This is a genomic window from Rhizobium terrae (genome assembly GCF_003425685.1).
GTDB lineage: Bacteria > Pseudomonadota > Alphaproteobacteria > Rhizobiales > Rhizobiaceae > Neorhizobium > Neorhizobium terrae.
In genome coordinates this window covers 283,183-339,124 of the sequence record NZ_QJKM01000008.1, presented here as the reverse complement: position 1 = coordinate 339,124, position 55,942 = coordinate 283,183, and the positions used below count along the sequence as shown (strand labels likewise).

Annotated in this window: 52 protein-coding genes and 2 pseudogenes (1 of these 54 cut by a window edge); 32 read left to right on the top strand and 22 right to left on the bottom strand. The window is 62.6% G+C overall.

Annotated features, from left to right (window positions below):
- Window positions 1-992: site-specific integrase (locus DMO26_RS17435; protein ID WP_117193402.1), on the top strand; the 992-nt coding region annotated here is incomplete at its 5' end.
- A 103-nt stretch (window positions 993-1,095) separates the two neighbouring features.
- Here the strand turns inward: DMO26_RS17435 and DMO26_RS17430 are convergent.
- The 4 genes from DMO26_RS17430 to DMO26_RS34405 are packed head-to-tail and all read right to left on the bottom strand — an operon-like array spanning window position 1,096 to window position 5,517.
- A complete protein-coding gene (locus DMO26_RS17430) occupies window positions 1,096-2,217 on the bottom strand; it encodes a siderophore-interacting protein (protein ID WP_117193401.1) in 1,122 nt (373 codons plus the stop codon).
- A 17-nt stretch (window positions 2,218-2,234) separates the two neighbouring features.
- A complete protein-coding gene (locus DMO26_RS17425) occupies window positions 2,235-3,359 on the bottom strand; it encodes an ABC transporter substrate-binding protein (RefSeq protein ID WP_162894943.1) in 1,125 nt (374 codons plus the stop codon).
- Window positions 3,360-3,367: 8 nt separating this feature from the next.
- Complete coding sequence (locus tag DMO26_RS17420; protein ID WP_226951328.1) at window positions 3,368-4,957, bottom strand: TonB-dependent siderophore receptor; 1,590 nt, start codon at window positions 4,955-4,957, stop codon at window positions 3,368-3,370.
- Window positions 4,954-5,517, bottom strand: coding sequence for a TonB-dependent receptor plug domain-containing protein (locus tag DMO26_RS34405; RefSeq protein ID WP_226951327.1), 564 nt, complete (start codon window positions 5,515-5,517; stop codon window positions 4,954-4,956). Before DMO26_RS34405 ends, DMO26_RS17420 begins: the two co-directional genes overlap by 4 nt.
- A gap of 161 nt (window positions 5,518-5,678) precedes the next feature.
- On the opposite strand from DMO26_RS34405, the gene DMO26_RS17415 reads away from it, so the two are divergent.
- The 4 genes and pseudogenes from DMO26_RS17415 to DMO26_RS35175 all read left to right on the top strand — a co-directional run.
- Window positions 5,679-6,332 (top strand): TetR/AcrR family transcriptional regulator, encoded by a 654-nt coding sequence (locus tag DMO26_RS17415; protein ID WP_117193400.1) that lies wholly within the window; start codon window positions 5,679-5,681, stop codon window positions 6,330-6,332.
- 181 nt (window positions 6,333-6,513) lie between these two features.
- A pseudogene (locus DMO26_RS17410) lies at window positions 6,514-6,894 on the top strand (recombinase family protein); the annotation flags it as partial.
- Between the two features lie 46 nt (window positions 6,895-6,940).
- Window positions 6,941-8,104, top strand: coding sequence for an ATP-binding protein (locus DMO26_RS17405; protein ID WP_117193399.1), 1,164 nt, complete (start codon window positions 6,941-6,943; stop codon window positions 8,102-8,104).
- 172 nt (window positions 8,105-8,276) lie between these two features.
- A pseudogene (locus tag DMO26_RS35175) lies at window positions 8,277-8,542 on the top strand (transposase); the annotation flags it as partial.
- 459 nt (window positions 8,543-9,001) lie between these two features.
- Here DMO26_RS35175 and DMO26_RS17400 read toward each other — a convergent pair.
- The 3 genes from DMO26_RS17400 to DMO26_RS17390 all read right to left on the bottom strand — a co-directional run bounded on the left by DMO26_RS17400 (window position 9,002) and on the right by DMO26_RS17390 (window position 11,582).
- Entirely contained in the window at window positions 9,002-9,247 is a 246-nt protein-coding gene (locus tag DMO26_RS17400) for a WGR domain-containing protein (protein WP_117193398.1), read from the bottom strand.
- A 159-nt stretch (window positions 9,248-9,406) separates the two neighbouring features.
- Window positions 9,407-10,636 (bottom strand): hypothetical protein, encoded by a 1,230-nt coding sequence (locus DMO26_RS17395; RefSeq protein ID WP_404947062.1) that lies wholly within the window; start codon window positions 10,634-10,636, stop codon window positions 9,407-9,409.
- A 187-nt stretch (window positions 10,637-10,823) separates the two neighbouring features.
- Window positions 10,824-11,582 (bottom strand): IclR family transcriptional regulator, encoded by a 759-nt coding sequence (locus tag DMO26_RS17390; RefSeq protein ID WP_117193396.1) that lies wholly within the window; start codon window positions 11,580-11,582, stop codon window positions 10,824-10,826.
- Window positions 11,583-11,905: 323 nt separating this feature from the next.
- Between DMO26_RS17390 and DMO26_RS17385 the strand changes: the two genes are divergently transcribed.
- Genes DMO26_RS17385 through pcaF form a run of 3 tightly spaced genes read left to right on the top strand, consistent with a single transcriptional unit; the run spans window position 11,906 to window position 14,552 of the window.
- Window positions 11,906-12,649, top strand: coding sequence for a 3-oxoacid CoA-transferase subunit A (locus DMO26_RS17385; RefSeq protein ID WP_117193395.1), 744 nt, complete (start codon window positions 11,906-11,908; stop codon window positions 12,647-12,649).
- Window positions 12,646-13,335 carry a CoA transferase subunit B gene (locus DMO26_RS17380; RefSeq protein ID WP_117193394.1) on the top strand — a complete coding sequence of 230 codons (690 nt, stop codon included), beginning with the start codon at window positions 12,646-12,648 and terminating at the stop codon, window positions 13,333-13,335. Before DMO26_RS17385 ends, DMO26_RS17380 begins: the two co-directional genes overlap by 4 nt.
- 11 nt (window positions 13,336-13,346) lie before the next feature.
- On the top strand, window positions 13,347-14,552 hold the full coding sequence (gene pcaF / locus DMO26_RS17375; RefSeq protein WP_117193393.1) for a 3-oxoadipyl-CoA thiolase: 1,206 nt from the start codon (window positions 13,347-13,349) through the stop codon (window positions 14,550-14,552).
- Window positions 14,553-14,717: 165 nt separating this feature from the next.
- On the opposite strand, the gene DMO26_RS17370 is transcribed toward pcaF, so the two are convergent.
- Entirely contained in the window at window positions 14,718-15,623 is a 906-nt protein-coding gene (locus DMO26_RS17370) for an AraC family transcriptional regulator (protein ID WP_117193392.1), read from the bottom strand.
- Window positions 15,624-15,720: 97 nt separating this feature from the next.
- Between DMO26_RS17370 and DMO26_RS17365 the strand changes: the two genes are divergently transcribed.
- Both DMO26_RS17365 and DMO26_RS17360 read left to right on the top strand, forming a co-directional pair.
- Complete coding sequence (locus DMO26_RS17365) at window positions 15,721-16,461, top strand: SDR family oxidoreductase (protein ID WP_117193391.1); 741 nt, start codon at window positions 15,721-15,723, stop codon at window positions 16,459-16,461.
- 268 nt (window positions 16,462-16,729) lie between these two features.
- Complete coding sequence (locus DMO26_RS17360; RefSeq protein ID WP_117193390.1) at window positions 16,730-17,197, top strand: group III truncated hemoglobin; 468 nt, start codon at window positions 16,730-16,732, stop codon at window positions 17,195-17,197.
- 34 nt (window positions 17,198-17,231) lie between these two features.
- Here DMO26_RS17360 and recX read toward each other — a convergent pair whose 3' ends face one another.
- Complete coding sequence (gene recX / locus DMO26_RS17355) at window positions 17,232-17,786, bottom strand: recombination regulator RecX (RefSeq protein ID WP_117193389.1); 555 nt, start codon at window positions 17,784-17,786, stop codon at window positions 17,232-17,234.
- Window positions 17,787-17,881: 95 nt separating this feature from the next.
- Window positions 17,882-18,604 (bottom strand): L,D-transpeptidase, encoded by a 723-nt coding sequence (locus DMO26_RS17350; protein WP_117193388.1) that lies wholly within the window; start codon window positions 18,602-18,604, stop codon window positions 17,882-17,884.
- Between the two features lie 228 nt (window positions 18,605-18,832).
- Here DMO26_RS17350 and DMO26_RS17345 point away from each other — a divergent pair, with 228 nt between their 5' ends.
- Window positions 18,833-20,887, top strand: a complete 2,055-nt coding sequence (locus tag DMO26_RS17345; RefSeq protein WP_117193438.1) for a DEAD/DEAH box helicase — start codon at window positions 18,833-18,835, stop codon at window positions 20,885-20,887.
- A gap of 24 nt (window positions 20,888-20,911) precedes the next feature.
- On the opposite strand, the gene DMO26_RS17340 is transcribed toward DMO26_RS17345, so the two are convergent.
- Window positions 20,912-22,450 carry a S10 family peptidase gene (locus DMO26_RS17340; protein WP_117193437.1) on the bottom strand — a complete coding sequence of 513 codons (1,539 nt, stop codon included), beginning with the start codon at window positions 22,448-22,450 and terminating at the stop codon, window positions 20,912-20,914.
- 180 nt (window positions 22,451-22,630) lie between these two features.
- Here DMO26_RS17340 and DMO26_RS17335 point away from each other — a divergent pair, with 180 nt between their 5' ends.
- From DMO26_RS17335 to DMO26_RS17320, 4 genes are all read left to right on the top strand, one after another.
- The gene (locus DMO26_RS17335; RefSeq protein ID WP_117193387.1) at window positions 22,631-23,002 is read left to right on the top strand and encodes an antitoxin Xre/MbcA/ParS toxin-binding domain-containing protein; all 372 of its coding nucleotides are present in this window, start codon (window positions 22,631-22,633) and stop codon (window positions 23,000-23,002) included.
- Window positions 22,968-23,498, top strand: coding sequence for an RES family NAD+ phosphorylase (locus tag DMO26_RS17330; RefSeq protein ID WP_404947061.1), 531 nt, complete (start codon window positions 22,968-22,970; stop codon window positions 23,496-23,498). The genes DMO26_RS17335 and DMO26_RS17330 overlap by 35 nt, the downstream gene beginning before the upstream one ends.
- A 138-nt stretch (window positions 23,499-23,636) precedes the next feature.
- Window positions 23,637-25,343, top strand: a complete 1,707-nt coding sequence (locus tag DMO26_RS17325; RefSeq protein ID WP_226951326.1) for a sensor histidine kinase — start codon at window positions 23,637-23,639, stop codon at window positions 25,341-25,343.
- A 12-nt stretch (window positions 25,344-25,355) separates the two neighbouring features.
- A complete protein-coding gene (locus DMO26_RS17320; RefSeq protein WP_117193384.1) occupies window positions 25,356-25,757 on the top strand; it encodes a response regulator in 402 nt (133 codons plus the stop codon).
- A gap of 279 nt (window positions 25,758-26,036) precedes the next feature.
- Here the strand turns inward: DMO26_RS17320 and DMO26_RS17315 are convergent, their stop codons facing one another.
- From DMO26_RS17315 to DMO26_RS17300, 4 genes are all read right to left on the bottom strand, one after another.
- Entirely contained in the window at window positions 26,037-27,281 is a 1,245-nt protein-coding gene (locus DMO26_RS17315; protein ID WP_117193383.1) for an RNA polymerase sigma factor, read from the bottom strand.
- A complete protein-coding gene (locus tag DMO26_RS34955) occupies window positions 27,278-27,430 on the bottom strand; it encodes a YciI family protein (protein WP_319025403.1) in 153 nt (50 codons plus the stop codon). The genes DMO26_RS17315 and DMO26_RS34955 overlap by 4 nt, the downstream gene beginning before the upstream one ends.
- Window positions 27,431-27,720: 290 nt before the next feature.
- Window positions 27,721-28,215, bottom strand: coding sequence for a MarR family winged helix-turn-helix transcriptional regulator (locus tag DMO26_RS17305; RefSeq protein ID WP_117193382.1), 495 nt, complete (start codon window positions 28,213-28,215; stop codon window positions 27,721-27,723).
- Window positions 28,216-28,303: 88 nt separating this feature from the next.
- Window positions 28,304-29,110 (bottom strand): IclR family transcriptional regulator, encoded by an 807-nt coding sequence (locus DMO26_RS17300; RefSeq protein ID WP_117193381.1) that lies wholly within the window; start codon window positions 29,108-29,110, stop codon window positions 28,304-28,306.
- A 95-nt stretch (window positions 29,111-29,205) separates the two neighbouring features.
- Here DMO26_RS17300 and DMO26_RS17295 point away from each other — a divergent pair, with 95 nt between their 5' ends.
- From DMO26_RS17295 to DMO26_RS17270, 6 genes are all read left to right on the top strand, one after another.
- A complete protein-coding gene (locus tag DMO26_RS17295; RefSeq protein ID WP_117193380.1) occupies window positions 29,206-29,568 on the top strand; it encodes a Rieske (2Fe-2S) protein in 363 nt (120 codons plus the stop codon).
- Complete coding sequence (locus DMO26_RS17290; protein WP_117193379.1) at window positions 29,555-29,890, top strand: hypothetical protein; 336 nt, start codon at window positions 29,555-29,557, stop codon at window positions 29,888-29,890. The genes DMO26_RS17295 and DMO26_RS17290 overlap by 14 nt, the downstream gene beginning before the upstream one ends.
- Before the next feature lie 46 nt (window positions 29,891-29,936).
- Window positions 29,937-31,166, top strand: coding sequence for an amidohydrolase family protein (locus DMO26_RS17285; protein ID WP_117193378.1), 1,230 nt, complete (start codon window positions 29,937-29,939; stop codon window positions 31,164-31,166).
- A gap of 193 nt (window positions 31,167-31,359) precedes the next feature.
- Entirely contained in the window at window positions 31,360-32,958 is a 1,599-nt protein-coding gene (locus DMO26_RS17280) for a thiamine pyrophosphate-dependent enzyme (RefSeq protein WP_117193377.1), read from the top strand.
- Between the two features lie 120 nt (window positions 32,959-33,078).
- A complete protein-coding gene (locus tag DMO26_RS17275; RefSeq protein WP_162894942.1) occupies window positions 33,079-34,053 on the top strand; it encodes a 2-hydroxyacid dehydrogenase in 975 nt (324 codons plus the stop codon).
- A gap of 12 nt (window positions 34,054-34,065) precedes the next feature.
- Entirely contained in the window at window positions 34,066-34,878 is an 813-nt protein-coding gene (locus DMO26_RS17270) for a class II aldolase/adducin family protein (RefSeq protein WP_117193375.1), read from the top strand.
- A 468-nt stretch (window positions 34,879-35,346) separates the two neighbouring features.
- Here DMO26_RS17270 and DMO26_RS17265 read toward each other — a convergent pair whose 3' ends face one another.
- The 5 genes from DMO26_RS17265 to DMO26_RS17245 form a co-directional block, all read right to left on the bottom strand.
- Window positions 35,347-36,330, bottom strand: a complete 984-nt coding sequence (locus tag DMO26_RS17265) for a Bug family tripartite tricarboxylate transporter substrate binding protein (protein ID WP_117193374.1) — start codon at window positions 36,328-36,330, stop codon at window positions 35,347-35,349.
- Between the two features lie 84 nt (window positions 36,331-36,414).
- Window positions 36,415-37,398, bottom strand: a complete 984-nt coding sequence (locus DMO26_RS17260) for a Bug family tripartite tricarboxylate transporter substrate binding protein (protein WP_226951325.1) — start codon at window positions 37,396-37,398, stop codon at window positions 36,415-36,417.
- Window positions 37,399-37,478: 80 nt separating this feature from the next.
- Window positions 37,479-38,465 (bottom strand): Bug family tripartite tricarboxylate transporter substrate binding protein, encoded by a 987-nt coding sequence (locus tag DMO26_RS17255; protein ID WP_117193373.1) that lies wholly within the window; start codon window positions 38,463-38,465, stop codon window positions 37,479-37,481.
- Window positions 38,466-38,500: 35 nt separating this feature from the next.
- Window positions 38,501-40,006 carry a tripartite tricarboxylate transporter permease gene (locus DMO26_RS17250; protein ID WP_117193372.1) on the bottom strand — a complete coding sequence of 502 codons (1,506 nt, stop codon included), beginning with the start codon at window positions 40,004-40,006 and terminating at the stop codon, window positions 38,501-38,503.
- Window positions 40,007-40,009: 3 nt separating this feature from the next.
- Window positions 40,010-40,456, bottom strand: coding sequence for a tripartite tricarboxylate transporter TctB family protein (locus DMO26_RS17245; RefSeq protein ID WP_162894941.1), 447 nt, complete (start codon window positions 40,454-40,456; stop codon window positions 40,010-40,012).
- A gap of 465 nt (window positions 40,457-40,921) precedes the next feature.
- Between DMO26_RS17245 and DMO26_RS17240 the strand changes: the two genes are divergently transcribed.
- The gene (locus tag DMO26_RS17240; protein WP_117193370.1) at window positions 40,922-42,142 is read left to right on the top strand and encodes an FAD-dependent monooxygenase; all 1,221 of its coding nucleotides are present in this window, start codon (window positions 40,922-40,924) and stop codon (window positions 42,140-42,142) included.
- Window positions 42,143-42,239: 97 nt separating this feature from the next.
- Complete coding sequence (locus DMO26_RS17235) at window positions 42,240-43,418, top strand: alpha/beta hydrolase family protein (RefSeq protein WP_117193369.1); 1,179 nt, start codon at window positions 42,240-42,242, stop codon at window positions 43,416-43,418.
- Window positions 43,419-43,739: 321 nt separating this feature from the next.
- On the opposite strand, the gene DMO26_RS17230 is transcribed toward DMO26_RS17235, so the two are convergent.
- Entirely contained in the window at window positions 43,740-44,273 is a 534-nt protein-coding gene (locus DMO26_RS17230; RefSeq protein WP_117193368.1) for a VOC family protein, read from the bottom strand.
- A 139-nt stretch (window positions 44,274-44,412) separates the two neighbouring features.
- Here DMO26_RS17230 and DMO26_RS17225 point away from each other — a divergent pair, with 139 nt between their 5' ends.
- The 8 genes from DMO26_RS17225 to DMO26_RS17185 all read left to right on the top strand — a co-directional run bounded on the left by DMO26_RS17225 (window position 44,413) and on the right by DMO26_RS17185 (window position 54,642).
- Window positions 44,413-45,216 carry a helix-turn-helix transcriptional regulator gene (locus DMO26_RS17225; RefSeq protein WP_117193367.1) on the top strand — a complete coding sequence of 268 codons (804 nt, stop codon included), beginning with the start codon at window positions 44,413-44,415 and terminating at the stop codon, window positions 45,214-45,216.
- Between the two features lie 28 nt (window positions 45,217-45,244).
- On the top strand, window positions 45,245-45,973 hold the full coding sequence (locus DMO26_RS17220) for an SDR family oxidoreductase (protein WP_117193366.1): 729 nt from the start codon (window positions 45,245-45,247) through the stop codon (window positions 45,971-45,973).
- Window positions 45,974-46,088: 115 nt separating this feature from the next.
- Window positions 46,089-46,952 (top strand): p-hydroxycinnamoyl CoA hydratase/lyase, encoded by an 864-nt coding sequence (locus tag DMO26_RS17215; protein ID WP_117193365.1) that lies wholly within the window; start codon window positions 46,089-46,091, stop codon window positions 46,950-46,952.
- A gap of 19 nt (window positions 46,953-46,971) precedes the next feature.
- Window positions 46,972-49,092: an acetate--CoA ligase family protein gene (locus DMO26_RS17210; RefSeq protein ID WP_205421230.1), complete on the top strand. Its 2,121-nt coding sequence runs from the start codon at window positions 46,972-46,974 to the stop codon at window positions 49,090-49,092.
- A 215-nt stretch (window positions 49,093-49,307) separates the two neighbouring features.
- Complete coding sequence (locus DMO26_RS17205) at window positions 49,308-50,750, top strand: NAD-dependent succinate-semialdehyde dehydrogenase (RefSeq protein WP_117193364.1); 1,443 nt, start codon at window positions 49,308-49,310, stop codon at window positions 50,748-50,750.
- A gap of 28 nt (window positions 50,751-50,778) precedes the next feature.
- Complete coding sequence (locus DMO26_RS17200) at window positions 50,779-51,621, top strand: p-hydroxycinnamoyl CoA hydratase/lyase (protein ID WP_117193363.1); 843 nt, start codon at window positions 50,779-50,781, stop codon at window positions 51,619-51,621.
- A 174-nt stretch (window positions 51,622-51,795) separates the two neighbouring features.
- Entirely contained in the window at window positions 51,796-54,177 is a 2,382-nt protein-coding gene (locus DMO26_RS34400; RefSeq protein ID WP_226951324.1) for an acyl-CoA dehydrogenase, read from the top strand.
- 306 nt (window positions 54,178-54,483) lie between these two features.
- The gene (locus DMO26_RS17185; RefSeq protein WP_117193362.1) at window positions 54,484-54,642 is read left to right on the top strand and encodes a YqaE/Pmp3 family membrane protein; all 159 of its coding nucleotides are present in this window, start codon (window positions 54,484-54,486) and stop codon (window positions 54,640-54,642) included.
- A 3-nt stretch (window positions 54,643-54,645) separates the two neighbouring features.
- Here DMO26_RS17185 and DMO26_RS17180 read toward each other — a convergent pair whose 3' ends face one another.
- Window positions 54,646-55,617 carry a GlxA family transcriptional regulator gene (locus DMO26_RS17180; RefSeq protein ID WP_117193361.1) on the bottom strand — a complete coding sequence of 324 codons (972 nt, stop codon included), beginning with the start codon at window positions 55,615-55,617 and terminating at the stop codon, window positions 54,646-54,648.
- 105 nt (window positions 55,618-55,722) lie between these two features.
- Between DMO26_RS17180 and DMO26_RS17175 the strand changes: the two genes are divergently transcribed.
- Window positions 55,723-55,942 carry the start of a BKACE family enzyme gene (locus DMO26_RS17175; protein WP_117193433.1) on the top strand. The gene runs 683 nt beyond the window's last position, so only the first 220 of its 903 coding nucleotides appear in the window; the start codon lies at window positions 55,723-55,725; its stop codon lies off the right edge, out of view.

Here is a 55,942-nt window from a genome sequence, read left to right as displayed (position 1 = left end):
CCTTGCCGGCGCACCTCGAAAGCCTCGCCGATCGGGCGCGTGGTTACGTCGAAGCGGCCTCCTCCGCCAACACGCGGCGGGCTTATGCCGCCGACTGGAAGCATTTTGCCGCCTGGTGCCGCCGCCAGAACTTGTCTCCCCTCCCCCCGGATCCGCAGTTGGTCGGGCTTTATATCACCGCCTGTGCATCGGGCACGGCAGAACGTGGCATGAAACCAAACACGGTTTCCACCATCGAGCGGCGCCTCGCCGCGATCAGCTGGAACTGTGCCCAGCGTGGCATGCCGCTCGATCGCAAGAACCGCGCCATCGCCACCGTGATGGCCGGCATCCGCAACAAGCACGCCGCCCCGCCGCGGCAGAAGGAAGCGCTCCTGCCGGAGGACCTGATCGCCATGCTGGAAACCCTCGATCGGGGTTCTCTGCGCGGCCTGCGCGACCGCACCATGCTGCTGATCGGTTTCGCCGGCGGCCTGCGTCGCTCAGAAATTACCGGGCTGGATCTCGGCCGCGACCAGACCGAGGATTCTTCGGGCTGGATCGAGATTTTTGACAAGGGCCTGCTCATCACCTTGCGTGGAAAAACCGGCTGGCGTGAGGTAGAGATCGGCCGCGGCTCGTCCGACGCCACCTGCCCGGTCACCGCCGTCAAAACCTGGATCAAGTTTGCGCGGATTGCCAAAGGCCCCCTCTTCCGCCGCGTCACCGGAAAGGGCAAGGATGTCGGTCCCGATCGCCTCAACGATCAGGAGGTGGCGCGTCTGGTCAAGAAGACGGCGCTCGCCGCCGGCATCCGCGGCGACCTTCCGGAGATCGAGCGCGGACTGAAGTTTTCCGGCCACTCGCTGCGCGCCGGTCTCGCCTCCTCGGCCGAGGTCGACGAGCGTTATGTTCAGAAGCAGCTTGGACACGCCTCGGCCGAAATGACCCGTCGCTACCAGCGCCGGCGTGACCGATTCAGGGTCAATCTGACAAAAGCCGCGGGACTTTAAAACGCCCCCTCCCCTGCTGGACCGCCAGTAGGAAGCCTCAGCAAGAGCTGGAGGATTCTTCACCTTCGGCTTCAATCGAAATCCGTAAGCAAACGCCACTCATTCACTGTGGCAGATATGCCTCTGCTCCTGTGGCGATAATTTCTTCTTCGCTGAGGTGCCTATGCCAGTGTGAGTAGAGCACAAAGCGATCGCGGGAAAGTCCGATATTCCTTTTCAGATGCCGGTAAATAGCACTGAACGCCTTGTGTTCGCAGCCGCCCCAGACAAAGGCGGTCTCCAGCATTACGGGCCAATGAACCGCGCGCAGGGCATCCTCCAGCAAGGTTGTCGTGCCCGGCTCGGCGCCGCCTCGATGCAGCCAGACCGTCGATATGCCGTTGGGACAACGAAGCGCCAATTCGTCGGCTTTCGCGTCGACCTCGATGAAAGCATGGCCGGTAACCCCGGTAGGGAGCGATTCAAGAATCCTGGCGATTCCAGGTATTGCCGTCTCGTCTCCGAACAGGACATAGAATTCCGCATGTTTTGGACCGTTGGCGGCAGGGCCGAGGATCCCGACAATGTCGCCCAACTGTGCATCGATCGCCCACCGGGTTGCGGGGCCGGGCTTCGTGTGGAGGGCAAAGTCGACTGCGATTTCCTGCCTTGCGGGGTCGATGTGCCGGATCGTGTACACGCGCGTCGGAACAGCTTTGTCATCCGGCCAGACGACATGGCCGCGGTGGTCGAGCATAGGCCACCGCGGTTCGGCGATGCCACGCGGCTGGAAGACGAGTCGACAGTGCAGCTGGTCATCGCGATCGTACCGTTCCAGGTTCTCCCCCCCAAAAACGATCCGGCGCAAACGGGGTGTAATGTCTTCGATGGATTTCACATGCAGGATACGGAGATCGGCGGGCAGCGCGGGTTCCGCATGGTCACCTTCCCATTCGATTTTCAGTTTCTCTCGCGACGCGATAAACCCGATCGGTCCGACGAGAGCATGCTTAAGCCGGTTGAGACCACCCGTGTCCGGGGCGCCGGCCGTCAGTCTGAAGCCATTTTCGACAGCTTCGAACGTGGCATCCCCGAAGGGTGAGCGGATATGGTGAATTCCATCGGCCTCTTCGACGGTCATGTCATGGGTAGCGATCGAATCGACAATCGCCTCAAGATATTCGCTGATTTTGGCAAATTGCACGACAGCGCTTGCCTGATATCGTTTGCTGGCAGACGGTGGCATTTGGAGTGGCTCCATTATCAGATCGAGGCCCACAATGGCCCCTCGATGGGAAACGCTGCGAACTCGCGGTTGATGGTGTTGAGGATCGCCGCCAGGTCGAGATCAGTGCATCGTTCGGGATGAAGCCATTTGGCGGTTTGAGCCACGAAGAGGATGTTAAGCGGCAGATTGGTGATCAGCCCGGTCCAGATTCCGTGAACGCGCTTCGCGCGAACGCTTGGCAAATGTTCAAAGGCAGGCCTGCCTTCGATCAGGCGCTGTAATCCTTGCCTGCCCAGCGCCGGGTCAATCCCGGGCCCGATCGGGGGGCGCCCGCCCGATATCCACCCGCCGCCCGAGGCGATATAGACCTCATGCGGCGTGGCCAGCAAATATTCGAGGGAAAGCTTCTCGAACCACGGCGCGGTCACACCCGGCAAAGGCTGGCCTCCGGCCAGTGCCAGCAGATCGCCCCAGACCTTTCTTCCCGCTGCCCAGCAGCAATCGTCAAGGGTGGACTGAACCTCCAGATAGGTCGTGACGGGTTTCGCACCCGAGATGCGCGCGGTGATCCCCGCCAATTCCCGTTCAAAGAAGGAAATGAACGCATCGGCTTTGGCCGATGCACCGAGAAGCGCGCCCCACATTTTCATCGAAGTCTTGAGTTCGGCAACAGGATCCGACCCCTGCTCGCCGGTGATCGTATTGCTCGACGCATCGCCAAAGACGACGGGAATGCCGAATTGTCTCAGCCGTTCCACTATGGAGTCGCCGTTGCCTTGCGGCGTCATGAAGGAGGTCGTCACAACGAGATCGGGTGCCAGACCGATCAGCCCCTCCAGCGAGATGGTGTCGGGAGATTGTTGGCCAACAACGCTGATCGTGTGGCCATTGGCGAGGCGTTTTTCCAGAAGCTCGCTGTCGATGCGATCGACGGCGGCCCAGCCAACGACAAGAGAGGCGGGATCGGGATGCAGGAGGGACATGGTCAGGAGATCATGTGCTTCGAGCAGGACGATCCTTTTCGGTAGCGCGGGGAGATGCACCTCGCGCCCCGCCATGTCTATGATCGTGACGGATTGGTCCGCCCCAGCATGATCGATCGTCGAAAGAAGACTCGCGGCGGCCAGGGAAGCACAGAAACTGCGTCGTGTAATCGTCAAGGCTGCTCTCACCACTTGTATCTGAGCCGAGCCAGAACCGTGCGGCCGCTTCCGTACTGGCAATAATATTCCGAACTGCAGGAGGAATAATATTCCTTGTCGAGCAGATTGGTGACATTAAGCGTTGCCTGAAGTCCTTTCAGGCTTGGGTTCTTCGCCCGGAAATCGTAGTGGAGCGCTGCGTCGAGCAGCGTGTATCCATCGGCTTTCACCGTATTGGCGTCGTTGCTGTAGCTGGGCCCGACGAAGCGTACGCCCCCGCCGATGCTCAATCCTTCCAGCGCGCCGGTATCGACGGTGTAGTTTGCCCAGAGCGAACCGTAATAGCGCGGCACGGCCTGTGGCCGATTGCCGATGATCGACGCGTCGCTGGATTCGGAAACTTCCGTATCGAGGAGGGAAATCGCGGCAATCAGTTCGAGATTGCTGGTCAGGTTCCCTCTTGCTTCAAACTCCACGCCACGCGAATGGATTTCGCCTTGCTGCTCGTTGAAGCCGGTTGAAGCATTGAAGTAGACGACATTCTGCTGGCGGATATCGAAGATGGACAGGGTAAAGAGAGCATCCAGCCCGGCTGGCTGATACTTGATACCCACCTCGTATTGTTGCGCTTCCGTCGGCTTGAGCGGATTGCCATTGGCTCCCACACTGGTGGACGGCTCGAATGAGGTGGAGTAGCTGACGTAAGGTGCTATGCCATTATCGAACAGATACAGCAGCCCGGCTCGATAGCTCATTGCGCTGTCAGATCGCTCGGATGATGTCCCGGTGAGGCGATTGTCGGTGTGCTGGTTTGCCCAGTCGTGCCGGACACCGAAGACACCGCGCAGGTCGCCTACCTCTATCTGGTCCTGAATGTAGATGCCTGTCTGTCGAAGTGTCTGGTCGCTGTTGATGGCAGTCATGAACGGGCCGACCGGTTGGCCATAGATAGGGTTGGTGACGTCAAGCGACGTTGCGCCACCCAGCAGGTACTCCCAGCTGCTGCTGGAACGCTGGATGTCGAGGCCTGCGAGAAGCGTATGGCGGACGACCCCGGTATCGAAGTTGAATTCGGCCTGATTATCGAACGAGAAACCATCGACATCCTCAATGGAATGGACGGCCCAGCGGGGGATGAGCCCGGTTGCCGACATCGGGCCATTCATCTGAAGCGAGCGCATGTCGGTCTCGACTCCGGAATAGCGGAAGTTCGACCGTATAGTCACCTGCTCATCGAAACTGTGTTCGAACCTGTACCCAACGCCGTATTGAGTGCGCTCGAAGGAGTCGTAATTCGGATCTCCGACATTGAGATCGCGGCCGAGGAACCCGGCATAACCCGCCGGTGCCAGAAACTTGGGATACAAGGAATTGAAATAGCCGCCTTCCGGATCGCGCTGATAATAACCGGAGATCACCAGCGACGTTTCGGCATCCGGTTGCCACTTGAGCGATGGCGCAACGCCGAAGCGCCTCTCATCGACATCGTCATAGCGGGTGCCGGAGGAGCGACCTACCACTCCAAGCCCGTACTGCAACGTTCCATCGGATGTAAGAGGTCCCGTGGAGTAAAAACCGCTCTGAATTCGTCCGTCCGTTCCGGCCTCAAGTCTCACCTCGTTGATTGGACGTCGGATGGTTCCCGGCTGACCTGGTTCACGAGGCCGCCTGGGCTGACCTGGCCATACAAAAGCGCTGCTGGACCCTTCAGGACATCGATATGGTCGAGCAAAAACGGATCGATGGAAGGTGTGGCAAAGGCTTGGCCACGCTGAAGCTTGAGGCCATCAAGGTAGTTCACATAGCTGGTCGACGTGCCGAAAGCGCCGAAGCCACGCAGAAACACGGAATCGTAACGTGAATTCGAATCCCGGTCGGAGAGGACACCGGCGGTGTACCGTAGTGCCTCGCTCACCGTTTGAGGGTTCTGGTCGTCGATCTGCTTGCGCGAAATCGTGGTTATGGATTGCGGCGTCGCTGCCGCGGGTGCTCGGGTCTTCGTGGCCGACCTGTTCGATTTAACAAGAACGCTGCCGGACGTGTCGTCGGTGACTCCATCAGCGGAGATAATAATTGGCGCAAGCTGCGTGCTCTGCTCCTGAGCCCAGGCTTGGTTGGCAACGAAGAGAAAGGTCGATGCCGTTAGTATTTGCTTTAGGGAAAGGCTGAGCTTCACAAAACGCCCCCATGGTCGAAGCTTGCGGTATTTGGTAAGCTATTAAATCATACGGGACCGTCCTGTCCAGATAACGTGAGTATTATTGTCGACTTTTTATGTTGGCAATTCCGGCGGCAAACGCCAGAGAAGTCACCCAGAGAACGACAATGGGAGAAACAATGACAACGCGTAAATTGGGAACGCTCGCCAGATCAGGCCGCCCCCCTAGGGAAATGCAGAACGCGGCGGCTGAAAGGATCATAGAGACGGCAACCGTGCTTTTTGCCGGCAAGGGCTTTGCGGGCACCTCCATGGAGCAAGTTGCTTCGCAATGCGGGGCAGGTAAGGACACCGTCTACAGGCGCTTCCCCTCCAAGGTCGCCCTGTTTGAGGCCGTGGTCGAACATGCGCACAGGCGCGCTGTGGCGAGACTTGAGGACTTATCACCTTTGGAAGGAAACGCTCTGGAACGGCTGAAAGCCCTCCTCCGGGAGCTTCTGCACATCAACATGGAGCCCGACTTGATCGCCTTGAAACGGATCACATTCAGTGAAGCTGTCGTGTTCGAGAAGAATGCACCGATCCCACCTCAACCGGATCCGATCATGTCTCGATTGGTCGATGCAGTCGGTGAGGCACAAGGTGCCCGAATGCTTGTCGATGGTGACGCAGACGCGATCGCCAGTCATCTCATCCACTGTATGGTCGCGCTCCCGACCTCCGTCGCCATGTTGGGAGGCAAGGGATTCGATGACCCGCGCACCGTCGACGCGCATTTCGAGAGTACGTGGAATTGGCTCATCAACGGCGTGTCAACGCGGCAGCGATCTTAGACTGACGGCAGGTTTTCATTCTGTGTCCGCCACAACGAGCTTTCCGGAACGCAAAAGCCCCGATTTCAGAGGTTTTAGGCGGTACGGACGCCGGAGAGATTACGCTTAGAGACGTTTACAAACGTTCATTTTCTCAAGCATTCCTTATTTGTACAGAGCACCCGAAAGCGCGCGCGAAAACATGGCAAAACGACAAGCCGCAAATCCATCGCCGGTCCCCAAGCGCCTTATTGGCTATGCACGCGTCTCGACTGACGATCAGGTCCATGATGCGCAGATGGACGAGCTAGGTGCTGCCGGCTGTGAGCGTATTTTCCAGGAACACGGATCCGGTGCATCACGGGCCAGGCCGGTTCTGACAAGGCTGCTCGGCGAACTGGCCGCCGGCGATGTACTTGTCTTCGTTGGGGTGGATCGCCTCGCTCGCTCCGTCAGCCACCTGTTGCAGGTGATCGAGGACCTGGAGGAACGCAGCGTTCACTTCCGATCGATCCGGGATCCGATCGACACGTCCACGCCACAGGGTATGTTTTCTCTTCAGGTTCTCGGAGCTGTCGCCCAACGGAAATGTCCTTGCAATTCTGGAGTAACGCTCCATAAATGCAAGGATGATTGAACGTAGAATCGAAGAGAAGCTCCTGTATCTGATTGATGACAGCCCAGCCGTTGCACTGCTTGGCCCTCGCCAAGTCGGCAAAACGACAATAGCCATAGATATCGGCAATACCCGACCTTCAATCTATCTGGACCTGGAATCGGAGGCAGACCGGGCCAAGCTGTCAGAACCGGAACTCTATCTTGCAAGTCACAGTGACAAGCTAGTCATCCTTGATGAGGTTCACCGCCTGCCGAATGTGTTCCAAGTGCTGCGTGGTTTGATTGATCGCAACCGACGAGTCGGACGGCGCACCGGCCAGTTCTTGCTGCTCGGCTCGGCGTCCATCGATCTTCTTAAACAGTCGGGCGAAACGCTGGCCGGCCGCATTGCCTACCTTGAAATGCAGCCTGTCGATGGATTGGAAGTATCGCCGGATACTCTCGATACACTTTGGCTGCGGGGCGGCTTTCCCGATAGTTTACTTGCGTCCACTGACCGCGCAAGCATGCGTTGGAGACAAGACTTCATTCGCACCTATCTTGAACGAGATATTCCATTGTTGGGACCGCGCATTCCCGCTGAGACGTTGCGACGGTTCTGGACCATGCTGGCACACCACCAGTCCGGGCTTCTCAACGCAGCCGAACTCGCCCGCTCCCTTGGGGTCGATGGTAAGACCGTTGCTTCCTATCTCGATCTTCTTGTCGACCTACTTCTGGTGCGCCGTCTCGAACCCTGGCATGCTAATGTCGGTAAGCGGTTGGTCAAATCACCCAAAGTCTATGTAAGGGACAGCGGCATTGCCCACGCACTTCTTGGGCTTGGAAGCGCCGAGCAACTGCTCGGGCATCCAATTGTCGGCTCCAGTTGGGAGGGCTTCGTGATCGAAACACTGATCGCCGCATCGCCTGACGATACTGCGGCCAACTTCTACCGTACAGCGGCTGGCGCCGAAATCGATCTTCTGCTAACCCCTCCAGGCCAAAAGCCCTGGGCCATAGAGATCAAGCGAAGTCTGTTGCCGAAACTCGACAAAGGGTTTCATATCGCTTGCGAGGATCTCCAGCCCCAAAAACGCATCGTTATCTATCCCGGTGAAGAAACCTTTCCTCTACCAAACGAAGTGACTGCTATGCCCCTCTCGACCGCCGGCCGCCTGTTGCTTGACCGATAGCCGAATGCTCTTCCAAGCGGGCAAAGCCTGCGCCGATATGGATCCTTGGAAAAGTGTTTTTCCTAAACGACTGATAAGCTTTGCCACGCCTCGTCGCCATGATGGCCTCGGTATTGAGGCCCTTCCTGGCATGGCGCGCGGTTTTTGGAAGCGGCTCGGCCGCGCTTCGTCAGGGCTCAGTGCACGCAATCTCACCTGGGCCGCCGGCATTCCCAAGCACCAGAAGGTTTAATCCTCAGGATGTTGCCTTGATCTTTCCGGTCGCCGGCCATGGACGACCGCGCAAGCATTCAATTCCCGACACTCTTCGGCCGCAGCCGAAACGAGCCTGGCGGGACCGAACTGGAGGAAGGTCGGTTGGCGTCGCGGCACGAAGGATCGACTGCTGCACGTGGACGTTTGGCGGCCCTGCGCATTCGCATTGCCGATGGCAACCCGTAATAATCGCCGGCTGGAGGTGAGTGAGTTTTCTGCCTAGGGTTTGCGGTTAGGATATCTGATCCAAGGAGCGAATTGCCGAACGCGCGCGAGCATCCGGACCGGGAAGGAGATACCCGAGTTGACAGCTGTCAACTCGCTCTCGCCTGCCGGCATCTCAGTCGCAATTTACGCCGGCAAACGTTGCGAAACGCAGTTCGCCTTGTAAGCCGCAGGAACACGGTTGTCGCCTCGCCGAAGAGCGCGCGCCAACCCATTGAAGCAGCCGATCAGACCCCACGCCAGGAGAACGCGTAGCGACAGATCTAACCGGTTGTTCAATATACCGCTCGACTTATCCCCTTCGAGCCGTTCCGACGCCCGCGCCCGTTCGGGACCTCGCTCCGGCCGTCGGATAGTGGGATGATCTAGCCTGCCGGCGGCGGAACCCCGGAAAGCGGACGCCCGAGTTGACAGCTGTCAACTTGCCCTCGCCTGCCGGTATCCGCGCCGCAGTTTTGCGCCGACAATCGCTGCGAGACGTCGTTCGGCCTCCAGCCGGCAGGAAAACAGTTCGATGCGAAATCGTCCCCTGGTGCCGATGCGGCCCCAGTTCCGGGTGAGCGCCGCACCCTGGAAAAGATCCGGCTCGACAGTCAGACAATAGAAGCGGGCCATGTTGCGGGACGGATCGCGGCGGGTGAGAAGAAGCGGTTCGTGTTCCATGCCGGAAGAATCGCAATCGAGGATTTTCGCGTCCAACGACTTCGGTGAATCGATCCGGCCGTTTCGATTCACGCCGATGATGGATCCGGCTGCCCGAACGAAAAGCGCCGCGCCCCGTTTCCGGGACACGGCGCTCAACGACGACGGAAGAACCGACGGCTAGTGCACGGCGCCGGAGCCGCCGACCGCAACGACGGCGAACGGCATGCCTTCCACCGGAATGGTGCGGCTCTCCGTCAGGGTGTCGATATCGATGAGCCGCACCAGGGAATGGCGCGGATCGGTGACGGCGATCACGTCGCCGGCCACCGCCAGCCGCGGGCGCGGATCGCGCCAATGACCGTCCTTGCTATAGGGTTCGGTCACCTTAACGCTTCTGGCGATCCTGCCATCCAGCACGTTGAGAAGATGCAGATCGCCGTCCTCCGTCAGGACATAGGCGTTCTTGGCCCGCGCCGGATCGAGCGCGAAGTCGACGCGCCGGGTCGGCAACTCGATCAGCTGGTAGGGTTTTTCCACGTCCGGATCGATCACCATCAGCTTGTCCTCGCCGAAATTGCCGAGGAAGAACTGCATCGATTTGCCGCCGAGCAGGGTGGTCACCTTGCCCTTGGGAAGATCCTTGTCATAGGGGAGCATTTCGAGCGTTGGGCCGGCATCGCCGCCGGGGCGGGCGAGAAGCACGCCTTCCTCGCAGCCGAAGGCGACCAGGCGGGCGGACGTCGCTTCGCCATGCAGGGCAGTGCAGGGGGCGACACCGCCCACTTGGGCGCCTGCCTCATCGAGCACCCGCAGACCGAGCCGCGGCGGAAGATCGCCGGCCTTCACCTCCGCCCTGGTGTCCGGCACCGAGACCAGAACATGCCGCCCCATGGTGACGGCAACGCCATGATGCGGCGCAGTCGCACCGACCGACCGGATCTCCGACCTGCCGTCCAGCAAGGCGTCCTCGTCGACGATATCTGCGCGTCCTTCCCGATCGAAGAACAGGATCATCTCCTCGCCATGCGGCACGGCATGCACCGGCCGCTTGCCCTGGAAATCCACCTTCAGCATCTCCGGCGGCGTGATCGTCACGTCCCGATGCTCTCCATGATCGGAAAGCGCGATCCCGCTGGAGATCGCCTGCACCATATCCGCCTCCGTCTGCACCGCAAAGACCGTGCGGCCCGAGGCGCTGGCCGTCAGCGCGGCAAACCCCTTGAGACCGAAGCTGCCGAGCACCGAGCCGCTTTCGAGATCGACGGCCCGTACGATCGGTGCCGTGTGATCTGCGATGAAGAGCCGCCAGGCCTCCTGTTCATGGTCATCCGCCGTCGCGGGGGAGGCCGCCAGCCAAAGCAATGCCGCTGACGCGGGCAAGCCCGCCTTCCATCCCTCTCTGATCAGTCTCATCCGGATTCTCCTTTAGATATGTAATAACGTTACATTCATAGATCGTGAGATGGAGATCTGTCCAGTCCTCGGCAGAGAGAAATTATCCGCGGCCAGCAAAGCGGGATCATTCGCAGGTACAGCAAAGCATCTGATCGGAGAGGGGAGGGAGGGGCTTTCGAAGAACCGCCGCGGGAAAGCGTTACGGACGCAGGAGCGGCTTCAGCATGCGTGCAATGCCCTTCAGCGGGTCGAGATACCGTGCAGCCATCTCCGAACCCGGGACGCTCGCCGCCGGGGCACCGATATTCAGCGCCGCAATCACCCGGCCGCGATCGTTTTCCAGCGGCACGGCGATCGAACAGAGGCCGAGTTCCAACTCCTGGTCGATGACCGCGTAACCCTGAGCTCGCACCCTTGCGAGTTCCTCCATCAACTGCCCGGGATCGGTGAGGGTACGCGGCGTGAAGGATTTGAGGTTCGTCTGGCGGAGCAGCGAGAGCGCCTCATCCTCCGGCATTGCCGCCAGCAGCACGCGGCCCATGGAGGCGCAATAGGCGGGCAGGCGGCTTCCCGGCATGAGGTTGATCGACATGACCCGCTTCTGCGAGGCGCGGGCGATATAGACGACCTCGGTGCCGTCGAGCACGCTCGCCGAGGCGCTCTGGTGCACCTCCTCGGACAACCTGTCGAGGAACGGCTGGACGATATGGGGGAGGGGAGTCGCGGAAAGATAGGCATGGCCGAGTCGCAGGATCTTCGGTGTCAGGGCAAAGAACTTTCCGTCGTAATCGGCATAACCGAGTTCGGAAAGCGTCAGCAGGCAGCGCCGCGCCGTCGCCCGGTCGAGGCCGGTCGATTTGGCGACATCCGAAATCGACAGTCGGCGCGTCGTCTCGCCAAAAGCTTCGATGACCTTCAGACCGCGCGCGAACCCGCTGACGAAATCCGTTTCCCGCATGTACGGCCTACTCCTTGTCCATTTTCGAGCCCGCCCCTCACGCCTGCCGGCACCTTCTCTCCGCTTGCGGGGAAAAGGATATGCCACACCGCCTCGGTCACCGTTCACGCCGCATGTGGCAGTCCCCTCTCCCGACGGAACGGGTAAAGCGCCAGGGCGAGGTGCAATTTCACCATCCCCATACGCCGAGAATGTGCGATATATGAACAAATGTCAAATACCGCACATAATCCTTGCCGCAAAACACGCCGCGATTTATCAATTCCCCCGGAGGCGCGGCTGGCCCACCTGTCCAGCCCCTTCGAGCGAAGGAGAATTTCCCTATGGACAAGACGATCGGGAGCTTGGCGGAAGCCGTCTCCGAAATTGGTGACGGCGCGACCGTCATGATCGGCGGCTTCGGCGGGTCGGGCGCACCGATTGAGCTGATCCACGCCTTGATCGACAAGGGTTCGAAGAACCTCACCGTCATCAACAACAATGCCGGCAACGGCAAGATCGGCATCGCGGCGATGATCGATGCGGGCATGGTCAAAAAGATGATCTGCTCCTTCCCGAAATCGACCGATCCGCGTGCCTTCACGGATCGCTATCTGGCCGGCCGGATCGAGCTGGAACTGGTGCCGCAGGGCACGCTTGCCGAGCGCATCCGGGCAGGCGGCGCCGGCATCCCGGCCTTCTACACGCCGACTGCCTATGGCACCGAACTTGCGGAAGGCAAGGTGATCGCCGAATTCGACGGCCGCCATTATGTGCAGGAACGCTGGCTGAAGGCCGATTTCGCGATCGTCAAGGCGCATCTCGGCGATCCCTACGGCAACCTGACCTACAACAAGGCCGGCCGCAACTTCAATCCGCTGATGTGCATGGCCGCCGCCAAGACGATCGTGCAGGTTTCGAAGATCGTCAAGGCGGGCGAGATCGACCCCGAGCACGTCGTCACCCCCGGCATCTTCGTCGACCGCGTCGTCGAAGTCGCGAACCCGCAACAGGAAGAAGAGCTCATCCGGGCGGGCGTGGTTTACGGCTCGGCATATGAGGGAGCCCAAGGGGGAGAAAAGCCATGACCGTGAACACCCGCGAAGACATCAAGCTCTCCAACGCCCAGATCGCCTGGCGCGCGGCGCAGGACATTGCCGACGGCGCCTATGTGAACCTCGGCATCGGCTTTCCGGAAATGGTCGCCCGTTACCAGCCGCCGGGCAGGCAGGCGATCTTCCACACGGAAAACGGCATCCTGAATTTCGGCGAGGCGCCGAAGCCCGGCGAAGAGGACTGGGACCTCATCAATGCCGGCAAGAAGGCCGTGACATTGCTGCCGGGCGCTGCCTTCTTCCACCATGCGGACAGCTTTGCCATGGTGCGCGGCGGCCATCTCGATGTCGCCATCCTCGGCGCGCTGCAGGTGGCGGAGAATGGCGACCTCGCCAACTGGCGCGTCGGCACCAAGGGCGTTCCTGCCGTCGGCGGCGCCATGGACCTGGTGCATGGCGCAAAGCAGGTGTCGGTCATCATGGAACATGTCACCAAGAACGGCGAGCCGAAGCTCGTCGAAAAATGCACCTTCCCGCTCACCGGCGTCGCCTGCATCACCCGGGTCTATACCAGCCACGCGGTGGTCGACATCAGGCAAGGCCATTTCGTGCTGCGTGAAAAGCTTGCCGGCATGAGCATCGAGGAATTGCAAGCCATGACCGGCGCCAAGCTCCATATCGAAGGCCCGGTCGCCGATCTCGCCGTTCCCCAACTCTAAGAGAGAAGATCATGACCGAAGCATTCATCTGCGACTATATCCGCACTCCGATCGGCCGGTTCGGCGGTTCGCTCTCCTCCGTCCGGGCCGACGATCTCGCCGCCATTCCCTTGAAGGCATTGATGGAACGCAACGGTTCCGTCGATTGGGAAGCAGTGAGCGACGTCATTTACGGCTGCGCCAACCAGGCCGGCGAGGACAACCGCAACGTCGCCCGCATGGCCGCCCTTCTTGCCGGCCTGCCGGTCTCCGTCACCGGCACGACCATGAACCGGCTGTGCGGTTCCGGCATGGACGCCGTCATCACCGCCGCCCGCGCCATCAAGGCCGGCGAAGCGGAACTGATGATCGCCGGCGGCGTCGAAAGCATGAGCCGCGCACCCTTTGTGATGCCGAAGGCGGATACCGCGTTCTCCCGCAATGCCGAGATCTACGACACGACGATCGGCTGGCGCTTCGTCAACCCGCTGATGAAGAAACAGTATGGCGTCGATTCCATGCCGGAGACCGGCGACAACGTTGCGATCGACTACAAGGTCTCGCGCGAGGACCAGGACGCCTTTGCCGTGCGCTCCCAGGCCAAGGCCTCCGCGGCCCAGGAAAACGGCCGTCTCGCCAAGGAAATCACCTCCGTCACCATCCCGCAGCGGAAGGGCGATCCCGTCGTCGTTTCGAAGGACGAACATCCGCGCGCGACCAACATCGAGGCACTCGCCAAGCTCAAGGTGCTCAACAAGCTTGAAGGTGCCACCGTCACCGCCGGCAACGCATCCGGCGTCAACGACGGGGCGGCCGCGCTGATCATCGCTTCGGAAGCGGCGGCGAAGAAATACGGTTTGACCCCGATCGCCCGCGTCATGGGCGGCGCGACCGCCGGCGTTCCGCCGCGCGTCATGGGCATCGGCCCGGCCCCGGCAACGCAGAAACTCTGCGCGCTCCTGAAGCTGACGCCGAAGGATTTCGACGTCATCGAGCTCAACGAAGCCTTCGCAAGCCAGGGCATCGCCGTCCTGCGCGAACTCGGTCTTGCGGAAGATGCCGAATACATCAACCCGAACGGCGGCGCGATCGCCCTCGGCCATCCGCTCGGCATGTCCGGTGCCCGCATCTCCGGCACGGCGGCACTCGAACTGTCGCTTCGCAAGGGCCGCTACGCGCTCGCCACCATGTGCATCGGGGTCGGGCAGGGGATCGCGGTCGCGCTCGAACGCGTCTGACGGAAACCGGCAGCCCTCCTGAAGAGGGGAGGGGTCCTGAACCGCAAGTCCGTGCCGGCACGGGAGCTCCACCGTGCCGGCGCAACTCCGACCGGCCTTTGCCATCGTGCCCGTCGGTCCCGCAAATCGCCATCCAGGTGCGACGGGGCAGGACGGGACAGAGTTCTACGATGCCATTTCCTCCCGTGCATAGCGGGTCGGCGGCAATCCGACGAAGCGGGTGAACGCCACGCTGAATGCGCTTGCGGAACCGTATCCGACCCGCTCGGCGATTTCCTTGATGCCTCCTTCGTTGCGTCTCAAAAGGTTCTTGGCCAGCGCCATGCGCCATGAGAGCAGATATTCCATCGGCGTGACGCCCATGGCGCGGCGGAACCGGTCGAAGAAGGCGGACCGGGAAAGTGCAGCCTCGTGAGCCAGTTGCTCCACAGTCCAGTCCCGGGTCGGGTCTTCGTGCATCCGGCGGATCGCGGCCGCGAGACGCCCATCCGCAAGACCGCGCAGAAGCCCCGGCGAGGCTTCATTGCCCGCCGTGGCCCGAAGCGCCTCGATGAGCAGGACTTCCAAGAGACGGGCGAGGATCACGTCCCGCGCAGGCCGGCGCGCGCGGGCTTCCTCTCCGACCAGCTCGACGATGGCGGCAAGCCGTTTTTCCCCGCGAACATGCACGAGTTGCGGAAGGAGCGACACCAGGAGAGCCGCGTCCGGCGAACCGAACACGAAATGACCGACCAGCAGCCGGACATCGGGCGGTCCGTCCGGATTTCCATGCCTTATCTCGCCCGGAAATTCGGCGATGGCCAGCGGATCGCCACCACCCGTCGTTCCCGGCCCAAGACTCGACATGACGAAGCCGTATACGGCGGGGACCAGAACAAAATCGCCCTCCCGAAGCTCGACCGGATCCTGACCCTCGACGGCAAGCCGGGACGAACCCTGCAGGATCGCACAATAGAAGGGCTGGCCGGATTCCGAGCGTTGGACGCGCCAGGCTCCGGCGCCGCTGACAACCTTCGAGAGAGGCGCGCTCGGCTGGAGCAACGTCACCACTTCCGCAAACGGGTCGATCATTCCAGGACTCTTGCAAATGAAAATCGGATTTTCGATTATAGCAAGTCCTGCATTCGCGGTCTAGATTCCAGGCATTGCAAACCACAAAGGAGCTGCCATGCAAACCGTCCTCATCACCGGTTGCTCGTCCGGATTCGGCCTGGAAATCGCCAGATATTTTCTCGATCGCGGCTGGAAGGTCGTCGCGACGATGCGCACGCCGCGTGAAGACGTCCTGCCCCGTTCGGAGCACCTGCGGATACTCGCCCTCGACGTCACCGACCCGGACAGCATTCGCCGGGCTGTCGAAGCCGCAGGGCCGATCGACGTCCTGGTCAACAATGCAGGGATCGGCTGGCTGAACGCGCTCGAAGGCACGCCGATGGATATCGCCCGCGAGGTCTTCGAGACGAATACGCTGGGCACGATGGCGATGACCCAGGCGATCCTGCCCCAGTTCCGGCAGCGGAAGGCCGGTGTCGTCGTCAACGTGACCTCGAGCGTGACCCTGAAGCCGCTTCACCTGCTTTCCGTCTACACGGCCAGCAAGGCGGCGGTGAACGCGTTCACCGAGTCGCTTGCGCTGGAACTCGAGCAATTCAACGTGCGCGTCGCCCTGGTGCTGCCGGGACGTGCGCCGGAAACCCGTTTCGGAGAAAATGCGCGCGCCAAAGCCCAGGACGGTTTCCCGGAAGCCTATGCCGACCTCGCACAGAACGTCTTCGCGACCTGGCAACAGCAGGCATCCGTCATCACCCGGCCGCTCGACGTGGTCGAGGCCGTGTGGCGCGCTGCGACCGATCCGTCATGCCCGCTCCGCATCCCGGCCGGCGCCGACGCCGTGGCATTGGCCGGTTGACGCCGGACCACGCCACGGCGCCCCGGGCAAGTGCGCCACGGCGTTCGAACGCAAATGCGAGAGGCCCGGCAGCGATCAGGCCTCTCGATTTGGCACCATATCGGGAACCGTGGCCATGACGAAACGCCATGACGTCTGAAGGCGCCTTCGGTCGTCCCCGCACAGGCACACCCTGTCAGATCGTCGCAACCGCCAGTTCGGCCTTTGGTGCGGCGCCGGCTTTGCCTATATGAGTTGTGCCGCAACGGCGGCAGAGCCGGAGGCCGAGATGGATAATGAACTGCAGGGCCGTACCGCGCATGTTGCGGCGATCCGTGAACGGGCGGAAGCGGAAATGAAGGCGATCGGCATCGACGAGACCTTCATCGGCAAACTGGTCGACACGTTTTATGGCCGGGTGCTGGCTCAACCGGAACTGGGTCCCGTTTTCGACGCCAGGCTCTCAGGACGTTGGCCGGAGCATATGGAGAAGATGAAGAGCTTCTGGTCCGCCGTCGCCTTCCGCAACGGGGCCTATGGCGGCAAGCCGGTCCAGGCGCATCTCGGCGTCGCGAACATGACACCGGAGCTTTTTCCGAAATGGCTGGAACTGTTTGCCGCAACGCTCGACGACATCGCCCCGAACGATGAGGCGAAGGCCTGGTTCATGGCGACGGCGGAGCGGATCGCAAAAAGCCTGACGCTGTCGCTCTTCTACAATCCAGCGCTCGACGACCCGGCGCTCAAGCGGGCCTGAAACCGCAAACTTCGCCGGCGAGACGCCAGCTGGTCTAGAGATGGCGGCCGGCCTCCAGCGCTTGCTGGGCATCGTCGAATGACATTTCGAAGACCTTCTTGCCGATTTCGAAGCTGAAACCTGCCCTGGCAAAGGCGGAAAGCTCCTTTGCCTTGCGTTTGTCGTCGAGTTCGCCCCTGCGGAAAGGCCCGAAGGCGCGCTTGCGGGCAAGCACGAGGGCGGCATAAAAGTCGTCCGCCTCGGCGACGGCCGCCGCGACGGTCTCTCCGGCGACGCCCTTCTGCGACAGTTTCCGGGCGATCATCCTTTTCGACCTGCCACCGCGCATGCCCGCGCGGGTGCTGATTTCCGCATAGGCCGTGTCGTCCAGCGCCTTGTTGTCGTGGGCGAACTTCACGGCGGAGTCGGCCAGCGCCTTCACCTGCGCCTCGCCGATATGCTCGAATTTCTGACGGGCCTTGCGCGATATGGCGTCGAACAGCTGCTTTTCGGTGTGCATGCGCCGGTCGAGCCGGTAGATCGCCGAATTGCGCGCCCAGGAGAACATGCGCGGCGTCGGCGCATCGGATTGCGGCGTCTCGTCGTCCAAGTCCAGTTCGAGCCTCCTGCCGCTCTGGCGTTTCACATGCTTCGGAGCCGGGTCTTACACGACTCGGCTCCGGCAAAACAGCGGCAGGGGTCGTTTCAAACGGCGGAAACCGGCCTCAGTGCCTCCTGATGCACGACGATGCGGGCGTGGTAGGGGACGCGAGTATAAAGATCCAGCACGTCCTGGTTCACCAACCGCACGCAACCGGAGGAGGTGGCCTTGCCGATCGAATCCCATTCGGGCGTGCCGTGCAGCCGGTAGAGCGTGTCCTCGCCATTCTGGAAGATGTAGAGGGCGCGGGCGCCGAGCGGGTTTTTCACGCCCGGATCCATGCCGCCGTTCTCGATGGAGAACTTCCTGAGGCTCGGCTGGCGGGCCACCATCTCGTTCGGCGGCTTCCAGCGCGGCCAGGGCTGGCGCCAATGGATCACGCCTTCGCCCTGCCAGGCAAAGCCGTCGCGGCCGATGCCGACGCCGTAGCGCATGGCGGTGCCGCCGGGCTCGACCACGTAGAGGAAGCGGCCGGGCGTATCGACCACCACCGTGCCGGGCGTCTCTCCGGTCGGGTCGACCACGCGCTGGCGGTAATATTTCGGGTCGATCTGCCTGTAGGGAACAGCGGGGATGAGATGTCCGCCATCCTCGACCGCGGCATAACGCGCCTCCAGCTCCGCCTCGCCGGGCAGCTCGATTGGCCGGCGGGCCATTTCCGGGATCGGGGCGCGTTCGGATGTGCTGGCGCAGCCTGCCAGCGTTGCGGCCAGGGAGATGGAGCCCAACACGAAAGCGCGCCGCGACGGGTGGTATTCACTGGACATGGGTCGGTAAGGTCTTTCCGGATGAAAATCGCTGAAGATGAGCTTCTATTCATTCCTGCATCAAGGTTGAAGATGGCTTCGATCACATCCATGGCATCAGGTCTCGTCTCGGCAGACCGCATGCGCTTTGACTTTTCACCGCGAACTCAGTAGGAACGCGCCATGTTTGCGCTGCAAACGTTGCAGCGGCGGCGCTCCAGCGCCCTGAAAATCCGAAAGACCAAGAGAATGACCGATCACAACAACGCCGTTCCGGCGATCGCCAAGGCGTTGGCAAAGCGCGGCTATACGACCCTCACCCCCGTCCAGCAGGCGATGCTCGATCCAGCGCTGGCGCAGTCCGACGCACTGGTTTCGGCCCAGACCGGTTCGGGCAAGACGGTGGCCTTCGGCCTCGCCATGGCGCCGACGCTGCTGGGAGAGGCGGAAAGATTCGGCTCTGCGGGCAATCCGCTGGCGCTCGTCATCGCCCCGACCCGCGAACTCGCCATGCAGGTGAAGCGCGAGCTGGAATGGCTCTACGAGATGGCCGGCGCGGTGATCGTGAGCTGCGTCGGCGGCATGGATATCCGCAGCGAACGGCGCGCGCTGGAACGCGGCGCCCATATCGTCGTCGGCACCCCGGGACGCCTCTGCGACCATATCCGCCGCAACGCGCTCGACATGTCCGAGCTCAAGGTCGCAGTGCTCGACGAAGCCGACGAGATGCTCGATCTCGGCTTTCGAGAGGACCTGGAATTCATCCTCGAATCCGCGCCCGACGACCGCCGCACGCTGATGTTCTCGGCAACCGTGCCGGCCGCCATCGCCAAGCTTGCCAAAAGCTACCAGCGCGACGCGGTGCGGATCGCCACCACGACCGAAGAAAAGCAGCATGGCGATATCGAATATCGAGCACTCGCCGTGGCGCCGTCGGATCGGGAAAACGCCATCATCAACGTGCTTCGTTATTACGAAGCCACCAATGCCATCGTGTTCTGCTCGACGCGGGCGGCCGTCAACCACCTGACGGCGCGGTTCAACAACCGCAATTTCGATGTCGTGGCATTGTCCGGCGAGCTCACCCAGAACGAACGCACCCATGCGCTGCAGGCCATGCGCGACGGCCGGGCGCGCGTCTGCATCGCGACCGACGTCGCCGCCCGCGGCATCGACCTGCCGGGCCTCGATCTCGTCATCCATGCGGATCTGCCGACCAATTCGGAAACGCTGCTTCACCGCAGCGGCCGCACGGGCCGCGCCGGGCGCAAGGGCATCAGCGCCATGATCGTGCCGGTCAACGCCCGCCGCAAGGCAGAACGCCTGCTCGCCGGTGCGGGCATCACGCCCACCTGGGCCCATCCGCCCTCGGCCGAAGACGTGATGCGTCGCGACGACGAACGACTGCTTGCCGATCCGATCTTCGAGGAAAAACCACGCGAGGAAGAGCAGGAACTGGTTGCCCGCCTGGTCGCAAGCCATGGTGCGGAGAAGCTGGCCGCCGCCTTCGTCGCTCTCTACCGTTCGAAATATTCCGCACCGGAGGATATCGCGGAAGTCTCGCTGGACGGCGGCCGCAAGCCGCGCGAGGCAGGCCGCAGCAATGCCGGCGAAAGAGGCGATCCGGCCTCCCGGCCGCTCACGCCGCGCGGCGATTTCGGCCCGGCGGTGTGGTTTTCGCTCTCCGTCGGCCGCAAGCAGCGCGCCGAACCGCGCTGGCTCATCCCGACGCTGTGCCGCGCCGGCGGCTTCACCAAGAACGAGATCGGCGCCATCAAGATGCAGGCCGACGAGACCTATGTCGAAATCGCGGCCGACCAGGCCGAGGGCTTCATGAACAAGCTCGGCAAGGACCGCATGATGGAACGCGGCATCCGCGTGACGCGCCTCAACGGCGCGCCGGACTTCGGCAAGTTCACGAGAAGCAACGAGGACGGCCCGACCCGCGAAGGCCCGCGCATGGACAAGCCCCGCAAGCAAGGGCCACGTGAAGACGCACCGCGCAAGGACTGGTCCCCCAAGGGAGAGCGGCCGTCCAGGAAGGATGCATCGGCCGGGGGCGGCCGGTTTGGTTCCCAGCCGTCCCGCGACGAGCGGCTCCTGGACGACGAAGTCTGGGGTGACCGCCCGAAGGGCAAGCCGAAGAAGCAAGGCTTCAAGGCTGCCGCCCCCGCAGGCGGTTTCGACGGCGGCAAAACCGCCGAGACCCGTGACGCAAAGCCGTTCAGGAAGGACGCCAAGCCCTTCCAGAAGGGCAAACCGAAGCCGGGCAAGGGCGGTGGCGGGTTCGACAGACGGAAATAGGCTCCGCCCCCGGCATCGCCGACCTCAATCCGTGGCCTTCGTAGCGTAAAACGCCTTCACATCCGCCGCGAAGCTCCTCCGGGAGCCTGGCTTTGTGTAGAACATATGGCCGCCGCGATAGGTTTTCAGCTCCGCGCGGCCGGCCGCCAGTTGCGGCGGCAGATGGTCGATGACATAGCGGCTGGCGCCGTAGGGCGTCAGCGCATCGCTGTAGCCATGGGCGATCATCACCTTGAACGAGGGAATGACCGAAAGCAGGTCGCGGATGTCGGTCGTGGCGCTGGCGAGCGCGCGGCTGTCGCCGCCGCGGCCGCCGTTCCATTCCCAGCGGCGGTTCACCTCCTCGTTCAGCAACGAATAGGTCATCTCCGAAGAAAATTTCAGCTCGTTGCGGGCATAGGCCGCAAAAGCCGCGCCGAAGGCGCGTGTATAACCCTCCAGGATCGGATCGTCGTTGCGGGTATAGCTGTCCTCCGGATAGGCGTCCGGCACCGCATAGGACGCGTCATAGGGGCTGACCACCTTGCCCGGTCCGCCCATCTGCTTGGCATAAACGTCGCCGACGAAACCGCGGGTATGGGCGGCCACGTCCTTCGGAATGCCGGTCAGTTCGGAAATACGGGCATAAAGCGCATCGGCCGCCTGGCCGGAAGGAGAGGGGCCGGCCAGTGCTACCAGAAGATCGCTCATGGCGAACCGTTCGGCCTCGGCGAGCTTTTCCGGCGTGAAGGCGTTCCTATGCTCCAGTTCGGCCGCGACGAGCGAAGGGAACTGCAGTGCGGCGCTCAGCGGATCATCCGTATTGGCAAGGAACCTGCCTTCGATCAAAGGCGACAGCATGATGACGCCAGACGGCAGGAGGCCTTGCGTGTTCTTCAGCGACACCGCCACTTTCGCGGCGCGGAAACCGCCATAACTCTCGCCAAGCAGATATTTCGGCGCCTCGAGCCGGTTGTTCTTCTGGACATAGAGCGCGATCGCCTTGGCAAGGCTGTCGGCATCCTGCCGCACGCCATAGTAGCCGCCTGCCGCCTCGTTGTTCGCCGCACGGCTCCAGCCGGTGCCGACCGGGTCGATCAGCACGAGATCGGTAAAGGCAAGCCAGCTTTCCGGATTGTCCTTGAGCTGGGGCATAGTGCCGTCATCGCCGGTTTCGCCGAATTCCAGGATCCTGGGCCCGACGAGGCCGAGATGCAGATAGGCCGAAGCAGCGCCCGGCCCGCCGTTGAAGGCGAAGGTGATGGGGCGTCCAGGCCCGCGGTCCCTGGCCGTATAGGCTGTATAGAAGATCTTCGCCGAGCGGTTGCCGTCCTGTCCGAAAAGATCAAGCGTGCCGGCCGTCGCCGTGTAAGGCATGTCTCCGGATGGCGCCTTGAAGACGTGTTCCGTCGTGGAATCCGCCGGAATAAGACCGAAGATGCCGCCTTGGGCGCCCTGTTCGGCCTGTCCGCGTCGCTCCCGACCCTCGTCTCCACTCCGCTGCTGCGCCCACGCTGAGCCGGAAAGAACAGGAGCGGAAAGTGCAAGCAGCACGGCGAAAGACGCGATCGTTTTGTGAAACAGCAAACCAGTTTCCTCCTTGGCCCAGCCGAGTGGCGGCCGAACCTATGTAGGGCGGGCCGCCGATCCGCAAAACTCAAGTCCTGTTGATCGGCGGAAGCGAAATGCCACAGAGCTTGAATCGAGTGAATTTTGAGCCCATATTGATCAGCATCTGATGAAAATACGATCAAGGAAAGTTCAATGGCGGCACATGCTTTCGAAATGGGCGCAGCCTCCTTCGGCGAGCCGCAGTCCCCCTTCCTTTCCGCCCGGCGCGTGGCGGAGCTGCTCGGCGTCACCCAGGCCGAGCTCGCCAAGCTGATCGGGATCGCCCGCAACACGCTGACTGCCAAGAGCGGCGCCCGCAAGGTGGATATGGCGCTTTCGCCCGTGGTGCGCATTCTCGCCATGGCGAGCGAAATGGCGGGCGACGAGAACCGCGCCGCGATCTGGTTCAAGCATCAGCCGATTCCCGGCTGGGCCGGCAAGACGGCTTACGATCTCGTCGGCGAAGGCAAGGCCGACAAGGTGCTCGCCTATCTCGAAGCCGTGCGCTCCGGCGTCTATGCCTGATCCCCTGGTCCTGTGGCGCGCCTATGTGCCGCGCTGGGCGCACGCGCCGCTTTCCGGCGATGGCGCCGCCCGTTTCGGCGGGCGATGGAATCCGGTCGGCGCTCCGGCCATCTATGCCGCGCGCGAGCTTTCCACCGCCTGGGCGGAATACAACCAGGGCTTCGTGCAGCATCCGGCGCTGATCACCCAGCTTCGGCTGGAAGGCGCGCGACTGGCGGACCTGACCTCGCCGGCCACGCTCGCCGGCCTCGGCATCGATGAAACCATACACCGCTGCGAATGGCGGGCCGATCTCGATAAAGGATTGAAGCCGGCAACGCTCGCGCTGCGCGAAAGGCTGGTGGAGCGGAGCTTTCACGGCGTTATCTACCCCTCCTTCATGTCGCCCGGCGGCACCTGCATCGCGCTCTGGCGCTGGAACGATGGCACAGGCCCGGCACTGAATGTCATCGATCCCGACGGCCGGTTGCCGAAAAACCCTGCCTCCTGGCTCTGACAAACCCGACGAGAGGGACAGGGACGATACAAGTCCTTACCTGGGATACGGCTTGCAACTTATGAGCTTTAGCATTTGAAATTTAGTCATATGTAATATTTCGGGAGCATCATGGCTGCCTCAAGGAAAGCAGGGCACATGCAAAAGGATATCCGGATCACATCACACGTCACGCTGGTGCTGACATTGCTGACGGCGATGGCCGCGGTTCTCATCGCCGGTTTCATGTGGATGGCTTCCGCCAAGGTCGACGATCTGTCCCTGACGCGACAGAGGGGATTTGTCGAACATGGTCTCGACGAGCAGGTAAAGGCCGTGCCGCGCGAACTGGAAAGCGTCACCACCTGGGACGACGCGGTTCTGTTTGCCCCCACAGGCCCCCGCCAGTGGGTCGTCTACAATCTCGGCACATGGATGTACGATTATTTCGGGCATGACCGCACATACGTGTTCGACCCGCAGGATGCGCTGGCCTATGTCGTGCGGGAGGGCAAGGACATCCCCGTTTCCACCTTTCTCAACGACGAAGAGCCGGTGACCGCGCTCCGGGAAGCCGTCCGTGCGGTCCTGCGGAAGCGGGCTGCATCCGCCGATACCGCCCAGCCGGAACTCAACGAGATTTCTGCAACCGAGATCGTCGAGATTGACAACCGGCCGGCCGTCGTGAGCGCGCGCCCCATCGTGCCGAGTTCCGAAAAGATTTCGTTGGAACCGGGGCAGGAGTATATTGCCGTCGCCGTGAAATTCCTGGATGCCGGGGTCGTCGACAAGATCGCCAGTTACGCCCAGCTCGACAAGCTGCACTACAGCGCGGAAGCCTCGCCGTCCTATGCCGCGATACCGGTCGTCGCCTCCAGCGGCGGCACACTCGGATATCTTGCGTGGGAGCCCATCCGGCCGGGCCTGATGCTGATCAAGCAGATCGTGCCTGCGGGTGTCACAGGCATTGCGGTCGCCATGGGCGTCGTGATCTTTCTCGGCCACGGCCTGCGCCGGACCTCGATCGCCCTCTCCAAAAGCCGTCTGGCGCTGATGCGCCATCGCGACGAGCTCGAGGAAACCGTCAGGCTCCGGACGGCGGAAATCGAACGCCAGCGGGAAGAACTCGACCGGCTTCTGGCGCAGGAGCGGCACGTAAACGCGCTGCAGCGGCAATTCGTGGCTATGGCTTCCCACGAATTCCGTACGCCGCTCGCCATCATCGATGCCGCGGCGCAGCGCCTTCACCGTACCAAGACGGTCCTGAAGCCCGAATATGTGGCAGAAAAATCGGCACAAATCCGTTCAGCCGTGCTGCGCATGGTGGACCTGATGGAGAGCATCCTTTCCGCCGGGCGGCTGGAAACCGGCAAGACGACATTGAAGCCCGAGCAACTGCATCTGGCCGAAGTCATCGAAAGATGCTGCACGCGGCAGGCGGAAATCCGCAAGTCCCACATATTCCATCAGGATCTTTCCAAACTGCCGGGAACGATCCTGGCGGACCGGGCGGCCATCGAACAGGTCTTCACCAACCTGCTATCGAACGCCGTCAAATATGCGCCCCAGGCCCCGGACATCAGGGTTCGCGCCTGGACGAAAAAGGATATGTCCTTCGTGTCGATCGCCGACAATGGCATCGGCATGGATGCGGAGGACCTTCCCAAGCTCTTCCAGCCCTATTACCGGGCGCGCAGTGCGACCGGGATTGCCGGCACCGGCATCGGTCTCAATATCGTCAAGCAGATCGTCGATCTGCATGGCGGTTCGATTTCCGTCGAGAGCACGCTCGGCAAGGGAACCACGTTCACGGTGGCGCTTCCCAACAAGGGGCCGTTCGCCGCTATTTCCAAACAGGCAGCTTAAAGGAACATCCAGATGATCACCGTATTATGTATCGACGACGAAGCGGATATTCGCGAACTCATCGTCGAGGAGCTGGTAGATGCAGGTCTGGCAGCCCTGGAAGCGGCCAACGGGCAGGAGGGACTGGAGATGATCCTCTCCCACTGGCCGGACATCGTCATCTGCGACATTTCGATGCCCGTGATGGATGGCCATCAGCTCCTGGCGGAAATCCAGGTCAACCATCCGGAATTGTCCAATATCCCCTTCATCCTGCTGACGGCGCTGACCGACAAGGAAAACGTGCTTACTGGCCTGCGGGCCGGGGCGGCGGACTATCTAACGAAACCGATAGATTTCGATCTCCTGATGGCCAAGATCGCCGGCTGCGTCACCCGCATCGAAAACGACCGGACTGCCGGACGCGCCCTGTAAGCCGCGCCGTCGCCCGCCGATGAGACCAGAGCGGGCGCAAACCAACGGGCGAGGCATCCCTGGATGCCTTCCCGACAACGACTTCGGACGAGGCTCGCTGTCCGCACCTACGCCGCGGCGCGAGCCTCTAACCGCCGTCATGGCGGCTGCCGCGAACCTAAGGGCGGCACATATGTTCCCGTCAAATTAACGTTTGGTAATCTCTTGCCGACAATTTCTTGTGCGGTTGCGACATAATCCACCCTGGATTGCAAATTTTCCTTAACCCTACGCCCTGGCTCAGGAAGTAACCGTCAGCTGCCGCCGCTCTTCCAGGAAACTGCGGATGGCGGGGTCGGTTTCGAGGCCGATGGCCTGGCCGTAGGCCGCATCGGCCTCCTCCTTCCGTCCGGCGCGGGCCAGAAGATCGGCGCGGGCGGCCCAATAGGGCTGGTAGGCGGCAAGCCGCTCGTCGCCGCCCGCCGCTTCGAGCGCCGCAAGCCCCGCCTCGACGCTGCGGCTGCTGGCAATCACCACCGCGCGGTTGATCGCTACGACCGGCGAGCCGGTCAGCGTCAGCAGATGGCCGTAAAGCGCCTCCAGCATGGGCCAGTCCGGCTCGAATCCCTGACGGCGGATGGCATGGGCGGATTGAACTGCCGCCTCCAATTGATACCGTCCTATCTTTCCTCGATGGCTCGCCGCGAGGAGAATATCCTCCGCCTCGTCGATCAGCTTGCCATCCCATTTTGCCGGGTCCTGATCCGCCAGCGGAACGTAGCCTCCCGCATCGGTCCGGCGCGCCTCGCGCCGGGCTTCGAGGTGCAGCATCAAGGCGAGCAGGCCGAGCGCCTCCGGTTCGTCGGGCAGCAGTGCCACTACCAGACGGCCGAGCCAGATCGCCTCTTCCGCCAGTCCACGCCGGCGGGACTCCGTGCCGGAAGGATCGGTCCAGCCCTCGCTGAAGGCCGCATAAATGGCTTCCAGCACCGCATCGAGCCGTTCCGGCATATCGACGCGGTCGGGCAGCCGGAATGCGATGCCCGCATCGCGGATCTTCGCCTTGGCGCGCACCAGCCGCTGGCCCATGGTCGCCGCCGGCACGAGGAAGACGGCGGCGATCGTCGCCGCATCGAAGCCGAGGATGGTCTGGAGGATCAGCGGCCCGCGCATCTTTCGGTCGATCGCCGGATGGGCACAGGCGAACATCAGCCGCAGCCGCTCATCGGGAATATCGGGCGCCTCGGCCTCGGACAGCTCGTCCGCCAGCAGTTTCAGGTGATCGGCCGCGGCGGCGCGGGTGCCGCCGCGGCGGACGGCATCCATCTGGCGGCGGCGGGCCGCCGTCAGCAGCCAGGCCTCCGGGTTGTGCGGAACGCCTTTTTGGGGCCAATCGGAAAGCGCTGCGGCAAAAGCTTCCGACAGTGCATCCTCGGCGCTCGCGACATCCCGGCTGCGCGCCGAAAGGAAGGCGACCAGCCGGCCGTAAGATTGGCGGGCGACACGCTCGGCCTCGTCCCAGCTCCTGCCCGTAGCGGTCGTCATATCACCCAAAGGGGCCGCACCTCGATCGTGCCGTTCACGGCGGCGGGGCATTTCGAAGCCCATTCCAGCGCGGCATCGAGATCCGGCGCCTCGATGAGGTAATAGCCGCCGAGTTGCTCCTTGGTTTCCGAATAGGGGCCATCGAGGATTTCCGCCTTGCCCTCATTGAGGCGCCGGTGCTGGCGGTATCGGAAACCTGCAGCCGGTCACCGGAAATCCAGGCGCCGGCCTGCTTCAGCGATTCCGTATAGGCGACATAGGCCGCCGAATGCGGCCCGCTGCGCGGAGCGGCGGCGAACAGGGCTTCGTCGCGATAGATCAAGAGCATGTATTTCACGGCTTTCTCCTTTGTTGCGGCGGCCGGTTCATCCGGCTGCTACCCCGATGTCGCCTCTGAGAAAGCCTATTCGACACGCCTTGCCGGCGCATCGGGATTTTTTCACTCGGTCTTGGCGGCCTCGTCGCGCTCCCGCAGATTGCGAGCGACCAGCCGACAAAGCTCGCGGAGCTGTTCGTAGTTTTCCTGCGGCAGGAAGGAAAAGACCTCGCGCTCGACCGCATCGGCCGCCGCATCGCAGGCCTTGATCATCCGCTTGCCTTCCGTCGTCAGGCTCATGCGCAGGATGCGGCGATTGGCCGGATCTTCCTTGCGGGTAATGAGATTGCGGCGCTGCAGCCCGCCGATCAGCTCGTTCATCGTCTGCGGCGTGACGAAGAAGCGGCGCGACAGTTCCGCCGAGGAAAGGCCGTCGCGGTTGCCGATGACGCTCAGCACCGTATACTGGATGCCGGTCATCTGAAGGGTCGCGAGCGACGCTTCCAGCCGGCTGCGCACCGCATGGTTCGCCTGGTTGAGGAAATAGATCGCCCGGGGCTGCAGCATGACCCATTCGCTGCCGCCGCTCGCGTCTTCGGGCTTCAGGTCTTCAGCCATCACGGTCCGGTGATCCTTTTTCTTAAAACGGTTATATAAGCGGGTAGCCGAGAACGCGCGAACGTACAAGCGTGTGGAAGCAAAACCCTCAACTTACTGAAGCGCCGAGCCTGAGCGAAAGGGACCTCGCAGCCTTCAGCGTGGCGGTCAGCGGCTTGCCCGAGGGTGCGATATCGAACCCGTCCTGGCGGCCGAGCACGGTGATCACCGCCTTCAGATGTCCCCGATGATCGAAGACCGGAGCGGCGACCGCGGAAAAATCCGGCACCGTGGCGGGCAGTGTCGCGGCATAACCTTCTTCACGCACGCCGGCGAGCGCATCGACGAAGCGTGCGGTCGATGCCTCGCTTTCGCCGCCCTCCCGCATCATCGCGCTGAGATGGTGCGACCATTCCGCATTCGGCAGGTTGGCCATGAAGACCCTGCCGGTCGCCGTCGGCCAGAGGCGCACCAGCGAGCCGACCTTGATCTCATAAACGCTGTCCGAGCGCCCTTCGATCTTGTCGACCACCGTCGGCGCATCGCCGTTCCAGACGGCGAGCGTCACCGTTTCGCCAAGCACGGCGGCAAGCTCGGTGATCGTGGCGCGGGCAAGGCCCAGGAAATCGGTGCGGGAGAGCGAGGCGAGACCGAGTTGCAGGGCGGCGTCGCCGAGATCGTAGAGACCGGAAACGCGGTCCTGCGCCACGAAGGCGGTGCGCACGAGACTGACCAGATAACCGTGCGCCATGCTGGGCGTCATGCCGGCGGCGGCGGCGATGTCATTCAGCCGCATCGCCCGCCCGGCATGCTGGATGGCGCCCAGCACCTTCAACCCCTTTTCCAGCGACTGGATGCCGGCCCCTTTGAGTTCGTTGCCCTTTGCAGACATTTCCCGCTTTGCCGATGCGTCCATGACCTCTCCGCTTGACGTGTTCGGTCATCACAATACAATATAACTGAATGACTTCAATATTATTGAAATACACGCGAAGGAAAGGGAGGAAAACCTTGGCGGAATATCTGGTCTGTCCTGAGGAGGAGATCGCTGACGGCGGCCGCAAGGTCGTTGCCTGTGGCGACAAGGAAATCGGCATTTTTCGGGTGAAGGGCGCGCTTTACGCCTGGCACAACACCTGCCCCCACCGGCAGGGACCCATCTGTCAGGGCCGCATCTATCCGGAGGTCGTCGAGCCGGTCGACGAAAACTGCGAGGTGCGGACGCTCCAATACAATGAAAACAACATGCATGTCGCCTGTCCTTGGCACGGCTGGGAATTCAACCTGGAAACGGGCCGCAACCCCGCGGGCCATTATCGCCTCGCCCGCGCGGAACTGGCGGTCCGGGAAGGACAGATCTATGTCGTCCTCTGATCCGAAACTTCGCAACGATCCCTATGGCTGGATCGAGGACGCGACCGCCGAAATTGACAAGGCGGCGTCCGAGCTTCTGGAAAAGGGCGAGGCTTCGCGCATTTCCGACGAGGCGGTGGCGCGGATGATGACGGCGGCGATCCGCCTCTATGCCGCGAAAAGCGACGGCGAGGAGCGCACCTTCCGGCCGCTCACCGGCGAGCGGGACGAGACGGTGACGCCCACTGAAGCGCTCTCCGCCGTCTCGGAAGTGCTGCGTGCCCTGCATCTCGGCCCAATGGAACTGGCGCTCTGGTATCGCCGCCGGCCGGACGAGCTTTGAAAATCAGACTTTACGGATTTCACTCTTTCGCCTGAGGAGAGCGAACATGGATATCTTGAACAAGGATCGCGCCCGCGAACTGCCGGTGCAGCAGATCGATGTCTTCACCGACACGCGAGACATCCTCGCGCATGCCAACCGGGCGGCCAAGCGGCGCGGCTTCGAGGACTGGCTGATCTGCGATGTCGACGCCCATCATACCGAGACCATCTCCTGGCACGAGCTGGTGCAATATATCGAGGACCCGGTCATCCGCCATCAGGCGATGCTCTTCCATGACGAGAAGATGGGTACCGCCTCCTATGGCCTGAACGGCGACATGGGTCTGAAATACCAGGACGTCGGCGGCCGCATTCCGCACCAAGCGGGCATCCGCGAAAAAGTCGACGACGGCGTGCACCGCGACGTGACCCTGTCGCGCCGCGCCATGCAGGCGCTCGGCGTCGATTACATGGTGCTCTTCCCAACGCCGATGCTCACGCTCGGTCTGCATCCGCAGCCGGAAATGGAAGTCTATCTCGGCCGCGCCTATAACCGCTGGCTGATCGACAAGGTGCTGACCAAGGACGACCGGCTGAAGACGCTCGCCTATCTGCCCTTCAACGTGCCGAAGGAAGCCGAGCGCACTATCGAGGAATTCGCCGACCAGCCGGGCGTCATCGGCTTCTGTGTGCCCTCCACCCGCCACAAGCCGGTGCATCACAACGATTACATGCGCGTTTATGCGATGCTCGAGGAGCGCAACCTGCCGATCGCCTTCCATGCGGCCTATCACTGGCAGGACCAGTCGCTTTCCACCATCAACCGTTTCCTCGGCATGCATGCGCTGGGATTTGTCTGGTGCAACATGGTGCATATGACCAACTGGATCCTGAACGGCATTCCGGAGCGTTTCCCGAAGCTGAAAAGCATCTGGGTGGAAAGCGGGCTTGCCTGGATTCCCTTCCTGATGCAGCGCCTCGACGACCAGTACCTGATGCGCCCATCGGAAGCCCCGCAGCTGAAAAAGCTGCCGAGCGAATACATGCGGGAGAACTGCTGGTACACGACCCAGCCGATGGAAACGGTGAACATGAAGGCGCTGCAGCTGACGCTGGAAATGATCAATGCCGAGACGCAGCTTCTCTTCGCTTCCGACTGGCCGCATTTCGACTTCGACCTGCCGCAGGAAATTTATGATTTGCCGTTCCTGAGCGAACAGGCGAAGCGGAATATTCTGGGCCTGAATGCGGCGAAGCTGTTCGGGCTTGATCCGGCGGTGCGGAAAAGTTTGTAAACGCGCGGCAGCCTCTTTCTCCCCCTTGTGGGGGAGATGTCATCGGAGATGACAGAAGGGGGTGGTTCAGCAAACTCTACCGAAGAGGTTGCGGCACCACCCCCCTCTGCCTGCCGGCATCTCCCCCGCAAGGGGGAGATAGGCAAGACGCACCGCCTTCTCACGTTACATATCCACCCACAGAGGCCCACCCATGACCATCACCGGCGGCGACGCCATTGTCGCATCGCTTCGCGCCCACGGCGTCGATACCGTCTTCGGCATTCCCGGCGCCCAGCTTTACGGCCTGTTCGACGCCTTCGCCCGCGACGGCATGCGGGTGGTCACACCCCGCCACGAGCAGACCTGCGCCTACATGGCTTTCGGTTATACCCGCGCCACCGGCAATCCCGGCGTCTATTCCGTCGTGCCCGGCCCGGGCGTCCTAAATACCGGCGCGGCACTCCTCACCGCCTGGGGCTGCAACGAGCCGGTACTTGCCTTGACCGGCCAGGTGCCGACCGCCTTCCTCGGCAAGGGCCGCGGCCATTTGCACGAGATGCGCGATCAGCGCGCCGTGCTGACCGGAATCGCCAAATCGGCAGAACGTGCCGACGGGGCAGGCGAGGTTTCCGCGGCCATCGCCCATGCCTTTCGCGAGATGCGTTCGCTGAAACCGGGTCCGGCGACGGTCGAAATGCCTTGGGAGCAGTTTACGGCCGAGGGCGAATTCGAGATCGCCTGGCCGCTCGACCTGCATCCCGATCCGGTTGCCGACGTGGCGATCGGCGAAGCGGCGCGGGCGATCGAAAAAGCTCAAAGGCCGATGATCTTCGTCGGCCCCGGCGCCTTCGAGGCGCGCGACGAGGTGCTGCGGCTCGCCGAATTGCTGCATGCGCCGGTTGTCGCCTTCCGCTCCGGGCGAGGCATTGTCTCCAACCGCCACGAACTCGGCCTCACCATTGCCGAGGCTCGAAAACTCTGGGAAAGCGTCGACCTGGTCATCGGCATCGGCACACGCCTGGAAGTGCCGGGCTGGCGCTGGAAACAGCGGCCTGACGTGCCGGTTATCCGGCTGGAGATCGATGCGGAGGAACTGACCCGGACACCGAGCGCCATCGGCGTGCTGGGGCGGGCGAAGACCTCGCTTGCCGCACTTCTTGACGAGATCGAGCCCCGCGTGCTGGTCAATGACTGGCGTGAGGCCATCCACAAGGCGCGCGCCGAAACGGCCGAGGCGATCAAGGAAATCTCGCCGCATCACGGTTATCTCCAGGCGATCCGCGCCGCCCTGCCGGACGACGGCATATTGGTCGAAGAAGTCTGCCAGGCCGGCTTCGCTTCCTGGTACTGCTATCCGGTCTATGAGCCGCGCACCTTCATCTCCACCGGATTCGAAGGCACGCTCGGTTTCGGTTTCCCGACGGCGCTCGGCGTCAAGGTCGCCCGCCCCAATGTGCCCGTCGTGTCGATCGCCGGCGACGGCGGCTTCATGTTCGCGGCCCAGGAACTCGCCACCGCCGCGCAATACGGCATCGACGTCATCACGGTCGTCTTCAACAATTGCGCCTTCGGCAATGTGAAGCGCGACCAGCAGCAGGCCTTCAATGGCCGGCTGATCGGCTCTGAACTGAAGAACCCGGATTTCGAAAAGCTCGCCTCCGCCTTCCACGTCGATTTCGCTCGCGTCGCCGATCCGGCGGATCTGCGCAAGGCGATCGAGACGTCAATGACCCGCGGCGGGCCTTGGCTGATCGAAGTGCCGCTCTCGATCGAAAACGAAGTCAGCCCCTGGAAATTCATTCATGGCTGAGGGAAGCGCTGTCCGTCGATGGCAAATTCCGTTCATCATCGACGAAAAAGCCTATCGCGATCGCAGGGAGCCGTATAAAGTCCGATGCTAAGAAACCGATCCGGGGAGGGCATCGTTTCCGTGGCATCCAGACAGAATCATATCCGCATCGTCATCCTCACCGCCGTGCTGCCGGCTTCCGTGGTCGCGGTGCTGGAAGGCATGGGTGGCCGGCGCATGGGCGCGGAGGAGGTGCTGTCCGGCCAGGTTCTTGCGGGCGTGCAGGTTCTGGTCACCGATCCCGGCGTCGGCGCCAATGCGGATGTGCTCGGAAAATTTCCGGATCTGAGGCTCGTCGCCTGTTACGGCATCGGCATCGACTCGATCCACGTGCCGACGGCGAAGGCGCGCGGCATCGGCATTTCCAACACGCCGGGCCTGTTGACGGAGGACGTTGCCGATCTCGCCATGGCGCTGATGCTGGCGTCCGCCCGCGATATCGTTCCGCAGGACCGGTATGTCCGCGATGGCCGATGGACGACGATCGCGGCAAAGGTGCCGCTCAGCCGTTCACTGAAGAACAAGGCGATCGGCATCGTGGGGCTCGGCAATATCGGTGCGGCGATCGCCGAACGCGCCTCGGCCTTCCGCATGCGCGTCTCCTATCACGGACCGCGTCAGAAACCGGTCGACTACAAATACATGCCGGACCTCGTGGCAATGGCTAAGGAGAGCGATTTCCTCGTCATCGCCAGCCGCGGCGGCGAGGACACGAAGGGCATCGTGAGCCGGCAGGTGCTCGAAGCGCTCGGCCCGGCCGGCACGCTGGTCAATGTCTCGCGCGGCTCGATCGTCGACGAAGCGGCGCTGATCGACGTGCTGGAAACCGGCGAGCTCGGTTTCGCGGCGCTCGACGTCTTTGCGGCCGAGCCGAACGTTCCGGAGCGGCTGCGGGCGCTTCCGAACGTCATCATGACGCCGCACCAGGGCAGCGCCACGGCCGACACCCGCCTCGCCATGGCCCTTTTGCTGGTCAAGAATGTCGAGGCGTATTTTTCCGGCGCACCACTGCCGTCGCCGGTCGTGCCGGTCGCAATCTGGGCTTTTGAACTATAGGGAGGGTGTGAAATGGCATTCCAACGTCACGTCATCGGTCTTGCGGGTCAGGACGATGCAACCGAAGTCATTACCGAATTCGACCGTTCCTCGATTACCGACGAGGAATGGGCGGTGCGTGTCGATCTCGCCGCCGCCTACCGGCTGGCCGCCCTCTACGGATGGGACGACCTCATCTACACCCATATCTCGGCCCGCGTTCCGGGCACCCACGAGCATTTCCTGATCAATCCGTTCGGCATGGCCTTCGACGAGATCAAGGCGAGCAATCTCGTGAAGATCGACCACGAGGCGAAGATCATCGGGAAGTCCGATTATCCGGTGAACGGCGCCGGCTTCGTCATCCATCACGCCGTCCACAAGGCACGACCAGAACTGAACTGCGTCATGCACCTTCACACCGAAGCGGGCATGGCGCTCTCCATGCTCGATTGCGGCCTCCTGCCGCTCTCCCAGCATTCCATGTTCTTCTACAACCGCATCGGCTATCACGGTTACGAAGGTCTGGCGCTCAACATGGAAGAGCAGGAGCGGCTGATCCACGATCTCGGCCCCCACAAGAACATGATCCTCAAGAACCACGGCACGCTGACGACCGGCGAGACGGTCGGCGAAGCGTTCGTCTGGACCTTCTGGCTCGAAAAGGCCGCCCGCGCCCAGCTCGCCGCCATGGCCGCCCAGCCGCAAGGCCTGACGATCCCGGAAGAGAAGATCGCCGAGCTGACCGCCCACATGTACGAAATGTCGCCGGCGAAACCTGGCCTGAAGGAATGGCCGGCGATGTTGCGGAAACTGGATCGGATTGATCCGAGCTATCGCGAGTGAGGAGCGATCCGGCGTAGCCGGAGAAATCGGTCCAATGAATCGATTTCAGCGACGAACGCCGTGAGCCAAAGCGAAGGGCCGGGGCATAGAGGGTTTTGCCCCTACCCCAACTCTCTCCCCCGCAAGCGGAGCGAGGGAACGTACCACGTTCGACGCCGGAGAATGGGAAGGCGACACGCATATCGCTTTTTCCCGTCGCTGCGGGAGAAAGCGCCGGCAAGCGGATGAGGGGCAGAGGCGTCCAGGAGCGAGAACGGAAAAAGCCGGCGTTTTCGCCGGCTTTTGTTTTGGTTCTGAGGCTGTCGCACCAGCCCCCTCGCTTTGGCTCGGGGGCGTTCGTACCTGCAATCGATTCACTGGATCGATTGCTCGGGCTACGCCGCCGCACCAGCCTCTCGCTTCGGGCTCGGGGCGTTCGCTGCTCAAAACGCTCCATTGGAGCGTTTTGACCGCCCAAGGCGGTCGCAGCTACTGCTGCGGGATCTGGGCGATGGCGACGTAGTCCTTCCACTCGGCGATCGTCTTGATCATCAGAGCCTGGGCTTCGGCAGGAGTGGAAATATAGGGGTCGCCGCCCTGGTCGGCCAGGAACTTCTGGGCTTCCGGCGTCTTCAGAACGGTATTGAACCAGCCGTTGATCTTGGTCGTGATGTCCTCCGGCGTACCCTTGGCAACCATGGCACCCCACCAACCGAGCTGGTCGACATCGAAGCCCTGTTCTTTCAGTGTCGGGATTTCCGGAGCGCCCTTCATCCGCTCCGGCGAGGCGACGCCGAGAAGACGGAAGCGGCCTTCACGCTGCTGGGCAAGGGCAAAGACCGGGTCATAGGAACCGAAATCCATCGCGCCGCTGGTGATGTCGTTGAGGGAGTCGGCGGCGGTCTTGTACTGGACGGCAACGGTGTCGAGGCCGGCTTTCTGTTTGTAGACTTCGGCCATGACCTTGCCCGAGGTGGCGTTGACGGCGTAGGAACCGCCATCGCCCTTCTCCTTCATGGCGGCGGTCAGTTCCTTCAGATCCTTGTACGGCGCGTCCTTGGCGACGGCGATCATGAAGGCCTGCTTGTTGATGGTGGCGATCGTCATCAGGTCCTTGCCGACGTCGATCGGCGGCTTCTTCATGATCCACATGTTGCCGGCGATCGAGTTGCCGGAATGGACGAAGATCGTGTAGCCATCCGGCTTGGAGCGGGCCGTATATTCGGCAGCAATGTTGCTCATCGCACCCGGCTTGTTTTCGACGATGATCGTCGCGCCGGCGATCTTGGATACCTTGTCGGCGAAATAACGGACAAGAACGTCGGCGCCCGAACCAGCCGGGAAGGCGCAGACGAAGGTGATCGTCTGGTCCGGATAGGCGGCGTTGGCCGGCGTCACATTTGCAATCTGCGCAACCGCCAGCATCGCCATGGCGGCTGTGGCTTGCGCGATCTTTTTAAGCCATTTTGTCACTTTATCATCTCCTATGGCGGTTAGTAAGGGTCCCTGCGAACGAACCTGCCGCACTATGGCGGCAGGGTGTTTCAATTCGGTTGATTAATTCTGCGGAATCTTGGCCATCGCGACGTAAGTCTTCCAGTCCTCGACGGTCTTGGCGAGCAATGCCTGCCCCTCGTCCGGCGTGCCGATATAAACGTCGCCGCCGAACTTGCCGAGGAAGGCAACCGTATCCGGCTGCGCCAGGATCTCGTTGAACAGCGAATTGATCTTGTCGACGATCGGGCGCGGCGTCGCCTTCGGCACGAAGGAACCCCACCAGCCGAGCTGGTCGATGTCGTAACCCTGTTCCTTGGCGGTCGGAATGTCGGGCAGCGACTTCAGCCGGATCGGCGAACCGGTGGCGAGGATGCGGACACGCTTTTCGTTCGCCTGAGACAGGGCGAAGACCGGGTCGTGCACGCCGTAATCGATGGCACCGCTCAGCATGTCGTTGAGCGAATCCTTGGCGTCCTTGAAGCTGATCTCGACCGGATCGACGCCGGCCCTCTGCTTGTAGACTTCGCCCAGAACCTTGCCGGAGGTTGCAGCCGTTGCATAGCTGGCGTTGTTGCCCTTCTTTTTCAGGGTTTCCGTCAGCTGCTTCATGTCCTTGATCGGGCTGTCATAGGCGACCACGAACATGAAGGCCTGCTTGTTGATGAAGGAAGTGGTCTGCAGTTCCTTCACTACGTCGAGCGGCGGTGCCTTGAAAAGCGACATGTTGGCCGCCGTCGAGGTTCCGGAATGCACGTAGATCGTATAACCGTCCGGCTTGGCGCGGGCGGTGTACATGGCGGCGATGTTGCCGGCGGCGCCCGGCTTGTTTTCCACGATCACGGTCTGGCCTGAGACCTTGGCGAACTTGTCGGCGAAGAAGCGGACGAGAACGTCGGCGCCGGAGCCGGCCGGGAAGGCGCAGACGAAGGTGATCTGGCCGTTCGGATATGCGCCCTGTGCGAAGGCGCCGAACGGGGCGAGCGCTGCCGAGGCGGCAGTCGCGAGCATCAGTTTTCGGCGGGTCATTTCAGTGTCGATCGGCATACAGTCCTCCCTCGATGCCTGACTTCAATTCATAGAGTTCCATCCTCACAGGCGGATGTCGCGAAGCCTTTTTCGCAGCTTCAGTTCTGCGGGATCTTCGCGAGCGCCACGTAACCGCGCCATTCCTCCACGGTCTTGGCCAGAAGCTCGTCGACCTCCTTCGGCGTGCCGGTATAGACGTCGCCGCCGAACTTGTTCAGGAAGGCTTCCGTCTCCGGCTTTTCGAGTACGCTCTGGAACAGGTCGTGCAGCTTCATGACCACGTCGTCGGGGGTTTTAGCCGGCACGAACACACCCCACCATCCAAGCTGGTCGACATTGAGGCCGTATTCCTTGATGGCCGGAATGTCGGGGGTCGATTTCATGCGCTGCGGCGAACCGACGGCGAGCAACCTCAGGCGCCCCTCGCGCTGCTGACTGAGCGCAAAGACGGGATCGAGCGCGGCGAAATCGAGCTGGCCGCTGACGATGTCGTTCAGCGAATCCGGGCCGGTCTTGTAGGCGACTTCGGTCGCCGCGACGCCGGCGAGCTGCAGATAGACTTCCGCCAGCACCTTGCCGGAGGTCGCCGTGGAGCCATAGGTGGCATCGCCGCCCTTGCCCTTCAGGTGCTCGGTCAGCTGCTTCATGTCCTTGATCGGGCTGTCGGCCGCGACCGCGATCATGAAAGGCTGCTTGTTGATGAACTGCACGCCGCGCAGCGCCTTGGTGACGTCGATCGGCGGCTTTTTGAACAGCGACATGTTGGCAGCGGTCGACGTGCCGGAATGGACATAGACCGTATAACCGTCCGGCTTGGCGCGGGATACGTATTCCGCGGCGATATTGCCGTTGGCGCCCGGCTTGTTCTCCACGATGACGGTCTGCTTGGAGACCTGCGCGACCTTCTCGGAAAAGAAACGGACGAGCACGTCCGCGCCGGAACCGGCCGGGAAGGCGCAGACGAAAGTCACGGTAGCGCTGGGATAGGTATTCGACTGGGCGAATGCGGCACCCGGCAGAACAGCGGCCACGGTGGCCGCCGCAATCAGGGTGCGTCTCGTAAGCTTCAGATGTTGTTCAGTCATTGGCTCCTCCTCCAAAACTGTTGCGGAACTGTCCGTTACTCCTCCTGGAACGCCTCCTCGCGGGTCTTTCTAAACTGCGGGAAGATGATCAGGCAGAGCATCAGCACCGTCGCCACCAGCAGCGTCGCCGAGATCGGACGGTTGATGAAGATCATCGGGTCGCCGCGGGATATGACCAGCGAACGGCGCAGGTTTTCCTCCATCAGCGGGCCGAGAATGAAGCCGAGCACCATGGGGGCGGGCTCGCAGCCAAGCTTGAAGAGGACGTAACCGAAGACGGTGAAGACGATCATCAGGACCATCATGAACGGCTCGGTGCTCGTCGAGTAGACGCCGATCGCACAAAACAGCAGGATCGCCGGGTAGAGCAGGCGGTAAGGAACCGAGAGCAGCTTCACCCAGATGCCGATCATCGGCAGGTTGATGACGACGAGCATCAGGTTGCCGATCCACATGGAGGCGACCATGCCCCAGAAGAGGTCCGGACGCGTCGTCATGACCGCCGCACCCGGCTGGATGCCCTGGATGATCATCGCACCCATCATGATCGCCATGATCGGGTTGGACGGAATGCCGAGCGTCAGGAGCGGGATGAACGAGGTCTGGGCGGCCGCATTGTTGGCCGATTCCGGCCCGGCCACGCCTTCCACCGCACCGGTGCCGAACTTGCGCGGGTTCTTGGAAATCTTCTTTTCCAGCGTGTAGCTGGCGAAGGAGGCAAGCACCGCGCCGCCGCCCGGCAGAATGCCGAGGATCGAGCCGAGGCCGGTGCCGCGCAGCGCCGCCGGGATCGCATCCTTCATTTCACTGCGTGTCGGCCAGAGATCGCGCAGGCGGGTGCTGATCGTCTCGCGCGGCGGCGGCGGGTTTTCAAGGTTGCGGACGATTTCGACGATACCGAAAAGACCGAGGACCAGCGGCAGGAAGTCGATGCCTTCCCAGAGACCCGAAAGGCCGAAGGTATAACGCGTCAGGCCGGTATTGATGTCGGTGCCGACGAGGCCGAGCAGGAGTCCCATCAGGACCATGGCGACGGCCTTCAGAACCGAACCGTGGGCAAGAACGATCGCCATGACGAGGCCGAGCAGCATCAGCGCGAAATAATCCGGCGAATTGAACTGCTGGGCGATCGCCGAAAGCGGCGGGCCGAAGGCGGCGATGAAGACGGTGCCCACGCAGCCCGCGAAGAACGAGCCGAGCGCGGCGATCGCCAGTGCGGCGCCGGCGCGGCCGCGGCGGGCCATCTGATGGCCCTCGATACAGGTCACCACCGAGGAGGCTTCGCCCGGCATGTTGACGAGGATCGAGGTGGTGGAGCCGCCATATTGGGCGCCGTAGTAGATGCCGGCCAGCATGATCAGCGACGAGAGCGGATCGAGCCCGAAGGTGATCGGCAGAAGGATGGCGAGCGCCGGAATGGGGCCGATGCCGGGGAGGACGCCGATCAGCGTGCCGAGAACCGTGCCGATCAGACAGAACAGCAGGTTCTCCAGCGTACCTGCCGCCATGAAGCCGGTTGCGAGGTGTTCAAAAACTTCCATGGATTACCTGCCCCACCAGACGGGCATCGGCTGCCCAAGAGCGTATACGAAGATGATGACGACGAAGGCCGCGGTGCAGACTGCGAAGACCAGCGTTTCGACGAGGTTGACCTGGCGCCTCGCATAGGCGGCGAACATGATGAGCAGGATCGAGGAGATCACGGCGCCGACTTCGGCGATCAGCAGGCCGAAAGCGGCAATCGCCAGCAGGATGAAGGCGATCGGGCGGAACTGGATGCGCTCGATCGGCGGGCCTTCCAGCGCCAGCGACTTGGCCATGACGATGAGGCCGATCAGGACGATCAGCCCGCAGATGATCATCGGGAAATAACCCGGCCCCATGTTGCGAGCAGAACCGAAGTTGAGATCCGAGCCGACCCACAGGCCGATCGCGCCGAAGAGGATGAACAATACGCCCGCGCCGAAATCCTGCGGACTTTTGATGACCATGGTTTCCTCCCTGAAAACCTGACTGTGGAACCGGTCCGGCTCTGCTCCAAGCACCACCAGACCGTCATGACACATACTACCCAGGCCGCGCCTCGAACCCGCGGACTCGAATTCGTTCATAGGCAACTAGATTTGACTATATACAAGAGTATCCCTCTTGTCAGTCAACCGAATTCCGTTACCCGCTACCGACCAGATACCACACCTGACCCGTGTTTTCGATCCTATCGCAATAATATCAGGAAGCCAGATATCACAGGTGTAATTTCCAGACATCCTTCCGTATTTTTGGACAGGCGATTGAAACCTTCCGTTGCGACCCCCTCCCGGCGGCGCCTGCGCGAGGCCTTGCGGCGGGACATATGAAATTGGTTTTGGACAAAGTCAATTATACTTTATCAAAAATGGTTGACATGCGAACGCGGTGCGAAGAGACTAACCGTCACGATTTCAAAGGGTAAGAAAATGAAAATATCGGTAGTGGGAGGAGGAATCGGTGGTTTGACGGCAGCCTTGTCGTTGCTCCGCCAGGGATTCGACGTCGACGTCTATGAACAGGCGGTCGAACTCAAGGAGGTCGGCGCGGGCGTCCAGGTCAGCGCCAACGGCACGCGAATCCTTTTCGAACTCGGGCTGGAAAAGGAGATCATGGCTATCGCCGCCCAGGCTGACGGCAAGGAAATCCGCCTCTGGAACACCGGCCAGACCTGGAAGCTTTTCGATCTGGGGCCGCTGTCGATCGAGCGTTACGGCTTCCCCTACATCACCATTCACCGCAACGACCTGCACCAGACGCTGGCTGCCGGTGTGCGGCGGGCCAAACCGGATGCCATCAAGCTTTCGAAGAAATGCGTCGGCATTACCCAGAACGACAAGGGCGTGACGCTGAGCTTCGCCGACGGCACGACCACGACCTCCGACATCGTCGTGGGCGCCGACGGCGTGCATTCGAAGATCCGCGAGGCGCTGTTCGGCCGCGACGATCCGAAATTCACCGGCATTGTCGCCTGGCGCGGCGTCATCCCTGTCGAGCGCCTGCCGCAGCGCATGCTGCGCCCGATCGCCACCAACTGGATCGGCCCCGGCGGCCACGTCATCCAGTATCTCCTGCGCGGCGGCAAGCTGATGAACTACGTCTCCGTGGTCGAGCGCGCCGACTGGCAAGTGGAATCCTGGTCGGTGGCTGGCACGACGGAAGAATGCCTTGCCGATTACCAGGGCTGGCATGAGGACATCCACACGTTGATCAAGGCGATCGACGTGCCCTACAAATGGGCCTTGATGCTGCGCCCGCCGATGGACGACTGGACCCGCGACCGCGTCACGCTCCTCGGCGACGCCTGCCATCCGACCCTGCCGTTCCTGGCCCAGGGCGCCGTGATGGCGATCGAGGACGGCTTCGTCCTCGCCCGGGCGCTCGCCGAGAACAACGGCAATTACGAAGCGGCCTTCGCCGGTTACGAGGCCGCCCGCGTCGAGCGAACCGGCAAGATCGTGCGCGGCGCCGAAGGCAATTTGAGCCGCTTCCACAATCCGGCGCTGAAGGACCCGAAGCTCGCCGAAGACTATGTCAATGCCGAATGGCAGGAAGACAAGGTCAAGCAGCGTTACGAATGGCTGTTCACCTACGACGCCACCTCGGTGCCGGTCGTGGTCGGAAACAAGTCGCGGGAAGCTGTCGCCTAGGCGCAATTCACGAGCTTCACTCTTCAAAAGCCCGTCCGCCGGTTCTGCCGGCCAAACCTGTGAACATCGGCGGACGAAGCATAACAGGTAGGAAATCATGACCACCAAGGCGGAATGGCAGCGGATCCCGCTGATCGTCTCCTTTCCGGAGACCGCGAAATATACCGAGACCTATGGTTTCGCCGGCAATTCCGGCAAGGTGAACCTCGAGGGCCAGCTGCTGCGGCCGGCAAACGCTCCGTCCAGGACCGTTTATGTCTTCATGCACCCGACCTCGACGCTGCAGCTCCTGCCGATGCCGACGGCGCTCGCCGATGCCGGCCTGCACGTGCTCTGTGCCGCCAGCCGCTATCCGAAGAACGATACCGCCCTCATCATGGAAAAGGTCGCGATCGACCTCGGCAAGTGGCTCGACTACGCCCGCGGCGATCTCGGTTACGAAAAGGTCGTGCTGGTCGGCTGGTCGGGCGGCGGTTCGCTGTCGCTGTTCTACCAGGCCCAGGCGGAAAATCCGACCATCACCCACACGCCGGCCGGCGACGAGGTGAACCTCGTTGAAGCAGGCCTGAAACCCGCCGACGGCGTCATCTTCATCGCAGCACATCTTTCCCGCGCCGAGACGCTCACCGAATGGCTCGACCCCTCGGTCATCGACGAGATGAACCCGGACGTGCGCGATCCAGAATTCGACATCTATTCGCCGGACTGCCCGCACCAGCCGCCCTATTCGAAGGAATTCGTCGAGCGTTTCCGTGCGGCCCAGGTGGCCCGCAACCGCAAGATCACCAGATGGGCGCAGGACATGCTCGCCGAACTGAAGCGCCGCGGCGGCCCGGAACAGGAACGCGCCTTCGTCGTCCACCGCACCATGTGCGACGTGCGCTGGTTCGACGGCACGATCGATCCGAACGACCGGCCGATCGGCAAGAGCTACATGGGCGATCCGCGCACGGTCAATGTCGGACCGGTCGGGCTCGCCCGCTTCACCACGCTGCGTTCCTGGCTGTCGCAGTGGAGCTACGACCTCTCGAACGCCAAGGGTCCGATGAATGCGGCGCTGATCCGCCGCTCGCCGGTGCTGCAGATCGAGAACAATGCCGACGAGGCTGTCCCGGCCACCCACAACCCGACGATCCGTGCGGCATTGGCGACCGAAAACAAGGAATACATGACCATTCCGCACGCCACCCACTACTATCTCGGGCAGCCGGAGCTTCTCAAAGCCTGCATCGACCGGGTGGTGGACTGGAGTAGGCGGCAGGGGCTGCTGGCTTGACGAGTTGACTGGAGTCTGCGGGGAGCAGGCTCCCGACCATCGGGAGGTTTGACCGTGCGCTTTAAACAAAAGCACCACCGTCCAGACTGGAACGGTGGTGCGATCTCTTTTGAGGACGTGAGGCGGTGCGGCACACGCCTTGTATTTCCCCTTGCGGGGAAGATGTCAGCAGAGCTGACAGATGGGGGTGGCGCCACGAGCTCGACGTTAGAAATTGTTGAACCACCCCCCTCTGCCCCTCTCGGGGCTGCCGGGGTCGAGCCACGTGTCTCGACCCACTCTTCGAGCCCCGCGCAAGGGGAGAGAGGGGCGGTTAGCTACTCAGGCAGCAGCCGACTTCGCGGCGATCAGCGCAGCCTTCTTCTTCACCCAGCCCTTCATGCCTTCGTGGGCTTCGGACGCGGCCTTTTCCAGATAGCCGGGCTCTTCCGTGCGCGCGGTGATTTCCAGGCGCAGGCCGTTCGGGTCGAAGAAATAGATCGAGTTGATGAACTCGTGGTCGATGACGTCGGTCGTCTTGACGCCGGCGTCCTGCAGACGCTTCTTGAACTTCATCACCTCTTCGACGGAATCGACTTCCATGGCGAAGTGCTGCACCCAGTCCGGGGTGTTCGGCGAGGGGAGCGGCATGACGTTTTCGCCAAGGTCGAAGAAGGCCATGTAGGAGCCGTCGCCCATTTCGAAGAAGAAGTGCGCATAGGGTTTTTCCTCGCCGGTGGAGGGCACGCGGTCCGACGTCATGCAGTTGACCAGCGGCAGGCCGAGGAGGTCCTCATAGAACTTACGGGTTTCTTCGCCATCGCGGCACGGGTAGGAAAAGTGATAGAGCTTGCGAAGCTTCGGTGCGTCAACCATGGTGGTTCCTCCATATCCAGGCTTGTTGCATTGGCCGTGATGGTAGGCCTTTGCCGGTCTTCCCATGTCCACCCCGTAAGGGGACATGCCCCAGTGATGTTTTCACGCGAAAAATCTATGAACATGGCAGGAGGCGTCAATGCCTGCGCTTGATGCGGACAATATGGCGGCACTCGCCGCGCTGATGGAACAGGTCGGCGAGCCCGCCTTTCCCGAAACATTCCTGGCGACCCTGCGCGGCATTGCCGGCACGGATTTCTGTTCCGCCTTCCAGGCGGAAGACGACGGGTCTCTGACCTACCTCTTCGCCTGCGGTTACCATTCGACGATCCCCGGCTTCGCCGAACGCGCCTCGCTCGATTATGCGCGCCGCTACTGGCAGCGCGACCGCGTGACGCGCCAGATGCTGAACGGATCTTCCATGCATGGGGGGGCCGCCAACAGGGTTCAGGTCATCCGGCAGGCCTGGAACGGCATCCGCGACCCGGAATACCGCCGGGACTGTTACGAGCGGGCGCATGTGCTAGAACGGCTGACCATCTACCATTCCGACGAGCCTCGCATTTTCGCGAGCCTCTACCGGACCCGTGACAGCGGCCCGTTTCCGCTGGCCGCCGTCGAGCGGCTGGAGGCTGTCGCGCCGCTCTTGATGGCCATGGTCGTCAAGCATGTGCGGCTGCAGGCAAGGCCGCAGACGGCGCCGCTGCATCCGCCGCAGCAGGAAATCGCCGGGCGGCTGTTGCAGGCGGGTTTCGCGCTTTCCGGCCGTGAGGCGGAGGTTTCCGCCGGTCTGCTGCTCGGCCGCACGCACCGGGAGATATCGGAAAAAGTGGGGCTCGCCCTGTCGAGCATCGTCACCTATCGTCAGCGCGCTTACCGCAAGCTCGGTGTCAGCGACCGCCGGGGACTTGAAGCGCTCTACGAGGGAATTTCGCGCAATTGAGCGTGGTTAAGGGAAGGGAAATTTCGAGATGATTTCGATCAAGGACCGTATTGCCATCGTCACCGGCGCAAGCTCGGGCATCGGCTGGGGCATCGCCAAGGCGATCGCCGCCGAAGGCGCCATCACCGTGCTCGCCGCCCGCAGCGCCGACAAGCTGGAGAAGCTTGCCGCCGAAATCGAGGCGGAAGGGGGGCGAGCCTTCGTGGTGCCGACCGATGTGACCGACGAGGAACAGGTCTCCGAACTCTTCGCCCGCGTGAAGGAAAAATACGGCCGGGTGGACATCCTGGTGAACAATGCCGGCATTGCCGACCACACGGCGATCGAAAAACTCACCAACGAGCGCTGGCACGAGGTGATCGGCGCCAACCTGCATTCGGTCTTCTATTGCTCGCGCGCCGCCTTCACGATGATGATCGAGCAGAAGCGCGGCCGCATCATCAACATGGGCAGCCTGTCCTCGAAAGTGCCGCGCCCGCATACCGCTGCCTATACGGCCAGCAAGTTCGCGCTCGAAGGCTTCACCCGCTCGCTCGCCGTCGATGGCCGCGAGCACGGCATCGCCGTCTCCATGGTGCATCCCGGCTCGACGGTAAGCTCGCTCGTCCCCGGCGTCACCGACCAGGTCCGCCCCGCCACGATGATGCCGCTCGACGTGGCGCGAATCGTCGTCCTGATGGCGACGCTGCCGGACGATGTGAACCTCTACGAGAGCATCATCCTGCCGGTCGAGATGCCGTTCCTCGGCCGCGGTTAACCCTTATTTCAGTACGATTTCAGGCGGTTTTCCTGCGGGTGCAAACCAAGACAGAAAGCCGCTTGACGTATATTCGGGTCCCTGATATTCAATCTCGCAACAGGGAGAAATCGCTATGGAAACCAAGACCGAATCCGCCGCCATCGAGCAGATCGCCGGCAAGTGGGGCGAATACGTCACCGTGGAATTCGACGAAGGCATCGCTTGGGTCACCCTCAACCGCCCGAAGCAGCGCAACGCGATCAACCCCGGCATCGTCTGGGAAATGAACGCCATCATGGACGCGCTGGAAGAAGACGAGCGCTGCAAGGTTATGGTCGTCACCGGTGCCGGCGAATCCTTCTCGGCCGGCATGGACCTCAAGGAATATTTCCGCGCCACCGACAAGGTGCCGCCGATCCAGCGCGAGCGCCTGTTCCGCGCGAATGCCGCCTGGCAATGGCGCCGCATGATGTATTACCCGAAGCCGACCATCTCCATGGTCAACGGCTGGTGTTTCGGTGGCGCCTTCCAATTCCTGGTCGGCTGCGACCTCGCCATCGCCTCGGAAGAAGCGATCTTCGGCCTGTCGGAAATCAACTGGGGCATCATCCCGGCCGGCATCGTGACGAAGTCGGTGCTGGAGACGATGAGCTTCCGCGACGCTATGTACTACATCATGACCGGCGAGACCTTCACCGGCCGCCAGGCTGCCGAGATGAAGCTGGTCAACAAGGCCGTTTCGCCGGACGAGCTGAAGGCCGAGACCCGTAAGCTTGCCATGACGCTGATCGGCAAGAACCCCTTCGTGCTGCGCCAGGCCAAGACCGCCTGCCGCTTCACCCGCGACATGAGCTGGGAGCAGGCCGGCGAATACCTGATGGCGAAGTCCGACCAGACGGAGCTGCGCGATCCGGAAAACGGCCGCAATGTCGGCATGAGCCAGTTCCTGGACGAAAAGTCATTCCGTCCGGGTCTCGGCGCATACCGCCGCGACTGATCCGAGCCAAGAGACCACCATGTCCGACATGACGACCTCATCTCCCAAGACGTTCGACCTCGATCGTCTCTTGCGCCCACGGTCGATCGCGATCGTGGGCGCATCGCCCGATCCTGCCTCGATCGGCGGTGGCGTGCTCTCCAACCTCGAACTTTTCAAATACTCGGGCGACCTGCATCTGGTCAGCCGCTCGCGTGACGAAATCAACGGCCGCCCCTGCGTGAAGACGATCGGCGACCTGCCGAAGGGCGTCGACGTGGTGATCCTCATCGTGCCGCAAGCGGCGATCAAGGATTCGATCATCGCCTGCGTCGAGCGCGAAGTGGCGGGCGTCATCGTCTATTCTTCCGGCTTCGCCGAAGCCGGCGAGGAAGGCCGCCAGCAGCAGGACGAGCTTGCCGAGATCTGCCGCAAGGCCGGCATCGCCATGCTCGGCCCGAACTGCATGGGCTATACGAACTATATCGACGGCATTCCGCTCACTTTCGAACCCGTCGACCTGCGCGGCGTCGGCGAGCGTTCGCGTGTCGCCATCGTCGCCCAGAGCGGCGCGACGGCGGCCAACATCCGCTTCGCCATGCATTCCCGCGATATCGCGGTCTCCTATGTCATCGCCACCGGTAACGAGGCGGTGCTGGCGGCTGAAGACCTGATCGCCTGGCTGATCGAGGACCCCGACAACACGCTCGTCGCGGTCTATGTCGAGCAGGTCAAGAACCCGCAGAAGTTCCTCGCCGTCGCGGCGCGTGCCCGCGCGCTCGGCAAGCCGATCGTCATGCTGCATCCAGGCTCCAGCGAGCGCGGCAAGGCGGCGGCCCAGTCGCATACCGGCGCGCTTGCCGGCGACCATGCCACCATGCAGGCCGCCGTCCGCAACGAGGCGGTTGCGCTGGTCGATACGACCGACGAACTGTTCGACGTCGCGGCGATCCTCGCCCGTTATCCGCTGCCGCCGGCCGGCCAGGCCGGCATCGTCACCAATTCGGGCGCTATCCGCGGCCTCTGCTTCGATTTCTGCGAACGGGTAGGCCTGCCGATCGCGACGCTGTCGGACGAGGTGCATGCCGAGCTCTCGGCGCAGGTGCCGCCTTACGTGCATGTCGACAACCCGTTCGACATCGGCACGACCGGCTTTGCCAATCCCGGCATTTTCGGCACGTCCACGGCATCCATGCTGAAGGACCCGAATGTCGGCATCGTCTTCCTGTCGCATGCCGGCGGTTCCCCGCCGATGCAGATCAAGAAGTCGGATGCGATCATCCCCGTCGCTGCGACCGCGACAAAGCCGGTGATCCTCAACATCATCGGCGACGACTATCCGCTCGATCCGACCTTCATGAAGGCCGTGCGCGACAGCGGCATTCCGTTCTTCCGCTCGCCGGAACGCGCCATGCGCGCCATGGCGGTGGTGATGAACTATGCCGCCGCGCTCGCCGCCACCAAGGATCGCACATCGGAAGGTGTCCGCCTGACGAAGACACCGGCCTCCGGCCTCGTCGTCGAATACGAAGGCAAGCGCATCCTTTCCGAACTCAGCATCCAGACGCCAAAGGGCGCGCTGGCGAAATCCGCCGACGAAGCCGTGAAGATCGCTGCCGAAATCGGCTATCCGGTGGTCATGAAGGCGCAGGCCGCAGAACTTGCCCACAAGAGCGATGTCGGCGGCGTCGCCATCAATCTCGCCGACGAGGCCGCAGTGCGCGCTGCGCATGAAAAAATGCATGCCGGCATCGCGACCCATAAGCCGGGCCTGAAGCTCGACGGCGTGCTGATCGAAGGCATGGCGCGACAGGGTCTCGAAATGGTCGTCGGCGCCAAACGCGACCAGTGGGGTCCGACGGTGCTCGTGGGCTTGGGCGGCGTCTGGATCGAGGCGCTGGCGGATGCCCGCCTTCTGCCGGCCGATATCAGCCGTGAGCGCGCTATTGCCGAAATCCGCAAGCTGAAGGCGGCAAAACTGCTCGGCCCCTTCCGCGGCCAGCCGGCCCGCGACGTGAAGGCGATCGCCGACGTGGTGGTGAAGCTCGGCGCGCTGATGCGCTCGACCCCGGAAATCGTCGAAGTCGATATCAACCCGCTCGTTGTCTATGGCGAAGGGGACGGGGTTTTGGCCCTCGACGCGCTATTCGTGGTGCGGTGAGGGCGCGAGGCCTCACCAAAGTTTAGGGGCGTAGCCCCTCATCCGCCTGCCAGCACCTTCTCCCCGTTCCGACGGGGAGAAGGGATGTGCCGCGCCGACAGCCGTTCCCCCTCGCCCCGTTTACGGGGAGAGGGTGCGCCGAGCGAAGCGGAGGCGGGGTGAGGGGCTTACAGTGCTCCGCATTTTATTTGTCCGTCGCGAGGGAGGAAACCGTGATGCAGACCCAATCCTATGGCGAACTGAAGCTTTTCATCGATGGCGAGTGGATCGGCACGCAAGGCCGCACCACCGAGGACGTCATCAATCCCGCGACCGGCGAGCCGATCGGCGCCCTGCCGCATGCGACGGCCGAAGACCTCGACCGGGCGGTGAGCGCCGCCTCCCGCGCCTTCAAGACCTGGCGCGTCACCACCGCCTACGATCGCGCGAAAATCATCCGCAAGGCTGCCGACATCCTGCGCGAGCGCGCCGCCGAGATCGGTCGCCGCATGACGCTCGACCAGGGCAAGCCGATCGGCGAGGCGGTTCCGGAAGTCCATATCTCAGCCGATATTCTCGACTGGACCGCCGACGAGGGCCGCCGCACCTATGGCCGCGTTATCCCGTCGCGCCTGCCCGGCGCCCGCTGGTTCGTCACGAAGGAGCCGGTCGGGCCCGTTGCCGGCTTCACGCCCTGGAATTTTCCGGGCGTCATCCCGGCGCGCAAGATTTCGGCGGCGCTCGCCACCGGCTGCACCATGGTCATCAAGCCATCCGAGGAAACGCCTTCGACCGTGCTGGAAATCGCCCGTGCGCTGCAGGACGCGGGCCTGCCGAACGGCGTCCTGAACGTCGTCCACGGCAAGCCGGCGGAAGTCTCCGAACACCTGATCGCCTCGGACGGCATCCGCAAGATCACTTTCACCGGCTCCACCAATGTCGGCAAGCAGCTCGCCGTGCTCGCGGCGCAGGCGGGCGTCAAGCGGGCGACGATGGAACTCGGCGGCCATGCGCCGGTGCTGATCTTCGAAGACGCCGATATCGATCACGCCATCCGCGTCATGGTGCATGCGAAATATCGCAATGCCGGCCAGGTGTGCATCTCGCCGACCCGTTTCTACGTGCATGACAGCGTCCACGACAGGTTCGTCGACGGTTTCGCCAAGGCGGCCGCGGCGCTGAAGGTCGGCGACGGCCTCGATCCGGAAAAACAGATGGGACCGCTCGCCAACAGCCGCCGCGTGCCCTCCATGGAACGCATGGTGGCCGATGCGGTCAGCCGCGGCGCGAAAATCGCCACCGGCGGCGAGCGTGGCAGCAATCGCGGCTACTTCTTCCAGCCGACGGTTCTCGCCGACGTGCCGCAGGATGCGATCATCATGAACGAGGAGCCTTTCGGCCCGGTCGCCGTCACCGCCCGCTTCTCATCGTTCGAGGAAGTGATCGGTGAGGCGAACCGCCTGCCTTACGGGCTTGCTTCCTATGCCTTCACCCAGTCCGCCAAGACCGCCGCGATGGTGAGCGACGCGATCGAGGCCGGCATGGTCGGCATCAACAACAATGCGATCTCCATGACCGAGACTCCGTTCGGCGGCGTTAAGCAGAGCGGCTACGGCTCCGAAGGCGGATCGGAAGGCATGGAAGCCTATCTCGTCACCAAGTTCACCAGCCAATCGTAAGGCGAAAGAGCCTTTCAGGAGCATTATCATGGCCATTGAAACAAGCGACATCGGCGGCGAGAACGTCAAGGTCGAATTCGAAGACGGCATCGCCTGGGTGAAGCTCAACCGCCCGGACAAGCGCAACGCCATGAGCGTAGGGCTCGCGGAAGACATGATCCGCGTGCTGGACGAGCTTGAGGTCGACGACCGCGCCGGCGTCATCATCCTCACCGGAGAGGGCGAAGCCTTCTCCGCCGGCATGGACTTGAAGGACTTCTTCCGCGCCACCGACGGCGTCTCGGACGTCCGCCGCATGCGTGCCTACCGCTCCACCCGCGCGTGGCAGTGGCGTCTTCTCATGCATTATGCCAAGCCGACCATCGCCATGGTCAACGGCTGGTGCTTCGGCGGCGCCTTCACTCCGCTGATCTGCTGCGATCTCGCGATCGCATCCGAAGACGCCGTCTTCGGCCTCTCGGAAATCAACTGGGGCGTCATCCCCGGCGGCGTCGTCTCCAAGGCGATCTCGACGCTGATGAACGACCGCAAGGCCATGTATTACGTCATGACCGGCGAAAAGTTCGGCGGCAAGATGGCCGAACAGCTGGGTCTCGTGAACGAGGCCGTGCCGGCCGAGAAGCTCCGCGAACGTACCGTGGAGATCGCCCGCGTCCTCTTGGAAAAGAACCCCACCGTGCTGCGTCAGGCCCGCATGGCGTACAAATACGTGCGCGAGATGACGTGGGAGGAGTCGGCGGAATACCTCACGGCCAAGGCCGACCAGACCACCTTTGTCGATCCGGAAAAAGGCCGCGAAAAAGGCCTGTCGCAGTTCCTGGATACGAAGACCTATCGCCCGGGACATGGCGCCTACAAGCGCGAAGGGTGAAGCAAACTCCCTCTCCCCCCTTGCCGGGGGGAGATGTCGCCAGAGGCGACAGAGGGGGTGGTTCCACATCCTCCTCGTTCGTAGAGTTCGCTGAGCCACCTCCCTCTGTCAGCTCCGCTGACATCTCCCCCGCAAGGGGGGAGAAGGGCGCGCATCCAACCACGAGACACCATCATGGACCTGGACTATTCGGACGAGCAGCTCCTTCTGAAGGAAAGCGCCGACCGCTTCCTCAAGGACCGCTACGACTTCGAAAATCGGGCCAAAGTCCTCGCCTCCGATGACGGCATCGATGCCGCGATCTGGTCGGAGATGGCCGATCTCGGCTGGCTGGCTCTGCCTTTCTCGGAAGAAAATGGCGGCCTCGGCGGCGGCACGGTGGAAATCTCGCTGATCATGGAGGCGATCGGCCGGGCGCTGGTGGTCGAACCCTACCTCGCCTCCGTCATCCTCGCCGGCAGCCTCGTCGAAAAGCTCGGCACAGAAGAGCAGAAGGCCGAAATTCTTGCGCCGCTGATCGCCGGCACATCCCGCCCGGCGCTGGCCCACACGGAAAAACAGACCGGCTTCGACCTTGCCGACATCTCCGCCACCGCCGTGAAGACGGCTGATGGCTACACACTGTCCGGCGAAAAGCCGCTGGTGCCCGGCGGCGCGGCCGCGGACATCTTCCTCGTCTCCGCCAAGCTCGACGGCGGCATCCGCCTCTTCGCCGTGCCGGCCGATGCCGCCGGCCTCACCCGCAAGACCGCCAAACTCGTCGACGGCACCCGCGCCTGCGACCTTTCCCTCTCCAATGTCTCCGTCCCGGCTTCCGCGCTCTTCGACGGCGGCAACACGCTCGCCGAAATCGAGGCGGCTCAAGACCGCGCCAATGCCGCACTCGCGTCCGAAGCCGTCGGCATCATGGATGCGCTGATGGACGCGACGGTCGCCTACACCAGAGAACGCGTGCAGTTCGGCAAGCCGCTCGCTGCCTTTCAGGCGCTGCAGCATCGTATGGCCGAGATGGCGGTGAAATGTCAGGAGGCGCGCGCCTCCGCGCTTCTCGCCACGCTTTCCGCCGATGCGTCGCCCACGATACGCATCCGCGGCGTCTCCGGCGCCCGCGCCAAGATCGGCAAGGTCTCCCGCTTCGTCGCGCAGGAGGCAATCCAGCTTCACGGCGCCATGGGCTTTTCGGAGGAAATGCCGATCGGCGCCTGGTTCCGCCGGCTCTACGCGATCGAGAACACGTTCGGCACCACCGCCGGCCACCTGAAACGCTATGGCGAGATCGTCCGCGACACCGAGGTGCTTTCCGGAAGCCTGCTGCGCGTCCCGGATACCGACCGGCCAGAGCTGGCGGAAGGCATGAACCTGCGGATGAGCGAAGGCGAGGTCCGTTTCCGCAACGAGGTGCGGACCTTCCTCGACGCTCACCTCGACGACGACCTGAAGCGGGCCGAACGCCTCAACCCGAGTTTCCTCGCCGACCCCACCATCGGCCTGAAATGGCAGTCGAAGCTCAATGAAAAGGGCTGGGTCGCCCCTTCCTGGCCGAAACGATATGGCGGCACCGGCTGGACGCTCGCCGAGCGCTATATTTTCGACCAGGAATGCGAACGGGCCGGCGAACCGCATTTCCGCGGCGCCTCGATCAAGATGATCGCCCCCGTGCTGATGCGTTACGGCACGGACGAGCAGAAAGCATTCTACCTGCCGCGCATCCTGAACGGCGAGGATCTTTGGGCGCAGGGTTATTCCGAACCCGGCTCCGGTTCCGACCTCGCCTCGCTGAAGACCAAGGCAGTGCTCGAAGGCAATCACTACATCGTCAACGGCTCGAAGATCTGGTCGACGCTCGCCCATCACGCCACCCGCATGTTCGCCCTGGTGCGCACCGCCGACACCGGCAAAAAACAGGTAGGCATCACCTTCATCCTGATCGACCTGAAATCGCCGGGCGTCACCATCCGGCCGATCCGCTCGATCTGCGGCACGCATGAATTCAACCAGGTCTTCTTCGACGACGTGAACGTCCCTGTCTCCGACCGTATCGGCGCGGAAGGCGAGGGCTGGGACATTGCCAAATACCTGCTCGAATTCGAGCGCGGCGGCGCTTTCGCCGGCGGCGTGTTGCGCGCCCTTCTGACCCGCCTCCACCGCCTCGCCTCAGAACCGCTGCCGGACGGGCGAAAGATGATCAGCGACCCGCTGTTTGCGGCCCGCTTCGCCGAGATCGCCACGGATGTGGATGCCAACGACATGCTGGAGCTTGCCGCCATGTCCAAGGTGCAGGCCGGCGGCAATCCGGGCTCGGTGCCGTCCTCGACGATGAAGATCGAGCGCAGCCGCATCCGCCAGTCAATCGCCGAACTCGCCGCCTCGATTCTCGGTCCGGATGCGCTGCGCTGGGAAGAACATCGCCCGCTGCACGAACTGGCTGAGGAGAGCGAGATAGACGAGGAACGCAAGGTGGCGTCGGCCATCTATTTCAATTCCCGCTCCCAGAGCATTTTCGGCGGCAGCAACGAAATCCAGCTGGAGATCATCGCGAAGACGCTGCTGCGGTAACGCTCGGGCCGGAGGATTTAACCTTGACGACAGCGGCGGCCTTTTGGGCGCGGGGAAAATGCTAGTATGCCGACATGGTTCCTTCACCGTCAAATTGTTGGTTTGTTATTCGCACTTGTTGTGACCGCAGGTTCCTGCGGGATATCCGCCGCCATGCAACCCAAGCAGGAAGCGCTAATCGAGATGTATATCCGGCTCTGCGACCAATTCGCCATCGAGGTCTGATCAATACCTTCGCGGTACTGAAACCATATCGCTTCCAAACACGTTATCCGGCCAGATGCCCACAACCCCGGAGAACATGCATTGGACATCATCCGTATCCTGCTTGCTTTCATCCTTCCGCCGCTCGGCGTGTTCTTTCAGGTAGGCCTCGGCCTGCATTTCTGGCTGAACATTCTGCTCACGCTCTGCGGCTGGCTGCCGGGCATCGTGCATGCGCTATGGGTGATCCTGAAGAAGTAGGCGTCACGCTTTCAGCTTCAGCCGTCGTCGCGTGTCGCTCGGGCTTTCGCGGTAATGCGCGCGGTAGCTGCGGGAAAAGGCGGAGGCCGAGTTGAAGCCGGTGGCGGCGGCGATGTCGGCAAATGTCGCCCGTGTTTCGATCACTTTCCGACGCGCGGCATTCAATCGCAGAGCCAGGTAGTGTTCGTGCGGCGCAACTCCCATGACTTCGTTGAACAGGTCTTGCAGATGGCGGGCGCTGACTCCCACCCGCTTCGCCAGTCGAGTCAGCGATAGGGGCGCCTCCACCGTTTCCTCCATCAATTTCACCGCCGCCTGCACGCGGGCATCGGCGATCCGCATGTTGCCGATCGCTGGCACCTGCAGGAGGTCGCCGCGGGTGCGTTCCTGCTCGTAGATGAACAGCCGCGAGACCTCCAGCGCCAGAGAATATCCGTGGGCGCGGCGGATCAGTTCCAGCATCAGGTCGAGCGTCGGCAGCGAGCCGCCGGTGGTGATCCGCTTGCCGTCGATGACGAAGCGTTCGCGCACCATGTTGACCTGCGGATAGGCGGCCGAAAAGTCCTCGAAGTCTTCCCAATGGGTGGTGGCCGAGAAGCCGTCGAGCAGGCTCGTATCGGCCAGGATGAAGGAGCCTGCCTCGATGCCAGCTATCGACGCCCGGTGCCGCGCCGTCTGGGAAAGCTGGAATTTCAGCTCACGGGTGGCATGCCGCTTCCAGTTGTAGCTCGCAAGCACGAAAAGCGGATCGCTCTCCCGTCCCGGCCGGAAGGCGCCGCTGACGGGAATGGGAATGCCGGCCTTGGTGTCGATCGGCTGCCCATCCGGCGAATGGAGCGTCCAGCGGTAGAGCTCCCGCCCCGCAATGCGGTTTGCGGCGCGCAGGGGTTCGATGACGGAGGCAGCGAGAATGAGGTTGATCTCCGGCAGCACCAGAATGTCGAAATGCTGCGTCTGAGAGAAATTCTCGGCCATGCAATCAGCGCCTCCGCTTCCGCCAGTGTATAGAATGGTGCTGAGAATGAAAAGCATTCCCGGCCCTTCCAGTTCGTAATGGTGAAAACGAACAAGGAGAGGAACATGCCGCTCGAGATGAATCGCGAGGTCTTCATTACCTGTGCCGTCACCGGCGCGGGCGATACCACGGCCAAGTCGAGCTACGTGCCGGTCACGCCGAAACAGATCGCCGAGTCGGCAATCGATGCCGCCAAAGCCGGCGCCGCCGTCGTCCACTGCCATGTGCGCAACCCGGAAACAGGAGCTGCCGCCCGCGGGCTCGATCTCTACAGAGAAGTCACCG

What these genes read in the sequence shown, in the direction of transcription:
- DMO26_RS17430 (WP_117193401.1), bottom strand. Translation starts at nt 2,217, where the DNA reads ATGCCACCGTCTGCCAGCAAACGATATCAGGCAAGCGCTGTCGTGCAA.
- DMO26_RS17415 (WP_117193400.1), top strand. Translation starts at nt 5,679, where the DNA reads ATGACAACGCGTAAATTGGGAACGCTCGCCAGATCAGGCCGCCCCCCT.
- DMO26_RS17405 (WP_117193399.1), top strand. Translation starts at nt 6,941, where the DNA reads ATGATTGAACGTAGAATCGAAGAGAAGCTCCTGTATCTGATTGATGAC.
- DMO26_RS17400 (WP_117193398.1), bottom strand. Translation starts at nt 9,247, where the DNA reads ATGGAACACGAACCGCTTCTTCTCACCCGCCGCGATCCGTCCCGCAAC.
- DMO26_RS17390 (WP_117193396.1), bottom strand. Translation starts at nt 11,582, where the DNA reads ATGCGGGAAACGGATTTCGTCAGCGGGTTCGCGCGCGGTCTGAAGGTC.
- DMO26_RS17385 (WP_117193395.1), top strand. Translation starts at nt 11,906, where the DNA reads ATGGACAAGACGATCGGGAGCTTGGCGGAAGCCGTCTCCGAAATTGGT.
- DMO26_RS17380 (WP_117193394.1), top strand. Translation starts at nt 12,646, where the DNA reads ATGACCGTGAACACCCGCGAAGACATCAAGCTCTCCAACGCCCAGATC.
- pcaF (WP_117193393.1), top strand. Translation starts at nt 13,347, where the DNA reads ATGACCGAAGCATTCATCTGCGACTATATCCGCACTCCGATCGGCCGG.
- DMO26_RS17370 (WP_117193392.1), bottom strand. Translation starts at nt 15,623, where the DNA reads ATGATCGACCCGTTTGCGGAAGTGGTGACGTTGCTCCAGCCGAGCGCG.
- DMO26_RS17365 (WP_117193391.1), top strand. Translation starts at nt 15,721, where the DNA reads ATGCAAACCGTCCTCATCACCGGTTGCTCGTCCGGATTCGGCCTGGAA.
- DMO26_RS17360 (WP_117193390.1), top strand. Translation starts at nt 16,730, where the DNA reads ATGGATAATGAACTGCAGGGCCGTACCGCGCATGTTGCGGCGATCCGT.
- DMO26_RS17350 (WP_117193388.1), bottom strand. Translation starts at nt 18,604, where the DNA reads ATGTCCAGTGAATACCACCCGTCGCGGCGCGCTTTCGTGTTGGGCTCC.
- DMO26_RS17345 (WP_117193438.1), top strand. Translation starts at nt 18,833, where the DNA reads ATGACCGATCACAACAACGCCGTTCCGGCGATCGCCAAGGCGTTGGCA.
- DMO26_RS17335 (WP_117193387.1), top strand. Translation starts at nt 22,631, where the DNA reads ATGGCGGCACATGCTTTCGAAATGGGCGCAGCCTCCTTCGGCGAGCCG.
- DMO26_RS17325 (WP_226951326.1), top strand. Translation starts at nt 23,637, where the DNA reads ATGCAAAAGGATATCCGGATCACATCACACGTCACGCTGGTGCTGACA.
- DMO26_RS17320 (WP_117193384.1), top strand. Translation starts at nt 25,356, where the DNA reads ATGATCACCGTATTATGTATCGACGACGAAGCGGATATTCGCGAACTC.
- DMO26_RS17315 (WP_117193383.1), bottom strand. Translation starts at nt 27,281, where the DNA reads ATGACGACCGCTACGGGCAGGAGCTGGGACGAGGCCGAGCGTGTCGCC.
- DMO26_RS17305 (WP_117193382.1), bottom strand. Translation starts at nt 28,215, where the DNA reads ATGGCTGAAGACCTGAAGCCCGAAGACGCGAGCGGCGGCAGCGAATGG.
- DMO26_RS17300 (WP_117193381.1), bottom strand. Translation starts at nt 29,110, where the DNA reads ATGGACGCATCGGCAAAGCGGGAAATGTCTGCAAAGGGCAACGAACTC.
- DMO26_RS17290 (WP_117193379.1), top strand. Translation starts at nt 29,555, where the DNA reads ATGTCGTCCTCTGATCCGAAACTTCGCAACGATCCCTATGGCTGGATC.
- DMO26_RS17285 (WP_117193378.1), top strand. Translation starts at nt 29,937, where the DNA reads ATGGATATCTTGAACAAGGATCGCGCCCGCGAACTGCCGGTGCAGCAG.
- DMO26_RS17280 (WP_117193377.1), top strand. Translation starts at nt 31,360, where the DNA reads ATGACCATCACCGGCGGCGACGCCATTGTCGCATCGCTTCGCGCCCAC.
- DMO26_RS17270 (WP_117193375.1), top strand. Translation starts at nt 34,066, where the DNA reads ATGGCATTCCAACGTCACGTCATCGGTCTTGCGGGTCAGGACGATGCA.
- DMO26_RS17260 (WP_226951325.1), bottom strand. Translation starts at nt 37,398, where the DNA reads ATGCCGATCGACACTGAAATGACCCGCCGAAAACTGATGCTCGCGACT.
- DMO26_RS17255 (WP_117193373.1), bottom strand. Translation starts at nt 38,465, where the DNA reads ATGACTGAACAACATCTGAAGCTTACGAGACGCACCCTGATTGCGGCG.
- DMO26_RS17250 (WP_117193372.1), bottom strand. Translation starts at nt 40,006, where the DNA reads ATGGAAGTTTTTGAACACCTCGCAACCGGCTTCATGGCGGCAGGTACG.
- DMO26_RS17245 (WP_162894941.1), bottom strand. Translation starts at nt 40,456, where the DNA reads ATGGTCATCAAAAGTCCGCAGGATTTCGGCGCGGGCGTATTGTTCATC.
- DMO26_RS17240 (WP_117193370.1), top strand. Translation starts at nt 40,922, where the DNA reads ATGAAAATATCGGTAGTGGGAGGAGGAATCGGTGGTTTGACGGCAGCC.
- DMO26_RS17235 (WP_117193369.1), top strand. Translation starts at nt 42,240, where the DNA reads ATGACCACCAAGGCGGAATGGCAGCGGATCCCGCTGATCGTCTCCTTT.
- DMO26_RS17230 (WP_117193368.1), bottom strand. Translation starts at nt 44,273, where the DNA reads ATGGTTGACGCACCGAAGCTTCGCAAGCTCTATCACTTTTCCTACCCG.
- DMO26_RS17225 (WP_117193367.1), top strand. Translation starts at nt 44,413, where the DNA reads ATGCCTGCGCTTGATGCGGACAATATGGCGGCACTCGCCGCGCTGATG.
- DMO26_RS17220 (WP_117193366.1), top strand. Translation starts at nt 45,245, where the DNA reads ATGATTTCGATCAAGGACCGTATTGCCATCGTCACCGGCGCAAGCTCG.
- DMO26_RS17215 (WP_117193365.1), top strand. Translation starts at nt 46,089, where the DNA reads ATGGAAACCAAGACCGAATCCGCCGCCATCGAGCAGATCGCCGGCAAG.
- DMO26_RS17210 (WP_205421230.1), top strand. Translation starts at nt 46,972, where the DNA reads ATGTCCGACATGACGACCTCATCTCCCAAGACGTTCGACCTCGATCGT.
- DMO26_RS17205 (WP_117193364.1), top strand. Translation starts at nt 49,308, where the DNA reads ATGCAGACCCAATCCTATGGCGAACTGAAGCTTTTCATCGATGGCGAG.
- DMO26_RS17200 (WP_117193363.1), top strand. Translation starts at nt 50,779, where the DNA reads ATGGCCATTGAAACAAGCGACATCGGCGGCGAGAACGTCAAGGTCGAA.
- DMO26_RS34400 (WP_226951324.1), top strand. Translation starts at nt 51,796, where the DNA reads ATGGACCTGGACTATTCGGACGAGCAGCTCCTTCTGAAGGAAAGCGCC.
- DMO26_RS17180 (WP_117193361.1), bottom strand. Translation starts at nt 55,617, where the DNA reads ATGGCCGAGAATTTCTCTCAGACGCAGCATTTCGACATTCTGGTGCTG.